We start from the raw sequence: 41,603 nt of genomic DNA on the forward strand, positions 1-41,603 counted from the left end.
CGAGCCACGCCCCGAGCAGCGGCTCGCGCACGTCCGTGCGACGCCGCGTCCGCCACCACATCACCGCGCCGAGCGCCGCGACCGTCAGGCCCAGGTCCTCCTTGACCAGCACGAGCGGCGCCGCCCACAGCGCCGCCGCCCACCATCGTTCGCGCAGGAACGCGACCAGCGCCAGCGCGAGGAGCGGGACGGCGAACGCGATCTCGTGGAACTGCGCCGCGACCGCCCCGACCAGGCCGAAGCTCACCGCGTACGCCGCGGCGACGGACGCGCCCTGCAGCGCGCCGAGCACGCGGACCGCCTCACGTCCGACCACATACACCGAGAACGCGAACAGCAGCCCCTGCACGACGAGCAGGGTGAGCGCCGAGGGTGCGATCCGGTACGGGACGCCGAGCAGCACCAGCAGCGGGTGGAAGTGGTCGCCGAGCAGGTTGAACCCGTCGCCCTTGATCGTCACGACCGGCGCCTCGAGGTGCGCGTACCGGCGCGCGAGCTGCGTGAAGATCCCCAGGTCCCACGACGGCGACTCGAACCGCCGCCACTGCAGCACCGAGTACAGGACGTACGTGGCGGCGGCGAGCAGCGCGACGACCAGCGGCCCGGCCCACGCGGCGACGCCTCGCGCGGGCTCGGGAGCCAGCGGCTCGCTCGCGACGGGGCCCGGGACGGCGACGGTCGAGGAGCCGGGCGCCTCGTCCTCGGAGGTCCCGCTCTCGGGAGCCGGCGCCTCGGTGGGCTCGACCTCGGCACCCTGGTCCGGCTCCGCCGATGCGGGTGCCGGGTCAGGCGTCTTCGTCGCGTCGTCCGTCACAGCCACCGGGGCATCATGGCAGGCTCGGCCGTCACGCGGCGCGAATGCCGCCGATCGGGCGTCCGTCAGCCGTCGTCGCCGGGGCGGACGCCACCCTCGTCGGACCCGGACCGCGCGCCGACGACCACGGGCTCGGGCGCCGCCGGCTCAGCCGGTGCGGGGCGGCGACGGCGCCGGACCGCCATCACGACGAGCGCCACGACGCCTGCCAGCGCGAGCCACGGCAGCAGTGCGCCGAGGACCACCATGACCACGCCGACCGTCGTCACGAGCGCCTCCCAGCCCGACGCGAGGCCCGTGAGGAACGTGCCGTCCTCCTCCTGGGTCTGCACCGGCAGGACGCCCGGACCGGACACCACCACCTCGATGGTCGAGAGCGCGACCTGGTCCGCCAGCCGCGCGCGCTGCGACTGCAGGCTCTCGAGCTCGGCCTGCCGCTCCGAGAGCGCGGACTCCGCCTCGAGCAGGTCCTTGGTGGTGCCCGCCGACGACATGAGCGCCTCCATGCGCTGCACCGAGAGCTCGAGCGCGTGGATGCGGGCGTCGAGGTCCTGCGCCGTGCCCGTGACGTCGTCGGCCTGCAGGTCGACCGCGGTGACCTCGCCGATCCTGCCCAGCTCCTCGATCGTCGCCGTCACCGAGGTCGCCGGCACCCGCACGACGAGCACCGCGGTCGCGGTCCCGTCCGCGCTCGCGGCCGACTCCGAGCGTGACTCCACCCGGCCGCCGCGACGGTCGACGTCGGCGGCGACCGCGCGCGCCGCGGCGATCGGGTCCTCCGCCTCGACGTGCACCGACCCGGTCTGCACGACCATCCGCGCGTCGTCCCGGGCGGCGGCCTCCCCGCCGGCGTCCTGCCCCGATCCGCCCTCGTCCGCGTGGGCCGCCGAGACGTCGACCGCACCGCCGACCGCACCGCCGACCGTGTCGTCGGCCGGGGACACGGCGGAGTCCGCGTCCTGCGAGCACCCCGCCAGCAGCACCCCCGCGACGAGCAGCCCGAGGAGCGCACCGGCCGGTCGCCGGGCAGGTCGTGGGGTTCGCTGGCGCAGCAGGTTCGTCGTCATGCCACCGACGCTAGGGACCGGCCGACGCGTGCGAGCAGGTTCGCCGAGGATGTGCCGCAATCGTGACGAGCCCGACGCCGGATCGTCGTCGGACCGCCTGCAAGAAGCCCGCGTCACCGCACAGTGAGACCGTCCCCGCACCTGGTTGACCGGCGTGAGAACGGGACGTACCGTCGCGTCGAACGGGTCGGACGTGCCCGTGTCGGAGGTGTGCACGATGGACGGACGCCGGGTCGAGCCCGCGACGTCGGCCTCGTGCGCGCTCATCCGTGAGGCCATGCGAATGCGCCCGGCGACGACCGCCGTGCGATATCCGCGCGGCTGTTGCTGTCGCCACTGACCTCACCCGCCGAGCCGGGGCGAGGCGAGCGTCGACCGTCCGGTCCGCTCGCACCCCGCGTGCTCGTGCCCGCGCAGCGCGCGCTCACGGACCGCACGGTCCCGACGAGAGCCGCGTGACCCGTCGACCGCGACGCACCCCGCCCGCCGGGCGCAGCACCGCCTCACCGCGCGTGCCGCCCGCGGCGCCACCCGAACGTCCCACCACAGCGACCCGCGTCGCCGAGGAGTCCCCGTGTCCCAGGTCCTGGACCTTCCCGTCACCCCCACGTCGCTCGTCGGCGACGACCCGACCTTCGTCGTCGACGAGGACGACGACGCGCGCACCGCGGACGACGTGGTCGTCGTGTTCGACCGCAACGTCGCCGTCGCCGGCGGCTCCTACCGCGGTCGGAGCGCCGCGCTGCCCGCACCCGCCGGGGACGGCGCGCGCGTCGCGCACGTCACCGGTGTGTGGGTCCTGCCGGGTCGGCGCCGCCGCGAGCACGTGCGTCGCGCGCTCGTCGAGATCGAGGCCAGCGCCGCCCGTGCCGGCTTCTCGCGTCTGCACGTCGTCGTCGAGCCGTCCCGGACCGACGCGCTCGCGCTCCTGCGTGAGCGGTGGTTCACGCCGGTGGACGCGCCGTCCGCGACGGGTGACCTCGAGCTGGAGAAGTGGCTGCTGCCCGTGTGAGGCGCGCGAGCTGAGCCGCGGACCACACGTGCTGCGCCGCGAACGCCCGCCACGGTGACCATCGCGCGGCGCGTCGTCCGAGCTCCGCGGCCGGTGCGAGTGCGAACGCCTGGCGCAGGACCAGGTCGCCCGCGGGGAACGCGTCCCGCGCGCCCAGGGCCCGCAGGGCCAGGTAGTCGACCGTCCACGGCCCGACGCCCGGCAGCGCCAGCAGCCGCTCGCGCACCGCGGGCGCGTCCGCGCCGGGCGACAGGTCGACGCCGTCGGCGCACGCGCGGGCGACCGCGACGAGCGTGCGCGCCCGGGTGGCCGGGACGCGGAGCACGCCGCGCAGCTCGTCGGCGTCCGCGGCGGCGACCACGTCCGCGGGCGGGAAGAGCGTCAGGCCGTCAGGACCCGGTGTGCCCAGCGCCTCCGCGAGCCGGCCCGTGAACGTCCGCGCCGCGGCGAGCGAGACCTGCTGGCCCAGGACCGTCTGCGCCGCGACCTCGAACCCGTCGACGTGCCCCGGCACGCGCAGGTGCGGGCGCGCCGTGACGAGCGGGGCCAGCACGTCGTCGTGCCGCAGGTGCTCGCCGGCCGCCGCGACGTCGTCGTCGAGCCCGAACCACCGTGCGAGCAGGTTCTCGACCTCGTCGGACGTCAGCCCCGGTCCGACGCCCGACGCCGGGTGGGCCTCCGCGACGACCTCGTCCGGCGCGAGCCGCACGACCAGCCGGACGACCGACCCGTCCGCGGCGCGCACGAGCCGCTCCACGCGGCCGCTGCTCGGCGTCCCCGCGTCCGCGCCGACCACCTCGTCGACCACCTCGTCGAGCTCGAGGCGTTCGACGCCCGGGACGACGTGCACCGCGAGGTAGGCGAGCATCGCCCGCGCGTCGAACGGCACCCGCACCACTACCGCGCCCCGCATCACCCGGCCAACCTAACGGGCTCTCCCCACACCCCCGCCGCTCCGCCCCTCCCGACCCCGCGCTTGCTCCGGCTCCGCCCCCGCACTCCCGGAGCAACGACGGTCTCGTCGACGTCCCGTCCCGCGACCCCGCGCTTGCTCCGGTTCCGAGCCCGCGCTCCCGGAGCAACGACGGTCTCGTCGACGGCCCGTCCCGCGAGCCCGTCGTTGCTCCGGCTCAGGGGCCGGATTGCCGGAGGAAGGGCGGGGTCGGCGGGTCGTGGGGGCGGCGGGGTGGGACGGTAGGGGGTGGTGCGGGGTCGTCAGGAGGCGGTGGCGGCGCGGAGGGCGGGGAGGGTGAGCGGGCCGCGGTAGGGCTCGCCGTCGACGAGCAGCGTGGGCGTCCCCGCGACGCCGTGCGACAGACCGTCGAGGTAGTCCGCCTCGACCGCGGGCGCCCAGCGCTGCGCGGCCTGGCCGACGACCTCGTCGGGGTCGATGCCCGCCTCGACGGCGTAGCGCCGCAGGTCCGGGTCGGCGAGGTGGTCCTGGTGCGCGAACGCCGCGTCGTGGAGCTCCCAGAAACGACCGTGCGCACCGAACGCCTCGGCCGCGAGGGCTGCGGTGAGCGCGTGCGGGTGCACCTCGAACAGCGGGAAGTGCCGCCAGACCAGACGCACCGCGCCGTCGGACGCGTCGACGAGCGTGCGCAGCACAGGCGCGGCGGCGCGGCAGTGCGGGCACTCGAGGTCCCCGAACTCCACGACCGTCACCCGCGCGTCGGGCGACCCGTACACGTGGCGCACGGATCCGGGGGACGGCGCGGCGGCGTCAGACGGCACGAGGTCAACCTAGGCCCGCCGGCGCCGCACGCGCACCGGGACGGGCACCGCGCGCGCCAGGACCGGGCGGCCGCCCTCCGGCTGTCCCGGCAGGGCGCACCGAGCGTGAGGTGGCAGGGTGGGAGCGTGACTCGGACGGCTCTGGTGACAGGTGCAGGACGCGGGATCGGGCGGGGCATCGCGCTCGGCCTGGCGGCTGCGGGGTACGACGTGGCGCTCGTCGGGCGCACGCGCGCGCATCTCGACGAGGTGGCGGCGCTCGTCGCGGGACGCAGCCCGCAGGTGCGGGTCGTGGTCGCCGCGGCCGACCTCGTCGACCCGACGCAGGTCGCCGACGCGGTCGCGCGGGTCGAGGACGGTCTGGGCGGGATCGGTCTCGTCGTGAACAACGCGGGCGTGATCGAGCGCGCGGAGACGGACTTCGTCTCGGACGACGTCGAGGACGCGTGGCGCGTGGTCGAGACGAACGTGCGGGGGCCGATGCTCGTCGCGCACGCCGTGCTGCCCGCGATGCTCGCGCGCGGTGAGGGACGCCTGCTGCAGGTCAACTCGGGCTCGGGCTACAGCACGGCGGGCGCGTACACCGGCTACGGCATCTCGAAGGGCTCGCTCGCGCGGCTCACCACGCTGCTCGACGCGCAGTACCGCGACTGCGGCATCCGCACGCTCGACCTGGCGCCGGGGGTCGTCGCGACCGACATGACGGCCGCCATGCCCGTGCACGCGGACCGCACGCGGTGGACGTCGCTCGACGACGTGGTCGCGCTGGTGCGGGCGTTCGGCGACGGCGAGCTCGACGCGCTCTCGGGCCGGTTCGTCCGCGCGGGTGCGGACACGGTCGCCTCCCTGCTGGCGGCCGCGGACCGCATCGCGGACACCGACGCGCGCCGCCTGCGCGTGCCCGCCTACGGCCCGGACGACCCGCTGGCCTGACCGGGCAGGCACTGCTGCGCCCCGGCGTCGTCCGCCGCGTCCGTCGTCGCGCCGGGGTCCGCCGGGTCGTGCGCGCCCGGGGCGCGCCAGGGGAGCGGGGGGAGCGCCGGTGGGGGGTCGGACGGCGGGGAGCACAGCGGAAGGCGTTCGCCGAGCCAGCGCAGCAGCACCGAGCCGACGACGGCCGCGACCAGCGAGCCCGCGAGGATGCCGGTCTTCGCCTCGGCGAGGTGCTGCTCGTCGTCGAACGCGAGCTCGGCGATGAACAGCGAGATCGTGAACCCGATGCCGGCCAGCACCGCGCCGCCCATGAGGTGACCCCAGCGCACGCGGCCGGGCAGGTCACCGAGCCCCAGGCGGATCGCGAGCGTCGCGGCGCCGGTGATGCCGACCGCGTTGCCGACGACGAGGCCGACCATGATCGCGAGCGTGAGACGCGAGCGCGCCGCGTCGGCGAGCGACTCGGCGTCGAGCCGCACGCCGGCGTTGGCGAGCCCGAACAGCGGGACGACGACGAACGCGCTCCACGGGTGCAGCATGCGCTGCAGCCGGTCGCTCGCCGGGACCGCGGCACGCGACGCGAGCTCGGTCAGGTGCTCGCGCTCGGCGGTGGTCTCCTCGACGAGGTCGCGCGCGTAGCCCTTGACGGCCTGGACGTCCTCGCGGCGGGCGGCGGTGGCGGGGACGACGAGCCCGACCGCGACGCCGGCGAGCGTCGCGTGGACGCCGGACGCGTGCACGGCGACCCACAGCGCGACCCCGCACAGCGCGTAGGGGAGCAGCCGCCACACGCGCACCCAGCGCAGGACCAGCATGACGACGACGAGCGCGCCCGCCACGGCCAGCGCCACCAGGTCGACGTCGTCGGTGTAGAACACGGCCATCGCCGTGATGGCTCCGATGTCGTCGACGATCGCGAGCGTCAGCAGGAACAGCCGCAGCCGGTCCGGGCACGCGGGTCCGAACAGCGCGAGCACGCCGACGAGGAACGCCGTGTCGGTCGACATCACGACGCCCCACCCGTGCGCCACGTCGGTGCCGGCGGTGAGCGCGAGGTACAGCAGCACGGGGACGACGAGCCCGCCGAGCGCCCCGAGCGCGGGGACGGCGACGGTGCGCCGGTCACGCAGCTCGCCCCGCGTGGCCTCGCGGGCGATCTCGAGACCGACGACGGTGAAGAACACGGCCATCGCGGCGTCGTTCACCCAGGCGTGCAGCGACAGGTCGAGCGACCACGAGCCCAGGTGCAGGCCCGCGGTGGTGTCCCACAGCGCGTCGTACGCGGCCGACCACGGCGAGTTGACCCAGACGAGCGCGACGACGGTCGCGGCGAGCAGCGCGAGCGCCGACGCGGCCTCGGTGCGCAGGAAGTCCAGCACGGACGGGGACAGCGACGGCACGCGCACGCGCAGCGCGGGACCGACGCCGCCGCGCGGCGGTGCGCTGGTCACGCGCGGCCCGGGGTGCGTCGGGCGGCGCAGCGCGGGGCGGTGGCGGCCGCAGTCATAGCGGTGAACGTACGCCAGGGCGCCGACGCGACGCACCTGCCGGGTGCCGGGCGCGGCGGCCCGGCAGGTGCACCGCGCGCTACTTCTCACGCCTGGCGCCGCGCACGTGTGCGCGAAAGGTTCCCGGGACGCAACAGCGCCGCGTCGGGCGACGAAACATCCGATTCCTAGCGTCGGGGACGTCCGAGCCCCACCCGAGCCCCGGAGGCCCCCATGGCGCAGCCGCTCGCGACCGTCGACGAGTCGCCCTCGTCGTCCAGCACGTCGTCCAGCACGTCCGGCACGTCCCCCACGGCCCTCGCGGGCGCACCGCTCGTCCACCGCCGCGGCCGGTGGATCGACGGCTGGGACCCGCAGGACGAGGCGCAGTGGAGCGCGGTCGGCCGCGCGATCGCCCGCCGCAACCTCGCGCTGTCGATCTTCGCGGAGTTCCTCGGCTTCGCCGTGTGGGCGCTGTGGAGCATCGTCGTCCCGCAGCTCCCGGCCGCGGGCTTCGACCTGAGCGTGGACCAGATGTTCTGGCTCATCGCGCTGCCCAGCCTCGTCGGCGCGACGCTGCGCATCCCGTACACGTTCGCGGTGCCGCTGTTCGGGGGCCGCAACTGGACCATCGTGTCCGCGCTGCTCCTGCTGATCCCGACGATCAGCCTCGCGGTCGTCGTCCAGGAGCCGGGCACGTCGTTCGGCGTGCTGCTGGGCGTCGCGGCGCTCGCGGGTGTGGGCGGCGGCAACTTCGCGTCGTCGATGGCCAACATCTCGTTCTTCTACCCGGAGAAGGAGAAGGGTCGCGCGCTGGGTCTCAACGCGGCGGGCGGCAACGTGGGCACCGCGGCGGTGCAGCTCGCCGTGCCGCTGGTGATCGGCGCGGGCGCGGCGCTCTCGCTCGAGCGGGCCGGCCTGATGTTCGTGCCGCTCGCGATCCTGGCCGCCGTCCTCGCGTGGCGGTGGATGGACAACCTGTCGCACGCGAAGTCCGACCCGCGCTCGTACGGCGTGGCGGCACGCGCCCGGCACACCTGGGTCATCTCGTTCATCTACATCGGCACGTTCGGCTCGTTCATCGGCTTCTCGGGCGCGTTCCCGACGCTGCTCAAGGGGACGTTCCCGGAGGTCACGGCGACGGTCGCGTTCCTCGGGGCCCTCGTCGGGTCCGTCGCCCGGCCGCTCGGCGGCATCCTGGCGGACCGGCTCGGCGGGGCGCGGGTCACGATCGCCGCGTTCGCGGTGATGGCCGCGGGCGTGGTCAGCGCGATCTTCGCCCTGCGGTCGCACAGCTTCGGCGCGTTCCTCGCGTCGTTCCTGGTGCTGTTCGTCGCGACGGGTGCGGGCAACGGCTCGGTGTACCGCATGATCCCGGCCGTGTTCCGGCACGGCGCGACCGACGCCGAGGACCGGGTCCGGCGGGCGCGCGCGGCGGCGGGGTGCCTCGGCATCGCGGGTGCGGTCGGGGCGTTCGGCGGGTTCCTCATCCCACGCGGGTTCGCGGTCTCGACGTCGCTCACGGGCAACATCCAGGCGGCGCTGTGGGTGATCGTCAGCCTGTACGCGGTCATGGCGTTCGTGACGTGGGCGGTGTACTCGCGCCGCGGGTCGGCCTTCGGCGACACGGTCATCTGAGCCGCGAGAGCCGATGACGACCACCACCACGCAGGTCCAGGGGAGCACGCCGTCGCTCGAGCAGGTGGCGACGGTGTGCTCCTACTGCGGCGTCGGCTGCGGGATCGTCCTCGACGTCGCGTGCGACGACGAGGGCCGCCGGGTCGCGCGCGGCGCGCGAGGCGACAAGGCGCACCCCGCGAACGCCGGTCGCCTGTGCACCAAGGGCGCGACGAGCGCCGACATGCTGGCCGCGGGCGGTCGCGCGACGCACGCGCTCGTCCGCGCGGAGCGGGGGGCCGAGCCCGAGCGTGCGGACCTCGACGAGGCGGTCGCGCTCGTCGCGCGTCGGCTGCGCGAGGTGATCGACACGCGGGGACCGGACGCGGTGGCGTTCTACGTGTCGGGGCAGATGAGCCTCGAGGCGCAGTACCTCGCGAACAAGCTCGCGAAGGGGTACGTGCGCACGCAGTGGATCGAGTCGAACTCGCGGCTGTGCATGGCGTCGGCGGGCACGGGGTACAAGCTGTCGCTCGGCTCGGACGGCCCGCCCGGCTCGTACGACGACCTCGACCACGCGGACGTGTTCCTCGTCATCGGCGCGAACATGGCCGACTGCCACCCGATCCTGTTCCTGCGGCTGCTGGACCGTGTCAAGGCGGGCGCCAAGCTCATCGTCGTCGACCCGCGGCGCACCGCGACCGCCGACAAGGCGGACCTGTTCCTGCAGGTCAGGCCCGGGACGGACCTGGCGCTGCTGAACGGGTTGCTGCGGCTCGTCGTCGAGGCGGGCGGTCTCGACGAGCAGTTCGTCGCGGAGCACACCGCCGGCTGGGACGCGGTCGAGGCGATGCTCGAGGACTACCCGGCCGACGAGGTGGAGCGGCTCACGGGCGTGCCGGCGGCGGACCTGCGGGCCGCGGCGGAGCTGATCGCCGCCGCCGGGAGCTGGGTGTCGTGCTGGACGATGGGGCTCAACCAGTCCACGCACGGGACGTGGAACACGAACGCGCTGGTCAACCTGCACCTCGCGACCGGCGCGATCTGCCGGACCGGGTCGGGGCCGTTCTCGCTCACCGGGCAGCCCAACGCGATGGGCGGCCGCGAGATGGGCTACATGGGCCCGGGCCTGCCGGGCCAGCGCTCGGTGCTCGACGCGGCGGACCGCGCGTTCGTCGAGGAGGTGTGGGGGCTCGAGCCGGGCACCATCCGCGCCGAGTCGACCGGCCGCGGCACGGTGGACATGTACGAGCGGATGGCCGCCGGCGAGATCGCGGCGTGCTGGGTCATCTGCACCAACCCCGTCGCGTCGGTCGGCAACCGGCGCACCGTGATCGAGGGGCTCGAGCGTGCCGAGCTCGTCGTCACACAGGACGCGTTCGCCGACACCGAGACCAACGCGTACGCGGACGTGGTCCTGCCCGCGGCGCTGTGGTCGGAGTCCGACGGCGTGATGATCAGCTCCGAGCGCACCCTGACGCTGGCCCGCGCCGCGCTGCGGCCGCCGGGCGACGCCCTGCCTGACTGGCTGCTGATCGCACGCGTCGCGCAGGCGATGGGCTACGACGGCTTCGACTTCACGACCTCGCAGGAGGTGTTCGACGAGCTGCGCGCGTTCGCCAACCCCCGCACGGGGTACGACCTGCGCGGCGCGACCTACGAGCGGCTGCGCGGCGGCCCCGTGCAGTGGCCGGTCGCGCCGGACGGCCCGCGCCGCAACCCGATCCGGTACCTCAACGACGGCGTCAGCCAGCCGGAGCTCGTGCGCGAGGACGGCACGCGACCGCGGCTGCGGTTCGCCACGGCCGACGGCCGCGCGCAGTTCCACGCACGGCCGCACCTGCCCGCCGCGGAGCTGCCCGACGACGACTACCCGTACGTGCTCAACACCGGGCGTGTGCAGCACCAGTGGCACACGCTGACCAAGACCGGCAAGGTCGCCAAGCTCAACCGCCTGGCGCCCGGCCCGTTCGTCGAGATCCATCCCGACGACGCTGCCGCGCTCGGCGTCGTCGACGGCGCGTCCCTCGAGGTCGCGTCGCGGCGGGGGCGCGCGGTGCTGCCCGCCGTGGTGACCGACCGCGTGCGCCCGGGCTCGCTGTTCGCGCCCTTCCACTGGAACGACCTGTTCGGGGAGTACCTGGCCGTGAACGCCGTGACGTCCGACGCCGTCGACCCGCTGTCGTTCCAGCCCGAGCTCAAGGTCTGCGCGGTCGCGGTCACTCCCGTCGCGGGCCCGACCGGTGGCCCCGACCGTGCGGACGGTGCGACCGACGTACGTGAGCACGACGAGACCGCGGGGCACCTCGCGCCGGGACCGGGCACGACGAGCCGCGGCGGGCTGACCCCGGGCGCGGTCGCGATCCGGGCGCTCGGCGCCGCGCTCGGGCTCGACGGCCTCGAGCCGCCGCCGCTCGGGGCCGACGAGCGGCGCTACCTCGCGGGCTTCCTCGCGGGTCTCGGCGGGGGCGCACCCGGCACACCCGTGCTCCCGACGTCCGCACCCCTGGCGCCCGACCAGGCGCTGTGGGTCGACGGCCTGCTCGCCGGCCTGTTCTCCCGCACGCCCGAGCCGCACCCGGCCCGCGCGTCGCGCGCTGCGGGCGAGGCGCCCGGTGTGCGCGCGCGGCAGGTCGTCGTGCTGTGGGCCTCGCAGACCGGGAACGCCGAGGAGCTGGCCGCGCTCGTCACCGAGCGGGTCACGGGTGCGGGGCTCGCGGCGCGGTGCGTCGCGATGGACGACTGCCCGCCCGCCGACCTGCCGACCGACGCGGACCTGGTGCTCGTGACCAGCACGTTCGGCGACGGCGACGCCCCCGACAACGGCACCGCGTTCTGGGAGGCGGTCGCCGCGCCCGACGCCCGGCGGCTCGACGGCACGCGCTTCGCGGTGCTCGCGCTCGGGGACTCGAGCTACGACCGGTTCTGCGGGCACGGGCGCCGCCTCGACCACCGGATCGCGGAGCTCGGCGCCACACGCCTCGTCGAGCGCGGGGAGTGCGAGCCCGGCGAGGACGACCGCGCGCACGCGTGGCTCGACGCGCTGCTCGCCGTCCTCGTCCCCGCGACGGCCGATCCTGCCGCGGGCGGCGCACCCTCGACCGGGATCGCGTCGTCCACGTCCCTCGTCGTCCCGGCGCCCGGCTCGTCCTCGAGCTCCTCGGCCTCGTCGGCCTCGTCGGCCTCGTCGGCCTCGTCGGCGTCATCGGGCTCGTCGGTCTCGTCGCCGCGCGACCCCGCGGCCGCGACGCGGCAGGACCCCGGCGCGGCGCGGCTCGTCGGGAACCGGCTGCTGTCGCTGCCGGGCTCCGCCAAGGAGGTCCGCGAGATCGTCCTCGACGTGGCCGACAGCCCGCGCGCGGTCACGTACCGGGCGGGCGACGCGCTGGCCGTCCGTCCGACGAACGCGACCGCACTCGTCGACGAGTGGTTCGCCGTCACCGGGTGGGACCCCGAGCAGCTCGTCGCCGTGGACGGCCGGGCCGTCCCGCTGCGCGCCGCGCTCACCGACGAGCTCGACATCACGCGCGTCTCACGCGACCTGCTCGCCGTCGTCGCGGAGCACGGCGGCAGCCCCGAGCTGCGCCGCATGCTCCGGCCCGACGGCGGGACCGACCTCGCGCGCTGGACCTGGTGCCGCCAGGCGGTCGACGTGGTCGCCGAGCTCGCACCCGACGTCCCCGCGACCGCGCTCGTCGGCGCGCTGCGACGCCTCGCGCCGCGGCAGTACTCGATCTCCTCGAGCCCTCGCGTCACGCCCCGCACCGTGTCGCTCACGATGTCGGTCGTGCGGTACGCGTCGCCGTCCGGCGCCGCGCGCGGCGGGGTGTGCTCGACGTTCCTCGCCGACGCGCCCACCGGCACCGTCGTCCCCGTGCACGTGCAGGCCAGCGCCCACTTCCACCCGCCCGCCGCGGACGTGCCCGCGATCATGATCGGCCCCGGCACGGGCGTCGCGCCGTTCGTCGGCTTCCTCGCCGACCGTGCAGCCGCCGGTCACACCGGGCGCAACTGGTTGTTCTTCGGCGAGCAGCACGCCGCGACCGACTTCTACTACCGCGACGAGCTGTCCGCGATGCTCGCCGACGGTCGGCTCGACCGCCTCGACACCGCGTTCTCGCGCGACCAGCGCGCCAAGGTCTACGTGCAGGACCGCATGCGCGAGCACGGCGGACGCGTGTGGGAGTGGCTCGAGTCCGGGGCGTCCGTGTTCGTGTGCGGCGACGCGTCGCGCATGGCGAGGGACGTCGACACCGCGCTGCGGGACGTCGTCGTCACGCACGGCGGGCTCACCCGCGACGCGGCCGACGCCTACGTCAAGGACCTCACCACCACGCGGCGGTACGTGCGCGACGTCTACTGACCCCGCGGTCTGCCCCGTGACCCTGCCCGGCGACGCTGCTTGGTCACGCTGCCCGGTCACGCTGACCGGTCACGCTGTCCGGTCACCCTGTCCGGTCACGCTGCCCGGTCACGCTGCCCGGTCACGCCGTCCGGTCACGCTGTCCGGTCGTGCCGCCCGACGAGCCCGTCCGGGTCACACGACCGTGACGTGCACCGAGTCGTAGCCCGTCGCGCCGTCCGGCACCACGTCCGCGACCTCGCCCGTCTGCGGGCCCTCCGGGTCGAACGCCCGCACGTGCAGCACGTGCTCGCCCGGCTCTGCGCGCCACGTCCAGCGCCACTGCCGCCACGAGTCGATGCCGCCGTCCGCCGCGAGCGTCGCGTCCTGCCACGCACCCTCGTCGGCCCGGACCTGGACCCGCCGCACGCCACGGTGCTGCGCCCACGCCGTCCCGGCGACCACGACGTCACCCGCCGCGACGTCCCCGCCGCCGCGTGGCACCTCGATCCGTGACTGCGTCTTCACCGGGCCGCGCTCCGACCACCCGCGCTGCGTCCAGTACGCCCGCGCGTCGGCGAACCGCGTGACCTCCAGCTCGGTGACCCACTTCGTCGCCGACACGTACCCGTACAGGCCGGGCACGACGAGCCGCGCGGGGAACCCGTGCTCGACGGGCAGCGGCGCGCCGTCCATCCCGACCGCGAGCAGCGCGTCCCGGTCGTCGGTCAGCGCCTCGATCGGTGTGGACGCCGTCCAGCCGTCGGCGCTGCGCGAGAGCACCATGTCCGCGTCCGCGTGCGGCACCGCACGCGCGAGCAGGTCCCGCACCGGGAGCCCGAGCCACCGCTGGTTCCCGACGAGGTCACCCCCCACCGGGTTCGACACGCAGCACAGCGTCACCCACGCCTCCACCAGGTCGGAGGCGAGCAGCTCGTCCCACGTGAGCTCCACCTCGCGCTCGACGAGGCCGTGCACCCGCAGCGTCCAGGTCGCCGGGTCGACCTGCGGCACGACGAGCGCGGTGTCGATCCGGTAGAACGCGTCGGGTGGCGTCCGCCACGGCTCGACCCCGTCGACCGGGACGTCGACCCCTGCGGGCACCGGTGCCGCCGCGCGGACCGGCCGCGGGAGCCGGACCGCGTCGCGCGCCGCCGTCACCGCGCGTCCCGCCGCACCCGCGGCCCGGCCGACGACCACCCCGACCGCTCCGAGGGCCGCCGCCACCCCCACGGCCTGCAGGAAGCCCCGCCGGTCCGTCCTCGACCACGCATCGCGCGCGGACGTCCCGACCGTCCCCGGCCCGCCCGCGCTCGCGGTCCCGACCGGGTGCGCGGGCGTGCCCCCGCTGCCGGTCGCCGCGACGGAGCTCGACCGGGCGGGCGCCGGCAGGCGGTCGACGAGCAGCCGGAGCGTCCAGAGCCCGGCGGCGGTCCCGACGACCGCGGGCGCCGCCGTCCACGCCGACGCCCCCGGCCGGCCGAGTGCCGCGGCGGCTGCCACGAGACCGAGCGCGACCACGACCGCGGCGCCCCAGACCCACCGCCGCGCGGCCAGGACCCCGGCGAGCGCGGCGAGCCCCGCGAGCACGAGCGCCTCGCCGACGGCGAGCGCAGCCTTGTCGGCGGTGCCGAACGTCTCGGCGGCCAGCTCCTTGAGCCACGTCGGCGTCGCGTCGACGAACGCCGCGCCGACCGCGACGAGCGGATCGCTCGACGCCCCGGTGACGACCGCGACCAGCGCAGCGGCCCCGAGCGTCACGAGCCCCGAGGCGAGCCCGGCCAGCGCCGCGAACCGCGCCCGCGCGCTCCGCCCCCGGCGGAGTCCCGAGCCCTGCTCGTCACCCGTCCCGACCGCCGCCATGCCTCCATGCTGCGGCCTGACCCGGCTCCCGACCAGACCCTGCGCCCGACGAGACCCGGCTCCCGACCAGACCCTGCCCCCGACGAGACCCCGTTCCCGACGAGACTCTGTTCGCGACGAGACCCCGTTCCCGACGCGACTCTGTTCGCGACGAGACTCTGTTCGCGACGACGAGACTCTGTTCCGGGTCTGACTCTGTCGGCGCCTCGTGCGGCCGGTCCGAGCGTCAGAGCGCGGGGGAGCCGAGCGTCGCGGGGACGTGGTCGGTGTGTCCCGCGGTGCGCAGCGCGGTGCGCAGGCGCTCGGCGGCGGCGTCGAGCGCCTCGGCGGGCACGTCGCTGCGCGCGTTCGCGAACGTGAGGCTCGACTCGTCCCACGCGGGCAGCACGTGCAGGTGCAGGTGCGCGACCTCGAAGCCGGCGACGAGCAGCGCAGCGCGCGGCGCACCCCACTCGGCCTGCTGCACCGCCCCGATGGTGCGCGCGACGACCGCGAGGTGCGCGACGACGTCGTCCGGCGCCTGCGTGAGCTCGGGGATCTCGGCACGCGGCACGACGAGGACGTGCCCCGGCGTGATCGGCGCGATGGTCGCGAAGGCGACGCACACCTCGTCGGCCCAGACGAACCGTCCGGGGATCTCGCCGTCGATGATCTTGGTGAACAACGTGGCCATGCGCCCAACCTAGCCGCGCGCCGGGTCTCGTCCGCGCGGCGTGCTCAGGCGCGGCGCAGGGCGTCGCGGATCTTCATGCGGCTCCCGGAGTGCAGGATCGCACCCGAGTAGATGCGGCCCGCGAGCCACACGAGCACGGGCACGAGCGCGATCGACAGCCCGAGCGCGAGCAGCGCCTCCCAGGTCTCCGCGGCGCCGAGCGCGATCCGGATCGGCATGAGCATCGGTGAGCAGAACGGCACGAAGGACAGCCAGGTGGCGAGCGAGTTGGTCGGGTCCCACGGCAGGATCGAGATGCCGAGGACGTAGGGGACGATCATCAGCGTCGTGACGGGGCCGATGACCGAGCCGACGTCCTCCTGACGCGAGACGAGCGCGCCGAGCGCGCCGAGCACGAGCGCGTACATCGCGAACCCGACCACGAACCACACGAGCGCCCACACCGCGGTCGTGCCGATGTCGAGCGACGAGGCGTCGAGCAGCCCGAGTGCGGTGGCGGTGCCGGCTCCGGCGGCGACGACGAGCGCGACCTGCAGCAGCCCGACGACACCGATGCCGAGCACCTTGCCCGCCATGAGCTGGGCGGGCCGCACGGTCGCGAGCAGGAGCTCGACGACCCGGCTGGACTTCTCCTCGACGACGCCCTGCGCGACGAGCTGGCCGGCCGTCATGAGCGAGATGAACAGCAGGATGCCCGCGATGTAGCCCGCGACGATCTGACCGCCGTCGCGCACCGGCTCCGGGTCCAGGGCGGTGACCTGCGGCTGGGCGTCGGCGATCTGCCCCGCGACCTCGGCGGGCTCGCCGCCCAGGTCGGTGACGGCCGACGCGAGGGCGAGCTGCTGCGCGAACGCCGCGAGCACGGGCTCGAGCACCTGGCCGACCGCGTCGTCGACGGTGACGTCGAGCGTCGGGTCCACCGCGGTCACCACGAGCTCGAGCGAGCCGTCCTGCAGCCGCTCGTCGACGGTCGCGTCGTCGACCTCGTGGGTCTCGACCGTGACCCCCATGCCCTTCGCGGTGGCCTCGAACAGGCTCGCCGCCTGCGCGGCGGACGGCGTGAAGCCCACGTCGGTGGCGTCGGGCTCCTGGCCGCCCACGACGTCGAGCAGGATCCCTCCGAGGACGACCGCGGCGACGAACAGCGCGGTCGTCCAGATGAACGCGCGCGTGCGCACCCGCGTCGTGATCTCCCGAGCCGCGACGAGGCGGATCGCCGCGCTCGTCCCGAGCTCCCCGGTCGCGGCGACCTGGCGCGTGCTGGCTCCCTGCCGTGCGTCGGCGCTCACGCCGTCACCTCCGTGCTCGTCGAACCGGCCGAACCGGTGGTCGAACCGGTGGTCGAACCGGTCGGCAGTACGGTCGGGGTCGACCCGTCGGGACCGGGCGGGTCGTCGCTGGTCACCACGTGCCGGTACAGCTCGACGAGCGACGGGCGCACGCGGGCGAACTCGCGCACCGGGCCGGCGCCCAGGGCCGCGGCGAGGAGCTGCTGGTCGACGTCCTGCAGCTGCGGCTCCGCGACCTCGACGACGCTGCGCGTCCCTGCGGCCTCGACGCTGCGCGTCCCTGCGGCCTCGACGCTGCGCGTCCCTGCGGCCCCGACGCCGCGCGTCCCTGCGGCCTCGACGCTGCGCGTCCCTGCGGTCGCGTCGCGCCCCGCGGCCGGGCTCGTCGGGCTCCCGGCTCCGGGCGCGAGGTCGGTCTCCTGCGTGGAGACGAGCCGCGCTGCGGGGACCTGAGCGAGCCACAGCCGCGGTGCCGGCCCGTCGACGAGCCAACGCCGCTCAGGCGTCGAGCGGAGCTCGTCGATCCCGCCGACCGCGACCATCGAGCCCGACCGGACGATGCCGACGCGGTCGCACAGCCGCTCGACGAGCTCGAGCTGGTGCGACGAGAACATGACGGGCACACCCGCTGCCGCCTGGTCGTGGAGCACCTGGCTCATGACGTCGACCGCGACCGGGTCGAGCCCCGAGAACGGCTCGTCGAGCACCAGGATGTCGGGGCCGTGGACGAGTGCCGCCGCGAGCTGCACGCGCTGCTGGTTGCCGAGCGACAGCTTGAGCACCTCGTCCCCGCGCCGCGAGTCGATCCCGAGCACGTGCGTCCAGTGCTCCATGGCGCTCACGGCGTCCGACTTGGACATGCCGTGCAGCCGCGCGAGGTACACCAGGTGCTCGCCGACCCGCATCTTGGGGTAGAGCCCCCGCTCCTCGGGCATGTACCCGATGCGCCGGCGCACGGTGAGGTCCAGCGGTCGACCGTCCCAGCGCACCTCGCCCGAGTCGGCTGCGAGAACGCCCAAGATGATGCGCATCGCCGTGGACTTGCCCGCACCGTTCGACCCGACGAACCCGAAGATCTCGCCGGCGCGCACCGAGAAGGACATGTCGCGCAGTGCTTGTACGGGCCCGTACGCCTTGGACAGGGAGTCGATGGTCAGCTCGGCCATGACCACGATCCCATCAGACGGATCGCCATCTGACCAGCACGATCACGGCGGCGCGCCCAGGTCGCGAGGGGTACGACCCGCTGTGCGTGAGCCAGGGCGCGCGTCGCTGGCCGGTCGCGCTGGTCGTCACCTGGTTCCTCCCACCGGCCCGCCGTGCCGCTCCCGTCTCCCCGCGCGCTCAACCCTGACCTCCCGCCTCGCGTTCGCGTGCCAACGCGTCGAGGGCGAGCACGGTGTTCCAGTTGCGGGCGGTCCCGCCCCGGCCCGCGGCCTTCTCGAGGACGGGCAGCGTGAGCCGCGACCGACCGATCCCGTCGGGGTAGTAGGCGTAGAGCTCGGTGCGCGCCCAGACCAGCCGCTCGTTCCCGTACCGCGCCGGGTCGAACGCGCCGGCGGTCTCGGCGACCGGGCCGTCCCACGCGACCACGACGAGGTGCGACGGGTCGTCGCGGGCCTCGTCGGAGAACGGGCACGCCTCGACGACCGCGTGCCACGCGCTCGCCGTCCGGGCGACGACCGGGACGTCGAACCCCGCCTCGGCGGTGAGCGCGGCACCGAGGGCGTCCGCGGTAGCGGGCGCGCCGTGCGGCGCGACGACGACCACGTTCCCGGAGTTCACGTACGTCTTCACGTCGGTGTACCCGAGCCCTTCCGCGGCCGCGCGCAGCTGTGCGGACGTGAGCTTGCGTCCACCCACGTTGACCGCGCGCAGCAGGCCGATGACCACCGTCCTGGTCACGGAGTCCACCTCTCTGTCACGGGGTCCACCTCTCTCTCGCTCATGGACCACACCGCGGGTCGGGGTCGGGCCCGTTCACCACGCGCCCGGACCGGCCGAGGAACTCGTACCGCGCGGGCACGTCGATCCCGGACGTCGGCCCGGTGTCCTGGTCGTCAGCATCCCGTCCCGGGCGGGGCGGGTCCAGCGGCGACAGGCGGCGCACGTCGAGGTCGAGCCGGTGCACCTCGTGGTGGTGGAACCCGCACAGCAGCACGGAGTTCTCCAGGTCCGAGGGGCCGCCGTCGCGGTGCCACCACCGGATGTGGTGGACCTGGCTGTACCGCGCGGGCGTCGAGCACCCGTTCCAGGCGCAGAGCCTGTCCCGGGCGACCACCGCGAGGCGTTGGGCTGGCGTGAACATGCGTCGACTCCTTCCGACGTCGAGGGGAAGACCAGATGCGCTCATGACCACGCGCGCCATCGCGCAGTCGCACAGCGCCGCCGCGAGCTCGGTACGCGTCAGCACGACCCCGTCGTCGCTGACCGCTGGCCGCACCCGCGGCACCGCCCGCGACGTGACCTGCGACGAGACCTGCGACGAGACCTCGGACGAGCCCGGTGGTGGTGCACCTCGCGGTGCTGCATCTCCCGGTGGCGCACCTCGCGCCGCCGGGAGCCCGTCACCGACCGAGCGGCTCGACCTGGCCCGCTCGCGGACCTCGAGCCAGGTCTCGGCGGGCACGAGCAGGCTCACGTGCGCGGCAGGCGCCCGCGCCGCGCCGTCGGGCAGCTGACCGTCGTCGGCCTGCAGTGCGACGTCCGGCGGACCGGCCGGGGCCGATGCCCCCGGGGCGCTCGGAGGGTGCGTGCGCTGCCCACCCGTCAGTGCGTGGTGCGCGAGGGCCGTCAGCGCGTCGGCGCGCGCCTGCTCGCCCGTGCGGTCGTCGTCGGCGCGGTGCCCCGTGGCGTCCAGGGCGCGGGCGAGAGCGTGACCGGACAGCGGGTCGAGCCGACCACGCAGGTAGGTCCCGTCCGCGCCGTGCGTGAGCGTGAGGAACCGGGCCCGGCGCGCGGCCTCGCGGGCGTCGCTGACCACGTCCGGCTCGTGCTGGGCGACGAGCGCCCCGACCGACCGCGCGAACTCGCGTGCGTCGGTCTGGCGCGCGAGCTCGACGAGCTCGCGCTGCGTCTCGGGCCGCGCGAGGACGTCGACCGCGCGCGGGCCCGCCGTCGTGAGCGTGCGGCCGAGGACGTCGAGGTGGCCGACGGGCACGACGTGCTCCGCCACGGCCCGTCCGACGTGGGGGAGCGCAGCCATGGCGTGCGCCGCACCCAGCTCGCGCGCGACCGCCGCCCGGCTGGCCCCGGACAGCCGCGCCCGGGTGTCGACGAACCCGCGCTCGTTCGCCACCTCGGCGGCCGCGGCGTGCTGCGCGACGAGCAGCGGCGCGCGCACCGCCGTGACGAGGGCGGCGAGCCCGTCGAGCACACGGATCGCCCGCGCGCGCGTCGCGGCGTCCCACGCCCCGGGCTCGCTGGACCCCGCCAGCGACCGCAGCGAACCGTGCGCGCGCTCCAGTAGCGCCAGAGCGCTCTGGCGCCCGGGCGCCCCCGGCGCCCGCGCGGCGCCTCCGGTCACCACATCCGCCTCGAACATGTGTTCGATTCTACGCGATCCGGACACGGCTGCGCCAGTGTCTGAGAAGGGGTGATCGGACGTCATCGGGCGGCCCGGCGGAGCCCTCGTCGTGCAGTGGGTGAACCTGCTCCACCACGGCGTGTCGCTTCCGGGTCCTCCCTAGCCTTCGAGGCGAAGGGGGCGTCGACACGGATGACCGAACGGCTCGAGCACGGGGTGTCCGGTGCCGTGCGCGCGGCTTGGGCGAAGTCGTGGCCGTTCGTTGGAGGGGTCGAGCAGTGGCTCCCGCTGGACCAGCACCTGGCTGATTCGACGGATGTCGCGGGGTTGCTGTGGGACGACTGGCTCGCGGACTCGGTGCGTAGCCTCGTGGCAAGTGCCGTGGGCGACGCATGTACTGCTCGTCGTCTCGTCAGATTCCTGGCGGGAGTGCATGACGTCGGCAAGGCGAGTCCCGCCTTTGCCGTGCAGGTCCCGCGACTCGCTGATCGCATGGTGCGAAGCGGACTGCGGTTCGGTGCGAGCGTGACCAACGACAGGACCGCACTGCGTCACGAAGTCGCGAGCGCTGCTGTGATCGAGCGTCGGCTGGCGCAGTGCACCTCGTTGTCGTCGTCGATGAGAGAGCAGCTGTCCGTCGTCGCGGCCGGGCACCACGGCGCTTACCCACCTCGATCGGCGGTGGCGGTCTCGCGACTAGACCTGCTGGGCGAGGGGCTGTGGGTCGACGTGCAGCACCTGCTCGTCGACCGCGCCCTCCGGCGCTCCGAGCTGCGATGGTCCGAGCTCGACGGCCGCGTGCTGCCCGTGGCGGTTCAGGCCGCGCTGACCGCGATCGTCATCATGGCGGACTGGATAGCCTCCGATGAGTTCTGCTTCCCGCTCCTTCCCGTGGATGTGCTACCCGAGCTCGACGAACCGCGCGTGTCCGAGTCGGGGCGTGCGGTGGAAGGCTGGCGGCGTGCGGGACTGCCCCGGCGTTGGACAGCCCCCTCGTCGGACGTCTCGATCGAGAACCTGTTCGCGCGTCGCTTCCCGAACCTGGGAACACCGCCCCGGTCGGTCCAGCGGGCGGTGGTCCGCGCCGCGTCGGACATGGCTGTCCCGGGTCTCCTCATGGTGGAGGCGCCGATGGGATCCGGGAAGACCGAGGCGGCGCTGCTAGCCGCCGAGCTGCTCGCAGCCAGGAGCGGGGCCTCGGGGATCTTCGTCGCGCTTCCTACCCAGGCGACGAGCTCGGCGATGTTCAGCCGTGTGCACGACTATCTGCAGCACGTTCCGTCAGGTACGGAGCCTCGGCACACCCTCGCTCTCGTCCACGGCAAGGCTGCGCTCAACGAAGAGGCGTCCGGCTTGCCGTCGATCCGTGCGCGCACGGTTCTGGACGAGGAGCCGCGTGAGCATCGGGGCCGGCTCCGACCACTCGTGCCCGTGGCCGAAGCTTGGGCGCGGGGGCGCAAGAGGGCCGCGCTCGCCCAGTTCGTCGTCGGGACGATCGACCAGGTTCTCTTCTCGGCCCTGCTCGCCCGCCACGTCGTCATCCGCCAGCTCTCGCTCATCGGCAACGTCGTCGTCATCGACGAGGTGCACGCCGCGGACACCTACATGGCGGTCTACCTCGATCGGGCACTCGCGTGGCTCGCGTCCTGCGGGACTCCCGTCGTGATGCTCTCCGCCACGCTCCCTGCGGAGCGTCGTCGAGCGTTGTACGACGCGTACGAGAGCGGGCGGGCCGGGTCCCTGGGAGTGGGGGCTGTCGCGGACAGCGAGTGTCTCGGGGGTGACATCGGGTACCCCGCGCTGGTCGCTACGGGGGTCGCGGGGCCGGTGGTCGCCGTCGAGGAGGCCGGTCTCTCGAGCGACGTGGCAGTGCGTCGGGTGGACGACGATCTCGGCTCGCTGGTTGCCGAGCTGCGCGGTGCGCTTCGCCACGGCGGGTGCGCCGCCGTCGTGCGCAACACGGTCGCCAGGGCGCAGGAGACGGCGGCCGCGCTCGAGGCGGAGTTCGGGAGCGAGGCGGTGTTGCTGGTCCACTCGCGGTTCCTCGACGTCGACCGGCGTGCGCACGACCGCCGCCTGTTGGCCGAGCTGGGACCACGAGGAGAGCGCCCAGCTCTGCGGATCGTCGTCGGGACGCAGGTCCTCGAGCAGTCGCTCGATATCGACTTTGATCTGATGGTCACCGATCTCGCCCCGGTTGACCTGATGTTCCAGCGCATCGGGCGGCTCCACCGGCATGCCGGCCGGCCGCGACCGGTCGGCGTCGCGCTGGCGCGGTGCCTCGTCACGGGTGCGGAATGGAAGGGACCGGTTCCTGTGCCGGTCACGGGCAGCGTTCGCGTGTACGGGGCGCTCCCGCTGCTCGCTGCGGCGCATGTGCTGGACGCGCAGCTTGACGGTGAGCCGCTGCGGCTCCCGGTCGACATCGCCCGCCTGGTGCAGGACGCGTACCGGCCCGACCTGCCCCCACCGGCCGGCTGGGAGGCGGCCTGGGAGGAGGCTCGTCGTGCCAACCGGAAAGTGGCCGCAGCTCAGCGGAAGAAGGCGGCGACATACCTGCTCGACCCGCCCGAGGGCCGTAGTCTCTTCGGCGCGTTCCGCGGAGGAGTTGGGAACATCGACGAGGACTCTCCCGAGGGCCAGGCGTGCGTGCGCGACAGCGGCGACTCCGTCGAGGTCGTCGTCGTGGTGTGTGGTCGGGACGGGATCGATCGGCTCGTGCCGTGGTTGGCGGACGTCGCGCTGCCCTTGCGCCATGTGCCGCTTGCCGACGGTGTCGCGCGGCTCGTCGCGCAGTGCACGGTGCGCCTCCCGCCGGCGATGGTCCTGGACCCTGCGGTTGCCCGCCGGGTGATCGAGCACCTAGAGCGCGACAGGTTCGAGGGGTGGGACGCGACACCTCTGCTCCGCCGTCAGCTTGCTCTGGTTCTCGACGACGACCTCGCGGCTGATGTCGCCGGGTTCACGGTGACGTACGACCGTCGCCAGGGGCTCACGGCGCTGGCACAGGCGCCGCCGTGAGGCCGCCGGCGGACGGAGAGAGGCGGAGCCCGCACGCGCTCGGGCTCGGACGTGGACGAAGGAGGTGGCGTTGGACGAGTACTCGCTCGTGACGGAGCGATGGATCAGCGTGCTGACCCTGGACGGTCGATCGGAGACCGTCTCGCTCAGCGAGGCCTTCGAGCGGGCCCACGAGCTCCGGGAGATCGTTGGTGACCTGCCGACACAGTCGTTCGCGATTCTGCGACTGGTACTGGCGATCGCGGCCCGCGCGTACGGCGGGCCGCGCTCGATCGAGGACTGGCAGGAACTGTGGAGCAGTGACGGTCGGGACTTCGGTCCGGTCGCGGCGTACCTCGCGGAGCATCGAGAACGGTTCGATCTCTTCCATCCTCATGCCCCCTTCTTCCAGACGTCCGGTCTGCGCACGGCGAAGGGGGAGTTCTCAGCGCTCGAGAAACTCGTGGCGGATGTCCCCGCGGGCTTCCAGTACTTCACGACGAGGGCTGGCCGTGGCTTGGAGCGCGTGTCGGCTGCTGAGGCGGCGCGCTGGCTCGTGCATCTTCAGGCGTTCGACATCTCGGGGATCAAGTCGGGTGCGGTCGGTGACCCGCGTGTCAGGGGCGGGAAGGGGTACCCGATCGGGACGGGCTTCGCCGGGAACCTGGGTGGTCTGTACGTCGACGGGGGCAATCTCTGGCGGACGATCCTGCTGAACACGGTCCCGCTGGAGCACCGCAGCCTGCAGCGCGACGCTCGGGACCGCCCGTCCTGGGAGGCTCCTCCGCTCGGACCCGAGGAGGCGGAGGACATCGATGATCGGCCGTACGGTCCGCTGGACCTGTTCACGTGGCAGAGCCGGCGGGTTCTGCTGCAACGGGACGGCGACGAGGTCGTCGGAGTCCTCGTCGCGAACGGTGACCGACTCACGCCGCAGAACCTGCATCGTCACGAGCCGCTCACTGCGTGGCGGCACAGTGAGCCGCAGAGCAAGAAGTTCGGTCGAGTCGTCTACATGCCGCGTGAGCACCACCCGGGCCGTGCGTTGTGGCGAGGACTCGCCGCGCTCCTACCTGTAACCGCACCGCGCGGCATCAGCGACGGGAGCGAGAGGTTCCTCGCGGCAGCGGTCGTCGAGTGGGCAGGTGAGACGCTCGGCGGGACCGATCGAGTGTCACTGCGGACCGCGGGGATGGTCTACGGGCCGCAAAGCTCGTCCGTCGCGGACGTCGTCGATGACCGGCTCGTCGTCCCGGTCGCCTTGCTCGGACAGTCACGTCCCGAGCTGGCTGCACGGGTCGTCGAGTCCGTCGCGCAGACCGAGCGGGCTGTCGCCGCGCTCGGCTTCTTGGCGGCCGACCTTGCCCGAGCTGCGGGGGCGCGCGAGCCGAGCATCCTCGATGGCGTCAGGGACGAGGCCCAGCGGCTCGCCTATGCCGGGCTCGACGCCTCGTTCCGGGCCTGGCTGACGGACCTGGACCCGGACGGCGATGCTGACCGTCAGATCTGCGCGTGGCATCGGGCTGCTGCGCTCCAGGTCGCGCGGGTCGCGGACGACATCGTGGCGTCCGCCGGGCCCGACGCGTGGGTCGGTCGCGAGGTCAACGGTCGTCACCTGTCCACTGCGGAGGTCGATGCACGGTTCCGTGCCGCACTCCGCTCCGCGCTCCCGCTGAGCAGCTCGCACGAGGAGGCAGTCGCATGACGCATGACGTTGAGGTCGTCGAGCCACTGACCACCGCACGATTCGTGGACCGTGCGGTGGAGCGCCTCCAGCGCGAGTACCTCGCCGGCACGTCCCGCTCGCGGGCCTCGCTCGCTCACCTGCGCCGAAGCCTCGGCCAACCCTTGGGTGCGGTTCCCGAGATTCTCGAGCTGGTCGTCGATCCCGACGCGCCGTTGACAGGCGGGCCGCCGACGCCCGACGAGCGCGCCGTCGCTGCAGCGCTCGGCTTGTATGCGCTCCACCAGCAGTCGCTGTCCCAGCCGATGCACATCCGAGGCGAGCGTTTCGGAACTGCGCTCGGCGGGATCGCGCGGCGTGGTGGTGAGCCAGTGCCGGGTGTGACGCGACGCTTCCAGGCACTTGGGACCGCCGAGTCCTGGGACGAGGTCCTGCACCATTCCCGCGGCCTGGTCCAGCTCCTGCGCGGGGGGCGCCGTGGGTTCGACTACGGCTGGTTCGCGCAGGACCTGGCCCAGTTCGTCGACCCGCTTCGTCGCGACGAGGTACGGCTCCGCTGGGGTCGAGCGTTCTACCGCGTCACACCGACCACCGAACCCACCAGCACCACCTCTGAGGAGCAGTGATGTCCCGCACCATCGTCGAGGTCCACGCCCTGCAGACCGTCCCGCCGAGCAACGTCAACCGCGACGACACCGGCAGCCCGAAGACCGCGGTGTTCGGAGGAAAGCGGCGGGCGCGCGTGTCCTCTCAGGCATGGAAGCGTGCGACGCGGCTCGCGTTCGACGACCTTCTCGACCGCAGCGAGCTGGGTGTGCGCACCAAGCGCGTCGTCGAGCTCGTCGCCGAGCGGATCACCGAGACGGCGCCCGACCTCGCGCCTCAGGCGACGGACCTCGCGGAACGGGTCGTCAAGGCCGCAGGCTTGGTCCTCAAGGCGGCGAACAAGCCCAAGCCCGGCGAGGAGGCCCCGCGTCAGGAGACCACCTACCTGGTGTTCCTCTCCCGGCACCAGATCGACCGGCTCGCGGAGCGAGCGGTCGACGCCGGCCGATCCGACGACGTCGATCAGGCCTTCAAGCAGATCAAGGGACGAGGGCTGCTCGACGTAGACCACTCGGTCGACATCGCGCTGTTCGGCCGGATGGTCGCTGACGTCACTGACTTCAACGTCGACGCCGCGGCACAAGTCGCGCACGCCATCTCGGTCCACGCGGTCGACAACGAGTTCGACTACTTCACCGCCGTGGACGACGTGAAGAGCCTTGCTGCGGACGAGGACGCGGGTGCGGGCATGATCGGGACCGTCGAGTTCAACTCCTCGACGCTCTACAGGTACGCGACGGTCGACGTCGACCTGTTGCGGACGAACCTCGGCGACGACGAGGCGACGAAGCGCGCAGTTCAGGCGTTCGTCCGCGCGTTCGTCGAGTCCATGCCGACCGGGAAGCAGAACACGTTCGCCAACCGCACACTGCCCGACGCTGTGGTCGTGACCATACGGGACACCCAGCCCGTGAACCTCGTCGGCGCGTTCGAGGACGCCGTGACACCGGAGCCGGACGCCCCTCGGCTCACTGTCGCGGCCCGCGCACTGGGAGAGCGCGCGACCGAGGTGGCCGACCACCTGGGGCACCGGCCGGTCCGGGCCTGGTTGACTGCTGTCGGCGCCGCACGCTCGGGTCTCGACGCCTCGTGGGCGACGGGCGGTGGCACCGGGGCTGCGTGGACGAACCTCCCGGACCTGTACGACGAGGTCGCAACGGTCGTGGCCGAGCGTGTGGGAGCGCACTCGTGACGAGTTTGCTCCTGACGCTCGCGGCGCCGCTCCAGGCATGGGGGAGCGGGAGTCGGTTCACGACGAGGTCGACCGACGATGCCCCCACGCGGTCAGGTGTGGTGGGCCTGATTGCGGCCGCCCAGGGACGGCGCCGCACCGACTCGCTCGAGGAGTACGTCGATCTTCGCTTCGGTGTGCGGGTCGACCAACCCGGGCAGCTCCTGCGGGACTTCCAGACTGCTCGCACGCTGGACGGCAAGAGCTCGATGCCGTTGTCCTACCGGTTCTACCGGGCGGATGCCCGCTATCTCGCGGTGGTCTCCGGCGATCGTGGACTGCTCGAGGCGTTCGCAGACGCGCTGATGCGGCCGGCGTTCCCGCTGTATCTGGGTCGCAGGTCGTGCCCACCGGCTGAGCCACTCGCCCCGCGCGTCGTCGACGCCTCTTTGGGAGAGTGCCTGCGGGACACGCCATGGCAAGCCGCCACGTGGTGGCGCCGCCGGTGCGGCGCAGAACCTCCGATGCTCGAGTTCCGCGTCGACAAGGGCGCCGCGCCCGAGCTGGTCGTCGACGGCGAGACCGTCGTGCGAGACGAACCGATGTCCTTCGACCCGCAGCACCGGCAGTACGGATGGCGCACGGTCGAGTTCGGCCGGACACCTGTGCCGGGCCTGGACGCGAGGCCGTCGGAGGACGGTCTCGACCACGACGCGTTCATGGCGGTGTAGCCGATGTACCTGTCCAGAATCCAGCTCAACCGGCACAGACGCGATGCCTGGCGACTCTTGAGCAGCCCTCAGCGGATGCACGCTGCGGTCCTGTCGTCGTTCCTCGATCCGCCCACCGGCGCACGGTCCGGGGCGTCGCGCGTCTTGTGGCGTCTCGATGCAGAGAACGCAGGGCGCACGTTCCTCTACGTGGTCAGCCCCGACAGGCCGGACTTTGCGCATCTCGCGGAGCAAGCGGGGTGGCCTTCGCTCGACAGAGGCGCGTCGAAGGACTACCAGGCCTTTCTCTCGGCAGTGACGACCGGCCAACGCTGGGCGTTCCGTCTGACTGCGAATCCCACCCGCTACCACCGCTCGGGTGAGGGTCAACGAGCCAGACGAGTCGCACACGTGACGGCCGAGTACCAGGAGGCATGGCTGCTCGAACGCGCCGAGGCGTGCGGCTTCAGGCTCGTGGGAGCGGACACCGCCGGCTCGCGGGCGTTGGCCGTCACGCGGCGAGACGTGCGCCAGTTCGAGCGGCGAGGCTCGGCCAAGCCCGTGACGATCGCGGTCGCCCAGTTCGACGGCGTCCTCGACGTCATCGACGCCGATGCGCTGCGGAGCGCGTTGACGACGGGGGTCGGTCCGGCCAAGGCATACGGCTGCGGTCTGTTGACCCTCGCACCGCTGCACTGAGATGCCAACGCCCCCGGGACCGCGCCCACCACGGCTCGCAGAGCTCACACGTGCCCAGGACCGGCTGACGTTCCTGTACCTCGAGCGCTGCATCGTCCACCGCGAGTCCAACGCGATCACCGCCACGGACGAGCGCGGCACCGTCCACATCCCCGCGGCTTCGCTAGGCGCGCTGCTCCTCGGCCCCGGCGTGAACGTCAGCCATCAGGCGATGATGCTGCTCGCAGAGTCCGGTTCGACCGCCGTGTGGGTGGGGGAGCGGGGCGTTCGCTACTACGCGCACGGACGGTCCCTCGCTCGGTCGTCACGCCTCCTCCTTGCTCAGGCCGAGCTGGTCACCAACCGGTCGTCTCTTCTCAGGGTCGCGCGTGAGATGTACGCGATGCGGTTCCCCGGCGAGGACACGAGCTCGCTCACCATGCAGCAGCTTCGAGGGCGGGAGGGCGCGCGTGTGCGAAGGGCCTATCGCGAACAAGCGGAGCGCCACGGCATCGAGTGGGAGCGACGCCGCTACGACCCGGAGGACTTCGCCTCGGGAGACCCTGTGAACCAGGCGCTCTCGGCGGCGACCACAGCGCTCTACGGGCTCACGCACGCTGTCATCGTCGCGCTCGGCTGCTCGCCAGGGCTGGGCTTCGTGCACACCGGCCACGTCCGGTCCTTCGTCTTCGACATCGCAGACTTGTACAAGGCGGAGTATGCGATTCCGTGTGCCTTTGAGACAGCCGCCGCCGGTTTCATGGACATCGGTGCCGAGACGAGGCGCGCCATGCGTGACCTCTTCCGCGACGGGCACCTGCTCGAGCGCTGCTCGAAGGATGTCAGGCACCTGCTCGCCCCCGACTCCGAGGATGAGGCCGTCCCGCAGCCCGACGTGGTCGAGCTGTGGGACGGTGGCACGCGGACCGTCGCGGGCGGGACCGACTGGGGAGATCCTGGCTGGTGATCGTCCTCATCCTCACCGCTTGCCCCGAAGGGCTGCGCGGACACCTCACCCGCTGGCTCTCGAGGTGTCCGCAGGCGTCTACGTGGGCCGCGCGTCCACCCGTGTGCGCGACGAGCTGTGGGCCCGAACAGTCGACCTCATCGGCACGGGCAGGGCACTGATGGTGCACACGGCTCCCACCGAGCAGGGCTACGTCGTCAGGAGCCACGGACACCATTGGACGTCGCTCGACATCGAGGGCGTGACGTTGATGCTCCGTCCGGCCGAGCAGAGCAGTGATGAGGGGTCGCGTGCCGCGGGTTGGAGCAACGCATCCAGGCGCAGGCACTCGCGGAAGTGATCTAGTCTTCATAGGAATACGAGCGTCCTTGCAGTTCAACTAGTGTCGTCTCCCCGCTCGCGGGGATGAGCCCTGCTGCAGCGCGACCGACGTGTACCCCGCGGCGTCGTCTCCCCGCTCGCGGGGATGAGCCGTGGCTGCGCGAGCACGGACAGACGGGCCTCGCGTCGTCTCCCCGCTCGCGGGGATGAGCCCTTCACTCCGGCCCCGCCCTGCGGGTTGCACTCGTCGTCTCCCCGCTCGCGGGGATGAGCCGCGGAAGCCGGTCGCGCTGCTCGCGTAGTTGGGGTCGTCTCCCCGCTCGCGGGGATGAGCCCGCGACCGCGCTCGGCGCCTACGCCGAGGCGTCGTCGTCTCCCCGCTCGCGGGGATGAGCCCACGACCGCGACCCTGCTCCTCGAGGCCGGGGTGTCGTCTCCCCGCTCGCGGGGATGAGCCCCTCCCGGACGCGTGATCGCCATGACCACCACCGTCGTCTCCCCGCTCGCGGGGATGAGCCCTCGAGCGGGCGCGTGACGACACTCCGGCCCGGGTCGTCTCCCCGCTCGCGGGGATGAGCCCGGAGGCGCGGCTCAGGGCAGCGTCCTCGATGGGTCGTCTCCCCGCTCGCGGGGATGAGCCCGTCACCGGGCCGAACTCGCGCAGGCTGATCTCGTCGTCTCCCCGCTCGCGGGGATGAGCCGGTCGCGAGCGGCGCCAAGCCGGGCCGCAACCTGTCGTCTCCCCGCTCGCGGGGATGAGCCCGGTGCTCGTCCTCGATCTCGGCGAGGCGGGCAGTCGTCTCCCCGCTCGCGGGGATGAGCCCTCCCTGATCTCGGCCGCGATCTGCGCACGCACGTCGTCTCCCCGCTCGCGGGGATGAGCCCGGCGAGTTGGTGCCGTGGAACGCCGCGGCGTCGTCGTCTCCCCGCTCGCGGGGATGAGCCCAGTAGGCGCCGTTACCATCCGGTCGACGTCCTGTCGTCTCCCCGCTCGCGGGGATGAGCCGTCGCTCACGGGAGCCTCCTGGTCTTGAGCGCCGTCGTCTCCCCGCTCGCGGGGATGAGCCGGGCGGGAAGAGCAGCGCATCCTCGTGGCGTGCGTCGTCTCCCCGCTCGCGGGGATGAGCCGCACGCCTGACGCACGGGGCACTCGGAGCAGATGTCGTCTCCCCGCTCGCGGGGATGAGCCGTCGCGGCGGTACTGGTTCGGCCTCGACCCGATGTCGTCTCCCCGCTCGCGGGGATGAGCCCCCGCTGATCTTCCTCGTGGGCACGCCGCCGCGGTCGTCTCCCCGCTCGCGGGGATGAGCCCTTCATCATCACGCGGCCGAGGTGGTCGAGCGGGTCGTCTCCCCGCTCGCGGGGATGAGCCCTGGAACGAGTCGACCCAGACCCTGCGTGACAAGTCGTCTCCCCGCTCGCGGGGATGAGCCCGACCCGGCCGCGTTCGTCCGCTTCACGAACGCGTCGTCTCCCCGCTCGCGGGGATGAGCCCATGTCGACCGGGTGAACGACGAAGGCCCGCACGTCGTCTCCCCGCTCGCGGGGATGAGCCCGGGGTGCTGCGCACCATGGTGCAGGCGCTGACGTCGTCTCCCCGCTCGCGGGGATGAGCCCGGCCGGTCGAGCGCAACACGGTACGGCACCGGGTCGTCTCCCCGCTCGCGGGGATGAGCCCAGCGGGCGACCCGCCGTGTCCTTCGACCCGTTGTCGTCTCCCCGCTCGCGGGGATGAGCCCGGGCGGCACGGGCTGCCTACGAGGAGGCGTACGTCGTCTCCCCGCTCGCGGGGATGAGCCGTACGTCGGAGACATCCCGTATCTTCGGTTTGAGTCGTCTCCCCGCTCGCGGGGATGAGCCCGCGAGTCATGGCAGTCAGACCTCCGTCAGTGAGTCGTCTCCCCGCTCGCGGGGATGAGCCCATCGGGGCGAGGACGACGAGGCGCAGGCGCTGGTCGTCTCCCCGCTCGCGGGGATGAGCCCCTGGCCTACTTCAAGGCGGTGCGCTCGTGATCGTCGTCTCCCCGCTCGCGGGGATGAGCCGAAGGCGTCATGACCACCATCACCTTCGCCCGCGTCGTCTCCCCGCTCGCGGGGATGAGCCCCCGCTCAACGGCTTAAAGGGCGTCGAGCTCATGTCGTCTCCCCGCTCGCGGGGATGAGCCCGCCTCGCCCGCGTCGATCAGGTGCTCGATGCGGTCGTCTCCCCGCTCGCGGGGATGAGCCCTATGCCCCCGAGGTGGGCGAGATCGACCCGAGGTCGTCTCCCCGCTCGCGGGGATGAGCCCGCGGCCGAGGCGGAGGGCAGGTCGGTCGACGCGTCGTCTCCCCGCTCGCGGGGATGAGCCGTCGTCGGTCAGGCAGACGACCCACACGCCGGCGTCGTCTCCCCGCTCGCGGGGATGAGCCCCCCAAGCCCACCCCGGCGAGCGTGACCATCGTGTCGTCTCCCCGCTCGCGGGGATGAGCCGGACGTGAGGCGCGTCAGCGCCTCGGGCAGGCTGTCGTCTCCCCGCTCGCGGGGATGAGCCCCAGACGATCCGGGTCGACCTGCGCGACGTGACGTCGTCTCCCCGCTCGCGGGGATGAGCCCCGGACGTCGTCGAGGTCGAGCGTCGGCGGGCCGTCGTCTCCCCGCTCGCGGGGATGAGCCGTCGGTCTCGATCGTCGCGAGCGACTCCCACGGGTCGTCTCCCCGCTCGCGGGGATGAGCCCCCGCCGAAGGCGATCCTCGCGCTGACGCAGCGGTCGTCTCCCCGCTCGCGGGGATGAGCCGGCGGCGACCCACCGTGAGCCGTCCGGGCGGCGGTCGTCTCCCCGCTCGCGGGGATGAGCCGCGCGGTACCTCGAGACGCATCGCGAGCACGGGGTCGTCTCCCCGCTCGCGGGGATGAGCCCGACGGCAACGCTGAGGCGTGGCCCGTCATCACGTCGTCTCCCCGCTCGCGGGGATGAGCCCCGCTCGATGTCCTTGAAGGACTGCCGCAGCTGGTCGTCTCCCCGCTCGCGGGGATGAGCCCGAGGCCCGACGTGCGTACATGCGCGCCTGGCAGTCGTCTCCCCGCTCGCGGGAATGAGCCGGGCGACCGGGACACGATCCACCTGTCCGCGTAGTCGTCCTCTTGCTCGCGGGGATGAGCCCCACCTACGACGCGCTCGCGAACCCGGACAACGGTCGTCTCCCCGCTCGCGGGGATGAGCCGCGCTCGACGACCTGTCGAACGTGGGCGCGCGTGTCGTGTCCCCGCTCGCAGGGATGAGCCCGCAACCGCCTCTACGCGCTCCACCGCGGGGGAGTCGTCTCCGCGCTCGCGGGGATGAGTCCGCACTGCCCCGCTCAAGCGCCGCGGGTTCCGGTCGCCTCACCGTTAGCGCGGATGAGCCGTCGGCGTGGGGCCGTTGGGTCCCGAGCACCGGGTCGTCTTCCCGCTCGCGGGGATGAGTCCACCAGTTCGGTAGATGGGGTACCGCGGTGGGGTCATCTCCCGGGCCGAGGGCAGGCGCACAGCGGGCTCAGCGCGATTCGGTTCGTGCCGTGCCCCGGGACGCCGCATTCGGACTCACATGCGAGCGGGGCGCGGTGTGCGAGAAAGGTTGCGACCGGGAAACGCGAGCGCACGCGTGCCCGAAACACGCGGTTCGTAGCGTCGGCGGTGTTCTCGTCACCCGTCGGACGGAGCCCCCCGTGAACAAGCACCTCGTCGTCGTCGGCGGCGGCATGGTGGCGCAGCGCCTCGTCGAGGCCATGCGTGACCGCGACACCGCCGGCACGTGGCGCATCACCGTGCTGGCCGAGGAGCCGCGTCGTCCGTACGACCGCGTCGCCCTCACCAGCTACTTCTCCGGCCGCGACGCGGACGACCTCGCGCTCGGCGACCCGGCGCTGTGGGACGACCCGCTCGTCACGCTGCGCAGGGACGACAAGGTGGTGGCGGTCGACCGGTCGGCGCGCACGGTCACCACCGCGCGCGGACGCACGGAGCGTTACGACCACCTGGTGCTCGCGACGGGCTCGTCGGCGTGGGTCCCGCCGATGGAGGGTATGGACCTGGAGGGCGTGTTCGTCTACCGCACGGTGGACGACGTCGCGGCCCTGCGCGGGTACGTCGAGCGGCTGCGGGAGAGCGGACGCGTGGTGCGTGGCGCGGTGCTCGGCGGTGGTCTGCTGGGCCTGGAGGCCGCGGGCGCGCTGCAGGCGCTGGGCGCGCAGGCGACGGTGATCCAGGTGGGCACGCACCTGATGTCGACGCAGGTGGACCTGGGCGGCGGTGAGGCGCTGCGGCGCCTGATCAACGGCCTGGGCGTGGGTGTGCGGCTGAACGCGATGACCACGCGCATCCGCCCGCACCGCCGCGGGGGTGTGGGCCGGCTCGACCTCGCGGACGGGGGCCGCGTGGACGCGGACGTCGTCGTGGTCGCGGCGGGCGTGCGGCCGCGTGACGAGCTCGCGCGCAGCAGCGGTCTGACGGTCGGGGAGCGCGGGGGTGTCGTCGTCGACGACACGTGCCTGACCGACGACCCGCACGTCTCGGCGGTCGGCGAGGTCGCCTGCATCCGGGGCGCGTGCGTCGGGCTCGTCGCGCCGGGCTACGCGATGGCGGAGGTCACGGTGGACCGCCTGCTGGGTGGGGCGGCGCAGTTCCCGGGCGCGGACACGGCGACGAAGCTCAAGCTCGCGGGGGTGGACGTCGCGAGCTTCGGCGACGCGTTCGGCACGACGCCGGGCGCACTCGAGGTCGTGTGGGCGGACCCGGTCGCGGGCGTCTACAAGAAGCTCGTGCTGTCCGACGACGCGCGCACGCTGCTGGGGGGCGTCCTCGTCGGTGACGCGTCCGCGTACGCGAGCCTGCGGCCGATGCTGGGCCGTGAGCTACCCGGCGACCCGGGCGCGTACCTGCTCCCGGAGGGCGGGGCGGGTGCGCCCGACCTCGAGCTGCCCGACGACGCGGGCGTCTGCTCGTGCAACAACGTCACCGCAGGCGCGGTCCGGGCGGCGGTCACGGAGCACGGCTGCACCGACGTGGGCGCGGTCAAGGCGTGCACGCGGGCGGGCACGTCCTGCGGCTCGTGCCTGCCGTTGGTCAAGAAGCTCGTGGGGACGGAGCTCGCGAAGCAGGGGATCACGGTGTCGTCGGCGCTGTGCGAGCACTTCGCGCTGTCCCGCGCGCAGCTCTACGACGCGGTGCGCGTCTCGGGCGTCGCGTCGTTCACCGACGTCATCGCGCGGTTCGGCACGGACGCGGCGGGCCGCGGGTGCGACATCTGCAAGCCGGCGGTGGCGTCGATCCTCGCGACGACGGCCCCGGCGCACGTGCTCGAGGGTGAGCGCGCGGCGCTGCAGGACACGAACGACCACGTGATGGCCAACCTGCAGAAGGACGGCTCGTACTCCGTGGTGCCGCGCATCCCGGGCGGTGAGGTCACGCCCGAGGGGCTGATCGCGATCGGCGAGGTCGCCAAGGACTTCGGCCTGTACACGAAGATCACGGGCGGTCAGCGCATCGACCTGTTCGGCGCGCGCATCGACCAGCTCCCGGCCGTCTGGCAGCGGCTGGTCGACGCGGGGTTCGAGTCGGGGCACGCGTACGGCAAGTCGTTGCGCACGGTGAAGTCGTGCGTCGGGTCGACGTGGTGCCGGTTCGGGGTGCAGGACTCGGTGGCGCTCGCGGTGCTGCTGGAGCTGCGGTACCGCGGCCTGCGCAGCCCGCACAAGATCAAGCTGGGCGTCTCGGGGTGCGCGCGCGAGTGTGCGGAGGCGCGCGGCAAGGACGTCGGGGTGATCGCGACGGACAAGGGCTGGAACGTCTACGTGGGCGGCAACGGCGGGTTCACGCCGCGTCACGCACGGCTGCTCGCGGAGGACCTCGACACTGAGACGCTCATCCGGACGATCGACCGGTTCCTCCTGTACTACGTCCGCACGGCGGACCGCCTGCAGCGCACGGCACCGTGGGTCGACGAGGTCGAGGGTGGCCTCGAGGGCGTGCGCGCGGTCGTCATGGACGACTCGCTGGGGATCTGCGCGGACCTGGACGAGCAGATGGCGCGGCACGTCGAGGACTACACCGACGAGTGGCGCGCCACGCTCGAGGACCCCGAGAAGCTGCGGCGGTTCGCGTCGTTCGTGAACGCCCCCGAGGTGCCCGACCCGTCGCTCGCCTACGTCCCCGAGCGGGGCCAGGCCCGACCCGCCACGCCCGACGAGCGTGCCGCCGCCGAGCGCGGCGAGCCGGTCCTCGTCGCCGGCACGACCCTGGAGGTACGCGCATGACCGTCCTCGACATCCCCCAGCACACCCGGCGGACCGAGCCCGCGGGTGAGTGGGTCGCCGTCTGCCGGCTGGCGGACCTGACCCCGGAGCGCGGCGCGGCCGCGTTGGTCGGCGGTGCGCAGGTCGCGCTGTTCCGGCTCGTCGACGACACGGTGCACGCCGTGCAGCAGCAGGACCCGTTCTGCGGTGCGTACGTGCTGTCGCGCGGCATCGTCGGGACGCGTCACGTCGGCGACGAGGTGGTGCCCACCGTCGCGTCGCCGATGCACAAGCAGGTGTTCGACCTGCGCACGGGCGTGTGCCTCGACGCGGTCGGCAGGTCGCCGGTGGCGGGGATGCCGGCGGACCTGCGCACGTGGCGCGTGCGCGTCGTGGACGGTGTGGTCGAGCTCGCGGGCCCGTCGGCGGACGTCGCGGGGAGTGCCGGATGACGACGATGCTCGGGGTGGACCTGACGGGCCGGCGCGTGCTCGTGGTCGGCGGTGGCCCGGTCGCGGCGCGGCGGGTGCCGGCGCTGGTGGCCGACGGCGCGCGCGTCGTCGTCGTCGCGCCCGCGTTGTGCGAGCCGCTGCGGGACGCGCATCGCTGGGGTCAGCTCGAGTGGCGCGCGCGCGAGGTCGTCGAGAGCGACCTCGACGGCGTGTGGCTCGTGCACACGGCGACGGGGGACCGCCGGTGCGACGACGACGTGGCGCGCTGGGCCGCGGACCGCCGGGTGTTCTGCGTGCACGCCGCACGGGCCGCGGGCGGCACGGCACGGACGCCGGCGACGACGAGCCTCGGCGACGTGCTCGTCGGCGTCGTCTCGACCGGCGCGCCCGACCCGGGCCGCACGGCGGTGGTGCGCGACGCGCTCGCGGAGCGGGTGCGCGACGTGCTCGCCGAGCACCTGCGGGAGGGGCGTGCGGACGTGCGCGCGCGGCGCCGCGGCGGCGCGGGGCGGGTCGTGCTCGTCGGCGGCGGTCCCGGTGACGTGGGGCTGCTGACGCTCGCGGGCCGGCGGGCGCTCGCGGAGGCGGACGTGGTGGTGACCGACCGGCTCGGCCCGGTCGAGGTGCTCGACGAGCTCGCGCCCGACGTAGAGGTCGTCGACGTCGGGAAGACGCCCGGCCATCACCCGGTGCCGCAGCACGAGATCGGCCGGATCCTCGTCGAGCACGCGCAGCGCGGGCGCGTCGTCGTGCGGCTCAAGGGCGGTGACCCGTTCGTGTACGGGCGCGGCGGCGAGGAGGTCCTCGCGTGCCGTGAGGCCGGGGTCCCGGTGACGGTGATCCCGGGCGTGAGCTCCGCGCTCGCCGCGCCGGCCGCGGCGGGCATCCCGCTCACGCACCGCGGCACGGTCGGAGCGCTGCACGTGATGAACGGCCACGACGGCTGGTCGTCGGCCGCGCTCGTCGGGCTGCGCGACGCGACGTGCACGGTCGTCGTGCTCATGGGCGTGGCGGCGCTGGGCGAGCTCGCGTCGGGCGCGCTCGCCGCGGGTGTGCCGCCGACGACGCCCGCCGCGCTGGTCGAGCGTGCGACCACCCCGACGCAGCGGGTCACGCGCGCCACGCTCGGGACGCTCGAGGCGACGGCGCTCGCGGCGGGCGTGCGCGCACCCGCGGTGCTCGTGCTGGGCGAGGTCGCGGCGCCGGGTCTGCTCGACCCGCGAGGCGCGGACGCGTGCGAGACGACGGACCTCACAGACCGCACAATGGCGTGGTGAGCATCGCGCCGAGCACGACCCACGAGGGGATCGACCAGACCCTGGCGGGGTGCGTCGTGCTCATCACCGCCGACCGACGCTCCGCCGAGCTGACCGCCGCCCTCACGCGTCGTGGCGCCGCGGTGCGCCACGCCGCGGCGCTCGGGATGGTCCCGCACATCGACGACGCGGCGCTCATCGCCGCGACGCGCGACCTCGTCGCGGACCCGCCGGACACGGTCGTCGTGACCACCGGGATCGGGTTCCGCGGGTGGGTCGAGGCCGCGGACGCCGCCGGGATCGCCGACGAGCTGCTCGCGGCGCTGCGGGACGCCCGGATCGTCGCACGCGGCCCGAAGGCGCGCGGCGCGATCCAGGCGGCGGGCCTGACGCCCGACTGGGTCGCGGAGTCCGAGACGAGCGCCGAGGTGGCGCAGGTCCTGCTCGACGAGGGCGTCCACGGTCGCGACATCGTGGTCCAGCACCACGGCGCGGGGTCGGATGGCCTCGACGACGCGTTCCGGCTCGCGGGCGCGCGCGTCCGCAGCCTCGTCGTGTACCGCTGGGGGCCGCCGCCCGACCCGGCCGCCGTCGCGGCGTCGGTGTGCGCCGTGGCCGGGGGTGAGGTCGACGCGGTCGCGTTCACGTCCGCACCGGGTGCGGCGGCGTGGCTCGACGCCGCCGACGCGCAAGGGGTGACCGACCTGGTCGTCGAGCGCTGCCGCGAGGGGTCGGTGGTCATGGCGGCCGTCGGACCCGTGACGGCGGCGCCGCTCGTCGCGCGCGGCATCGAGCCGCTCGTGCCCGACCGCGGCCGGCTCGGGTCGCTCGTGCGGCTGATCGTCAACCACTACGGCGGTCTGGAGGCGCTCGAGACCGCCGCCGGTCCGCTGCGCGTCTACCGCGGCGCGGCCGTCCTCGACGGCCGGGTGCTGCCGCTGACACCGACGGGTCTGGAGATCCTGCGGCTGCTGGCCCACGCTCGCGGGTCCGTCGTGCCGCGCGACCAGGTCCTCGCGGCGCTGCCCGGCGACTCGCGCGACCCGCACGCCGCCGAGGTCGCGATCGCCCGGCTGCGGGAGGCGACGGGCTCGCGCGGGCTCATCCGCACGGTCGTCAAGCGCGGTTACCGGCTCGAGCTGGCGCTGTCGTGACCCCGGAGACCGCCGCGGTGCGCGCGGCGCGGGACGCGAGCGCCCCGCGACGCCCGACGAAGCCGCTCGTCCTGGTCGGCTGCTCGCACGGCACCGACGACCACGACGGCCGTGCCGCGATCCGGTCGATCCTCGCGGGGGTCGCCGCGCTGCGCAGCGACCTCGACGTGCGCGAGGCGTTCGTCGACGTGCAGTCGCCCGAGGTCGCCGACGTCGTGGCGGACGCGGTCGCGGGTGGCGCGCAGGCCGTCGTCGTCCCGCTGCTGCTCTCGGTGGGCTTCCACGTCAAGGTCGACGTCCAGGCGGCGGTCGACGTGCCGGACGCGTGCGCGGCCGCGCCGCTCGGGCCGGACGCCACGCTCGTGGAGATCCTGGTCGACCGTCTCGAGGAGGCGGGTCTGGCGCCCGACGACGCGGTCGTGCTCGCCGCGGCGGGCTCGACGGACCCGGCCGCGGCGCTCGCGGTCCGGGCGACCGCCGACCGGCTCGCGGCCGCCCTGGGCCGGCACGTCGGGCCGCCCGACGAGCGCGGGGGAGGGCTGGTCGTCGGGTACGGCGCGGGTGCGAGCCCACGCGTGCCCGAGGCGGTCGAGATCGTCCGCGCGGCGTCGGACCGGCGGGTCGTCGTCGCGTCGTACCTGCTCGCGCCCGGGTTCTTCCTGGACCGGGTGCGCGAGGCGGGTGCGGACGTGGTCGCGGCGCCCCTCGCGCCCGACCCGCGCCTGGCGCAGCTGGCCCTGCGCCGGTTCGAGGAGGCGCTGGCGGCGGGCTGAGCCGTCGACGGGTCCCGGGCGCGGTCGGCCCGGCACCCCCTGGCACGACGACGCGCCCCCGGCGAGCCGTGGGCTCCCCGGGGGCGCGTCCGCGCGACGCCGTCAGGCGGTGCGACGCCGCACGACCGTGCCGATCACGCCGGCCGCGGCGAACAGCGCGAGCGCGGCGACACCCTTGCCGACGTTCGTCGCGTTGCCGCCGTCGACCCCGGCGATCTCGAGCGAGTAGGCCGTGGTCCCCGTCGCACCCTCGGGTGCACCGAACGCCATGCCCTCGGTCGCGGCGCGCTCGGCGCCCGCGGCGAGGACCGCGTAACCCGTGCCGAACCGGGCTGCGGTGCCCGCGCCCGACTCGACGAGCTGCGACGTGCCCTCGTCGGACAGGCGCTGGGTGCCGTCGACGAGCTGCGGGGCGCCGTCGGCGGCGCTGCCGAGACCGTCCGCGAGCTGCTGCGAGCCGTCGGCGGCGTCCCGCAGGCCGGCCGCGAGGTCGCGCGAGCCGGCCGCGGCCGTCCCGATGCCGACCGCCAGGTCGCTCGAACCCTCGGCCGCGGTCCCGATGCCCGCCGTCAGACGGCTCGAGCCGGCCGCCGCGGAGCGCAGGCCGTCGAGCAGACGCTGGGAGCCGGTGCCCGCGGTGGCGAGCCCGGTCGACAGGGTCCGGGAGCCGGTCGCGGCGGTGTCGAGCCCTTCGGCGAGGCGGCCCGCCCCGGTCGCGGCGCCCGCGATGCCCGTGGACAGCGTGCGGGACCCGCGCGCGGCGCTGGTGATGCCGGCGGACAGCTCACCCGCGCCGGTGCTGAGCTGCGACGCGCCCGCACCGAGCTCGCCGAGCCCGGTGACGAGTCCGTCGCCGCCGTCCTGGAGCAGGCCGACGCCGGCCTGCAGGCCGTTCACGCCGCCGCGCAGCGTCTCGTCGTCCGGCGTGTCGGTCGCGGTGCCCACGCCGCCCTGGACCCTCGCGACGACTCCGTCGGTCAGCGTCGTGAGTCCCGCGTCGACACCGGCGAGGCCCTCGAGCAGGCCGGGGCGGGCCGGGTCGCACACGCCCGGGAGGGACGCGGCGGACAGCCCGCACTGCACGAGCGCGAGCGTCGAGGACGCCGTGCCGAGCTGGGTCGCCGAGCCGGTCATGCCGGTCTCGAGCTGGCCCAGACCGTCGGCGATGCCCCCGAGGAGCGCCGTGTAGGACGCCTGCGCGCCGACGGGCAGCATCGCCGTGAAGGCCTCAAGCCCCGTCGCCGGGTCGGTCACCGCGGCCTCGAGGTCCTGGATCGACCCGACGGTGCCCGTGGCCGTGTTGGACGCCGCCGCCAGCTGCGTGCGCAGGGCGTTGACGGCGTACATCAGGCTCGGTCGCTGACCCGCCGCGGGGGGTGCCGTGGTACCGATCCCCGCGCGCATCGACGTCACCGCGTCGTGCAGCGGCTGCGCCTGGGCGGGCAGCGTGCCGATCTGCGTGGCGAGCGTCTCGAGGCCCGCCTCGACCTTCGCCAGGCCGTCGTCGACCTGCGTGAGGCCGGCGACGAGCGCGGGCGCCTTGGTGAGCGCCGTGGCGAGGCCCGCGTCGAGCGCGGCGGCGCCGGCCGCGACGCGCTTGGCGCCCGGCGCGGCCGAGTCGTTGAGCCCCGCCGCCAGCGCCGCGGCACCCGGCGCCGCGGAGTCGGTCAGGCCCTCCGCGAGCTCGGCGGCACCGGGCGCGAGCTGGTCGTTGAGGCCCGCGGCGAGCTGCGCGGCTCCAGGGGCGAGCTGGTCCGCGAGCCCCTCGTGGAGGTCGGACATGCCCGGCACGAGGCGTCCGCCGAGCCCCGAGCTGAGGTCCTTGGCCCCCGGCAGGATCTGGTCGTTGAGGCCGTCGGCCAGCGTGCGCGCGCCGGGCGCCGCCGAGCCGGTCAGGCCCGTCGCGAGCTGCTCCGCGCCGGGTGCGGCCTGGCCGACCAGCCCGTCGCGCAGCGTGCCCGCACCGTCGCGCAGCTGGACGATCCCGGCGAGCAGCTCCGCCGCCCCGTCGTGCAGGCGCTGCAGGTTGTCGTCGATCTGGATCGCGCCGGACGTGAGGTCGACGCCGGACTGCGCGCCCGACGCGTAGCTCTCCGAGCCACCCTTGAACGAGGGGTAGTCGAGCGGCGAGACGGGCATCGACGTGAGCGTCGCCGCGGGGACGACCCCGCGCGAGATGCGCGCGCTGTACCCGAACTCGGCCGTCGGCGAGCCGATCGGCGGG

The 41,603-nt window shown here is 74.2% G+C and carries 29 protein-coding genes and 1 CRISPR repeat array; of the genes, 17 read left to right on the top strand and 12 right to left on the bottom strand.

What is annotated here, in order from left to right; genetic code table 11:
• Together CUD01_RS10970 and CUD01_RS10975 are read right to left on the bottom strand one after the other, a co-directional pair.
• Positions 1–820: DUF2079 domain-containing protein (locus CUD01_RS10970; protein ID WP_244937753.1), on the bottom strand; the 820-nt coding region annotated here is incomplete at its 3' end.
• A 59-nt stretch (positions 821–879) separates the two neighbouring features.
• Positions 880–1,881 carry a DUF4349 domain-containing protein gene (locus tag CUD01_RS10975; RefSeq protein WP_166771961.1) on the bottom strand — a complete coding sequence of 334 codons (1,002 nt, stop codon included), beginning with the start codon at positions 1,879–1,881 and terminating at the stop codon, positions 880–882.
• Positions 1,882–2,455: 574 nt separating this feature from the next.
• Between CUD01_RS10975 and CUD01_RS10980 the strand changes: the two genes are divergently transcribed.
• Positions 2,456–2,893 carry a GNAT family N-acetyltransferase gene (locus CUD01_RS10980; RefSeq protein ID WP_141321057.1) on the top strand — a complete coding sequence of 146 codons (438 nt, stop codon included), beginning with the start codon at positions 2,456–2,458 and terminating at the stop codon, positions 2,891–2,893.
• Here the strand turns inward: CUD01_RS10980 and CUD01_RS10985 are convergent.
• On the bottom strand, positions 2,826–3,806 hold the full coding sequence (locus CUD01_RS10985) for a DNA-3-methyladenine glycosylase family protein (protein ID WP_141321059.1): 981 nt from the start codon (positions 3,804–3,806) through the stop codon (positions 2,826–2,828). The genes CUD01_RS10980 and CUD01_RS10985 overlap by 68 nt on opposite strands.
• Positions 3,807–4,108: 302 nt before the next feature.
• Positions 4,109–4,627 carry a DsbA family protein gene (locus tag CUD01_RS10990; RefSeq protein ID WP_244937754.1) on the bottom strand — a complete coding sequence of 173 codons (519 nt, stop codon included), beginning with the start codon at positions 4,625–4,627 and terminating at the stop codon, positions 4,109–4,111.
• Between the two features lie 144 nt (positions 4,628–4,771).
• Between CUD01_RS10990 and CUD01_RS10995 the strand changes: the two genes are divergently transcribed.
• Positions 4,772–5,560 (top strand): SDR family NAD(P)-dependent oxidoreductase, encoded by a 789-nt coding sequence (locus tag CUD01_RS10995; protein WP_244937755.1) that lies wholly within the window; start codon positions 4,772–4,774, stop codon positions 5,558–5,560.
• Here the strand turns inward: CUD01_RS10995 and nhaA are convergent.
• Positions 5,533–7,011 (bottom strand): Na+/H+ antiporter NhaA, encoded by a 1,479-nt coding sequence (gene nhaA, locus CUD01_RS11000; protein WP_141321063.1) that lies wholly within the window; start codon positions 7,009–7,011, stop codon positions 5,533–5,535. The two genes, CUD01_RS10995 and nhaA, sit on opposite strands and share 28 nt — an antisense overlap.
• Before the next feature lie 270 nt (positions 7,012–7,281).
• Here nhaA and CUD01_RS11005 point away from each other — a divergent pair, with 270 nt between their 5' ends.
• On the top strand, positions 7,282–8,685 hold the full coding sequence (locus CUD01_RS11005) for an MFS transporter (RefSeq protein WP_141321065.1): 1,404 nt from the start codon (positions 7,282–7,284) through the stop codon (positions 8,683–8,685).
• A gap of 13 nt (positions 8,686–8,698) precedes the next feature.
• Complete coding sequence (locus tag CUD01_RS11010; RefSeq protein WP_141321067.1) at positions 8,699–13,027, top strand: bifunctional nitrate reductase/sulfite reductase flavoprotein subunit alpha; 4,329 nt, start codon at positions 8,699–8,701, stop codon at positions 13,025–13,027.
• A 174-nt stretch (positions 13,028–13,201) separates the two neighbouring features.
• Here the strand turns inward: CUD01_RS11010 and CUD01_RS11015 are convergent, their stop codons facing one another.
• From CUD01_RS11015 to CUD01_RS11045, 6 genes are all read right to left on the bottom strand, one after another.
• The gene (locus CUD01_RS11015; RefSeq protein WP_141321069.1) at positions 13,202–14,869 is read right to left on the bottom strand and encodes a molybdopterin-dependent oxidoreductase; all 1,668 of its coding nucleotides are present in this window, start codon (positions 14,867–14,869) and stop codon (positions 13,202–13,204) included.
• 226 nt (positions 14,870–15,095) lie between these two features.
• Entirely contained in the window at positions 15,096–15,542 is a 447-nt protein-coding gene (locus CUD01_RS11020; protein WP_141321071.1) for an HIT family protein, read from the bottom strand.
• 44 nt (positions 15,543–15,586) lie between these two features.
• Positions 15,587–16,831, bottom strand: a complete 1,245-nt coding sequence (locus CUD01_RS11025) for an ABC transporter permease (protein WP_141321073.1) — start codon at positions 16,829–16,831, stop codon at positions 15,587–15,589.
• Positions 16,828–17,997: an ABC transporter ATP-binding protein gene (locus tag CUD01_RS17130; RefSeq protein ID WP_243860731.1), complete on the bottom strand. Its 1,170-nt coding sequence runs from the start codon at positions 17,995–17,997 to the stop codon at positions 16,828–16,830. The genes CUD01_RS11025 and CUD01_RS17130 overlap by 4 nt, the downstream gene beginning before the upstream one ends.
• A 178-nt stretch (positions 17,998–18,175) precedes the next feature.
• Positions 18,176–18,736, bottom strand: a complete 561-nt coding sequence (locus CUD01_RS11040; RefSeq protein WP_141321075.1) for a DUF1697 domain-containing protein — start codon at positions 18,734–18,736, stop codon at positions 18,176–18,178.
• 40 nt (positions 18,737–18,776) lie between these two features.
• A complete protein-coding gene (locus tag CUD01_RS11045) occupies positions 18,777–20,375 on the bottom strand; it encodes an HNH endonuclease signature motif containing protein (RefSeq protein ID WP_141321077.1) in 1,599 nt (532 codons plus the stop codon).
• Between the two features lie 198 nt (positions 20,376–20,573).
• On the opposite strand from CUD01_RS11045, the gene cas3 reads away from it, so the two are divergent.
• The 13 genes from cas3 to CUD01_RS11110 all read left to right on the top strand — a co-directional run bounded on the left by cas3 (position 20,574) and on the right by CUD01_RS11110 (position 39,379).
• Entirely contained in the window at positions 20,574–23,378 is a 2,805-nt protein-coding gene (gene cas3, locus CUD01_RS11050; protein WP_166771962.1) for a CRISPR-associated helicase Cas3', read from the top strand.
• Between the two features lie 70 nt (positions 23,379–23,448).
• Entirely contained in the window at positions 23,449–25,062 is a 1,614-nt protein-coding gene (gene casA / locus CUD01_RS11055) for a type I-E CRISPR-associated protein Cse1/CasA (RefSeq protein ID WP_166771963.1), read from the top strand.
• 56 nt (positions 25,063–25,118) lie between these two features.
• The gene (gene casB / locus CUD01_RS11060) at positions 25,119–25,667 is read left to right on the top strand and encodes a type I-E CRISPR-associated protein Cse2/CasB (RefSeq protein ID WP_166771964.1); all 549 of its coding nucleotides are present in this window, start codon (positions 25,119–25,121) and stop codon (positions 25,665–25,667) included.
• Complete coding sequence (cas7e, locus tag CUD01_RS11065) at positions 25,667–26,839, top strand: type I-E CRISPR-associated protein Cas7/Cse4/CasC (protein ID WP_141321083.1); 1,173 nt, start codon at positions 25,667–25,669, stop codon at positions 26,837–26,839. Before casB ends, cas7e begins: the two co-directional genes overlap by 1 nt.
• A complete protein-coding gene (gene cas5e / locus CUD01_RS11070; RefSeq protein WP_141321084.1) occupies positions 26,836–27,549 on the top strand; it encodes a type I-E CRISPR-associated protein Cas5/CasD in 714 nt (237 codons plus the stop codon). Before cas7e ends, cas5e begins: the two co-directional genes overlap by 4 nt.
• 3 nt (positions 27,550–27,552) lie before the next feature.
• Positions 27,553–28,227: a type I-E CRISPR-associated protein Cas6/Cse3/CasE gene (cas6e, locus tag CUD01_RS11075; protein ID WP_141321085.1), complete on the top strand. Its 675-nt coding sequence runs from the start codon at positions 27,553–27,555 to the stop codon at positions 28,225–28,227.
• Position 28,228: 1 nt separating this feature from the next.
• The gene (gene cas1e, locus CUD01_RS11080) at positions 28,229–29,173 is read left to right on the top strand and encodes a type I-E CRISPR-associated endonuclease Cas1e (protein WP_141321086.1); all 945 of its coding nucleotides are present in this window, start codon (positions 28,229–28,231) and stop codon (positions 29,171–29,173) included.
• Entirely contained in the window at positions 29,079–29,513 is a 435-nt protein-coding gene (locus CUD01_RS11085) for a type I-E CRISPR-associated endoribonuclease Cas2 (RefSeq protein ID WP_243860733.1), read from the top strand. Before cas1e ends, CUD01_RS11085 begins: the two co-directional genes overlap by 95 nt.
• Before the next feature lie 44 nt (positions 29,514–29,557).
• Positions 29,558–32,819: a CRISPR direct-repeat array (repeat unit 29 nt; unit sequence GTCGTCTCCCCGCTCGCGGGGATGAGCCC).
• A 393-nt stretch (positions 32,820–33,212) separates the two neighbouring features.
• The gene (gene nirB / locus CUD01_RS11090; protein WP_208405060.1) at positions 33,213–35,765 is read left to right on the top strand and encodes a nitrite reductase large subunit NirB; all 2,553 of its coding nucleotides are present in this window, start codon (positions 33,213–33,215) and stop codon (positions 35,763–35,765) included.
• The gene (gene nirD, locus CUD01_RS11095) at positions 35,762–36,196 is read left to right on the top strand and encodes a nitrite reductase small subunit NirD (protein WP_141321088.1); all 435 of its coding nucleotides are present in this window, start codon (positions 35,762–35,764) and stop codon (positions 36,194–36,196) included. Before nirB ends, nirD begins: the two co-directional genes overlap by 4 nt.
• Entirely contained in the window at positions 36,193–37,473 is a 1,281-nt protein-coding gene (gene cobA / locus CUD01_RS11100) for a uroporphyrinogen-III C-methyltransferase (protein WP_094180550.1), read from the top strand. The genes nirD and cobA overlap by 4 nt, the downstream gene beginning before the upstream one ends.
• A complete protein-coding gene (locus CUD01_RS11105; protein ID WP_244937756.1) occupies positions 37,470–38,606 on the top strand; it encodes a uroporphyrinogen-III synthase in 1,137 nt (378 codons plus the stop codon). Before cobA ends, CUD01_RS11105 begins: the two co-directional genes overlap by 4 nt.
• 17 nt (positions 38,607–38,623) lie before the next feature.
• Complete coding sequence (locus CUD01_RS11110) at positions 38,624–39,379, top strand: sirohydrochlorin chelatase (protein WP_141321093.1); 756 nt, start codon at positions 38,624–38,626, stop codon at positions 39,377–39,379.
• A 102-nt stretch (positions 39,380–39,481) separates the two neighbouring features.
• Here CUD01_RS11110 and CUD01_RS11115 read toward each other — a convergent pair.
• Positions 39,482–41,603, bottom strand: a 2,122-nt coding sequence (locus tag CUD01_RS11115) for a YhgE/Pip domain-containing protein (protein WP_141321089.1), incomplete at its 5' end; no start/stop codon positions are given.

Source organism: Cellulomonas uda (assembly GCF_006538705.1).
Classification (GTDB): domain Bacteria; phylum Actinomycetota; class Actinomycetes; order Actinomycetales; family Cellulomonadaceae; genus Cellulomonas; species Cellulomonas uda.

Coding starts and splice junctions, on each gene's coding strand:
- CUD01_RS10975 (WP_166771961.1), bottom strand. CDS start 1,881: ATGACGACGAACCTGCTGCGCCAGCGAACCCCACGACCTGCCCGGCGA.
- CUD01_RS10985 (WP_141321059.1), bottom strand. CDS start 3,806: ATGCGGGGCGCGGTAGTGGTGCGGGTGCCGTTCGACGCGCGGGCGATG.
- CUD01_RS11005 (WP_141321065.1), top strand. CDS start 7,282: ATGGCGCAGCCGCTCGCGACCGTCGACGAGTCGCCCTCGTCGTCCAGC.
- CUD01_RS11010 (WP_141321067.1), top strand. CDS start 8,699: ATGACGACCACCACCACGCAGGTCCAGGGGAGCACGCCGTCGCTCGAG.
- CUD01_RS11015 (WP_141321069.1), bottom strand. CDS start 14,869: ATGGCGGCGGTCGGGACGGGTGACGAGCAGGGCTCGGGACTCCGCCGG.
- CUD01_RS11020 (WP_141321071.1), bottom strand. CDS start 15,542: ATGGCCACGTTGTTCACCAAGATCATCGACGGCGAGATCCCCGGACGG.
- CUD01_RS17130 (WP_243860731.1), bottom strand. CDS start 17,997: ATGGCCGAGCTGACCATCGACTCCCTGTCCAAGGCGTACGGGCCCGTA.
- CUD01_RS11045 (WP_141321077.1), bottom strand. CDS start 20,375: ATGTTCGAGGCGGATGTGGTGACCGGAGGCGCCGCGCGGGCGCCGGGG.
- cas7e (WP_141321083.1), top strand. CDS start 25,667: ATGTCCCGCACCATCGTCGAGGTCCACGCCCTGCAGACCGTCCCGCCG.
- cas6e (WP_141321085.1), top strand. CDS start 27,553: ATGTACCTGTCCAGAATCCAGCTCAACCGGCACAGACGCGATGCCTGG.
- cas1e (WP_141321086.1), top strand. CDS start 28,229: ATGCCAACGCCCCCGGGACCGCGCCCACCACGGCTCGCAGAGCTCACA.
- CUD01_RS11085 (WP_243860733.1), top strand. CDS start 29,079: ATGAGGCCGTCCCGCAGCCCGACGTGGTCGAGCTGTGGGACGGTGGCA.
- nirB (WP_208405060.1), top strand. CDS start 33,213: ATGGTGGCGCAGCGCCTCGTCGAGGCCATGCGTGACCGCGACACCGCC.
- nirD (WP_141321088.1), top strand. CDS start 35,762: ATGACCGTCCTCGACATCCCCCAGCACACCCGGCGGACCGAGCCCGCG.
- cobA (WP_094180550.1), top strand. CDS start 36,193: ATGACGACGATGCTCGGGGTGGACCTGACGGGCCGGCGCGTGCTCGTG.